Annotated in this window: 50 protein-coding genes, 1 tRNA gene and 2 riboswitches (1 of these 53 running past the window's edge); of the genes, 34 read left to right on the plus strand and 17 right to left on the minus strand. The window is 64.7% G+C overall.

Annotation, left to right across the window (positions count from 1 at the left end; all coding sequences use genetic code 11):
* Positions 1 to 333 precede the first annotated feature (333 nt).
* Positions 334 to 1,773 (minus strand): flippase, encoded by a 1,440-nt coding sequence (locus H5T74_08340; GenBank protein MBC7230381.1) that lies wholly within the window; start codon positions 1,771 to 1,773, stop codon positions 334 to 336.
* A 458-nt stretch (positions 1,774 to 2,231) separates the two neighbouring features.
* Between H5T74_08340 and H5T74_08345 the strand changes: the two genes are divergently transcribed.
* Complete coding sequence (locus H5T74_08345; GenBank protein MBC7230382.1) at positions 2,232 to 2,732, plus strand: hypothetical protein; 501 nt, start codon at positions 2,232 to 2,234, stop codon at positions 2,730 to 2,732.
* A gap of 392 nt (positions 2,733 to 3,124) precedes the next feature.
* On the opposite strand, the gene H5T74_08350 is transcribed toward H5T74_08345, so the two are convergent.
* The 3 genes from H5T74_08350 to H5T74_08360 all read right to left on the minus strand — a co-directional run bounded on the left by H5T74_08350 (position 3,125) and on the right by H5T74_08360 (position 4,329).
* Positions 3,125 to 3,445 carry a hypothetical protein gene (locus H5T74_08350; protein ID MBC7230383.1) on the minus strand — a complete coding sequence of 107 codons (321 nt, stop codon included), beginning with the start codon at positions 3,443 to 3,445 and terminating at the stop codon, positions 3,125 to 3,127.
* 96 nt (positions 3,446 to 3,541) lie between these two features.
* On the minus strand, positions 3,542 to 3,961 hold the full coding sequence (locus H5T74_08355) for a hypothetical protein (GenBank protein ID MBC7230384.1): 420 nt from the start codon (positions 3,959 to 3,961) through the stop codon (positions 3,542 to 3,544).
* A 158-nt stretch (positions 3,962 to 4,119) separates the two neighbouring features.
* Positions 4,120 to 4,329 carry a hypothetical protein gene (locus H5T74_08360; GenBank protein ID MBC7230385.1) on the minus strand — a complete coding sequence of 70 codons (210 nt, stop codon included), beginning with the start codon at positions 4,327 to 4,329 and terminating at the stop codon, positions 4,120 to 4,122.
* 527 nt (positions 4,330 to 4,856) lie between these two features.
* Between H5T74_08360 and H5T74_08365 the strand changes: the two genes are divergently transcribed.
* The 7 genes from H5T74_08365 to H5T74_08395 all read left to right on the plus strand — a co-directional run bounded on the left by H5T74_08365 (position 4,857) and on the right by H5T74_08395 (position 9,387).
* Positions 4,857 to 5,189: an alkaline phosphatase gene (locus H5T74_08365; GenBank protein MBC7230386.1), complete on the plus strand. Its 333-nt coding sequence runs from the start codon at positions 4,857 to 4,859 to the stop codon at positions 5,187 to 5,189.
* Positions 5,186 to 5,368, plus strand: a complete 183-nt coding sequence (locus tag H5T74_08370) for a hypothetical protein (GenBank protein ID MBC7230387.1) — start codon at positions 5,186 to 5,188, stop codon at positions 5,366 to 5,368. Before H5T74_08365 ends, H5T74_08370 begins: the two co-directional genes overlap by 4 nt.
* Complete coding sequence (locus tag H5T74_08375; GenBank protein MBC7230388.1) at positions 5,361 to 5,657, plus strand: hypothetical protein; 297 nt, start codon at positions 5,361 to 5,363, stop codon at positions 5,655 to 5,657. Before H5T74_08370 ends, H5T74_08375 begins: the two co-directional genes overlap by 8 nt.
* A complete protein-coding gene (locus H5T74_08380) occupies positions 5,600 to 6,013 on the plus strand; it encodes an alkaline phosphatase (protein MBC7230389.1) in 414 nt (137 codons plus the stop codon). Before H5T74_08375 ends, H5T74_08380 begins: the two co-directional genes overlap by 58 nt.
* 135 nt (positions 6,014 to 6,148) lie before the next feature.
* Entirely contained in the window at positions 6,149 to 6,853 is a 705-nt protein-coding gene (locus tag H5T74_08385; protein MBC7230390.1) for a response regulator transcription factor, read from the plus strand.
* On the plus strand, positions 6,850 to 8,670 hold the full coding sequence (locus H5T74_08390; GenBank protein MBC7230391.1) for a PAS domain S-box protein: 1,821 nt from the start codon (positions 6,850 to 6,852) through the stop codon (positions 8,668 to 8,670). The genes H5T74_08385 and H5T74_08390 overlap by 4 nt, the downstream gene beginning before the upstream one ends.
* Positions 8,671 to 8,889: 219 nt before the next feature.
* Positions 8,890 to 9,387, plus strand: coding sequence for a hypothetical protein (locus tag H5T74_08395; protein MBC7230392.1), 498 nt, complete (start codon positions 8,890 to 8,892; stop codon positions 9,385 to 9,387).
* 52 nt (positions 9,388 to 9,439) lie between these two features.
* On the opposite strand, the gene H5T74_08400 is transcribed toward H5T74_08395, so the two are convergent.
* Positions 9,440 to 9,595 carry a hypothetical protein gene (locus H5T74_08400; protein MBC7230393.1) on the minus strand — a complete coding sequence of 52 codons (156 nt, stop codon included), beginning with the start codon at positions 9,593 to 9,595 and terminating at the stop codon, positions 9,440 to 9,442.
* Between the two features lie 594 nt (positions 9,596 to 10,189).
* On the opposite strand from H5T74_08400, the gene H5T74_08405 reads away from it, so the two are divergent.
* The 14 genes from H5T74_08405 to H5T74_08470 all read left to right on the plus strand — a co-directional run bounded on the left by H5T74_08405 (position 10,190) and on the right by H5T74_08470 (position 24,172).
* The gene (locus H5T74_08405; protein ID MBC7230394.1) at positions 10,190 to 11,053 is read left to right on the plus strand and encodes a phosphate ABC transporter substrate-binding protein; all 864 of its coding nucleotides are present in this window, start codon (positions 10,190 to 10,192) and stop codon (positions 11,051 to 11,053) included.
* Positions 11,054 to 11,120: 67 nt separating this feature from the next.
* Positions 11,121 to 11,978, plus strand: a complete 858-nt coding sequence (gene pstC, locus H5T74_08410; protein ID MBC7230395.1) for a phosphate ABC transporter permease subunit PstC — start codon at positions 11,121 to 11,123, stop codon at positions 11,976 to 11,978.
* On the plus strand, positions 11,975 to 12,151 hold the full coding sequence (locus tag H5T74_08415) for a hypothetical protein (protein MBC7230396.1): 177 nt from the start codon (positions 11,975 to 11,977) through the stop codon (positions 12,149 to 12,151). Before pstC ends, H5T74_08415 begins: the two co-directional genes overlap by 4 nt.
* Positions 12,148 to 13,140, plus strand: coding sequence for a phosphate ABC transporter permease PstA (gene pstA, locus H5T74_08420; GenBank protein ID MBC7230397.1), 993 nt, complete (start codon positions 12,148 to 12,150; stop codon positions 13,138 to 13,140). Before H5T74_08415 ends, pstA begins: the two co-directional genes overlap by 4 nt.
* A complete protein-coding gene (gene pstB / locus H5T74_08425; protein MBC7230398.1) occupies positions 13,133 to 13,915 on the plus strand; it encodes a phosphate ABC transporter ATP-binding protein in 783 nt (260 codons plus the stop codon). Before pstA ends, pstB begins: the two co-directional genes overlap by 8 nt.
* 20 nt (positions 13,916 to 13,935) lie before the next feature.
* Complete coding sequence (gene phoU / locus H5T74_08430; protein ID MBC7230399.1) at positions 13,936 to 14,580, plus strand: phosphate signaling complex protein PhoU; 645 nt, start codon at positions 13,936 to 13,938, stop codon at positions 14,578 to 14,580.
* 690 nt (positions 14,581 to 15,270) lie between these two features.
* Positions 15,271 to 16,353, plus strand: coding sequence for a hypothetical protein (locus H5T74_08435; GenBank protein ID MBC7230400.1), 1,083 nt, complete (start codon positions 15,271 to 15,273; stop codon positions 16,351 to 16,353).
* A 463-nt stretch (positions 16,354 to 16,816) separates the two neighbouring features.
* Positions 16,817 to 17,884 (plus strand): hypothetical protein, encoded by a 1,068-nt coding sequence (locus H5T74_08440; GenBank protein ID MBC7230401.1) that lies wholly within the window; start codon positions 16,817 to 16,819, stop codon positions 17,882 to 17,884.
* Between the two features lie 148 nt (positions 17,885 to 18,032).
* The gene (locus tag H5T74_08445; GenBank protein MBC7230402.1) at positions 18,033 to 19,448 is read left to right on the plus strand and encodes a glutamate--tRNA ligase; all 1,416 of its coding nucleotides are present in this window, start codon (positions 18,033 to 18,035) and stop codon (positions 19,446 to 19,448) included.
* A gap of 312 nt (positions 19,449 to 19,760) precedes the next feature.
* Complete coding sequence (gene cysE, locus H5T74_08450; protein ID MBC7230403.1) at positions 19,761 to 20,522, plus strand: serine O-acetyltransferase; 762 nt, start codon at positions 19,761 to 19,763, stop codon at positions 20,520 to 20,522.
* The gene (locus H5T74_08455) at positions 20,519 to 22,027 is read left to right on the plus strand and encodes a cysteine--tRNA ligase (GenBank protein ID MBC7230404.1); all 1,509 of its coding nucleotides are present in this window, start codon (positions 20,519 to 20,521) and stop codon (positions 22,025 to 22,027) included. Before cysE ends, H5T74_08455 begins: the two co-directional genes overlap by 4 nt.
* Positions 22,028 to 22,260: 233 nt before the next feature.
* The gene (gene rlmB / locus H5T74_08460; GenBank protein MBC7230405.1) at positions 22,261 to 23,001 is read left to right on the plus strand and encodes a 23S rRNA (guanosine(2251)-2'-O)-methyltransferase RlmB; all 741 of its coding nucleotides are present in this window, start codon (positions 22,261 to 22,263) and stop codon (positions 22,999 to 23,001) included.
* 17 nt (positions 23,002 to 23,018) lie between these two features.
* On the plus strand, positions 23,019 to 23,534 hold the full coding sequence (locus tag H5T74_08465) for an NYN domain-containing protein (protein ID MBC7230406.1): 516 nt from the start codon (positions 23,019 to 23,021) through the stop codon (positions 23,532 to 23,534).
* A gap of 563 nt (positions 23,535 to 24,097) precedes the next feature.
* A tRNA-Thr gene (locus H5T74_08470) sits at positions 24,098 to 24,172 on the plus strand.
* A gap of 232 nt (positions 24,173 to 24,404) precedes the next feature.
* On the opposite strand, the gene H5T74_08475 is transcribed toward H5T74_08470, so the two are convergent.
* Both H5T74_08475 and H5T74_08480 read right to left on the minus strand, forming a co-directional pair.
* Complete coding sequence (locus H5T74_08475) at positions 24,405 to 25,466, minus strand: hypothetical protein (protein MBC7230407.1); 1,062 nt, start codon at positions 25,464 to 25,466, stop codon at positions 24,405 to 24,407.
* Between the two features lie 340 nt (positions 25,467 to 25,806).
* Entirely contained in the window at positions 25,807 to 28,299 is a 2,493-nt protein-coding gene (locus H5T74_08480) for an MMPL family transporter (GenBank protein ID MBC7230408.1), read from the minus strand.
* Positions 28,300 to 29,410: 1,111 nt separating this feature from the next.
* Here H5T74_08480 and mnmA point away from each other — a divergent pair.
* Complete coding sequence (gene mnmA / locus H5T74_08485) at positions 29,411 to 30,484, plus strand: tRNA 2-thiouridine(34) synthase MnmA (protein ID MBC7230409.1); 1,074 nt, start codon at positions 29,411 to 29,413, stop codon at positions 30,482 to 30,484.
* A 101-nt stretch (positions 30,485 to 30,585) separates the two neighbouring features.
* Here mnmA and H5T74_08490 read toward each other — a convergent pair whose 3' ends face one another.
* The 5 genes from H5T74_08490 to H5T74_08510 form a co-directional block, all read right to left on the minus strand.
* Positions 30,586 to 31,839 carry a hypothetical protein gene (locus H5T74_08490; protein MBC7230410.1) on the minus strand — a complete coding sequence of 418 codons (1,254 nt, stop codon included), beginning with the start codon at positions 31,837 to 31,839 and terminating at the stop codon, positions 30,586 to 30,588.
* A 5-nt stretch (positions 31,840 to 31,844) separates the two neighbouring features.
* A complete protein-coding gene (locus H5T74_08495; GenBank protein MBC7230411.1) occupies positions 31,845 to 32,546 on the minus strand; it encodes a cobalamin B12-binding domain-containing protein in 702 nt (233 codons plus the stop codon).
* Between the two features lie 637 nt (positions 32,547 to 33,183).
* Complete coding sequence (gene thiM, locus H5T74_08500; protein MBC7230412.1) at positions 33,184 to 33,984, minus strand: hydroxyethylthiazole kinase; 801 nt, start codon at positions 33,982 to 33,984, stop codon at positions 33,184 to 33,186.
* A gap of 446 nt (positions 33,985 to 34,430) precedes the next feature.
* Positions 34,431 to 34,832 (minus strand): response regulator, encoded by a 402-nt coding sequence (locus tag H5T74_08505; protein ID MBC7230413.1) that lies wholly within the window; start codon positions 34,830 to 34,832, stop codon positions 34,431 to 34,433.
* Between the two features lie 215 nt (positions 34,833 to 35,047).
* Positions 35,048 to 36,328 (minus strand): GAF domain-containing protein, encoded by a 1,281-nt coding sequence (locus H5T74_08510; protein MBC7230414.1) that lies wholly within the window; start codon positions 36,326 to 36,328, stop codon positions 35,048 to 35,050.
* Between the two features lie 496 nt (positions 36,329 to 36,824).
* Here H5T74_08510 and H5T74_08515 point away from each other — a divergent pair, with 496 nt between their 5' ends.
* Both H5T74_08515 and H5T74_08520 read left to right on the plus strand, forming a co-directional pair.
* Complete coding sequence (locus H5T74_08515) at positions 36,825 to 38,474, plus strand: glycerol-3-phosphate dehydrogenase/oxidase (GenBank protein MBC7230415.1); 1,650 nt, start codon at positions 36,825 to 36,827, stop codon at positions 38,472 to 38,474.
* Positions 38,475 to 38,589: 115 nt separating this feature from the next.
* Positions 38,590 to 39,297, plus strand: a complete 708-nt coding sequence (locus H5T74_08520) for a methyltransferase domain-containing protein (protein MBC7230416.1) — start codon at positions 38,590 to 38,592, stop codon at positions 39,295 to 39,297.
* Positions 39,298 to 39,664: 367 nt separating this feature from the next.
* On the opposite strand, the gene H5T74_08525 is transcribed toward H5T74_08520, so the two are convergent.
* A complete protein-coding gene (locus tag H5T74_08525) occupies positions 39,665 to 41,068 on the minus strand; it encodes an FAD-dependent oxidoreductase (protein ID MBC7230417.1) in 1,404 nt (467 codons plus the stop codon).
* A gap of 157 nt (positions 41,069 to 41,225) precedes the next feature.
* Between H5T74_08525 and H5T74_08530 the strand changes: the two genes are divergently transcribed.
* Together H5T74_08530 and H5T74_08535 are read left to right on the plus strand one after the other, a co-directional pair.
* Positions 41,226 to 42,410, plus strand: a complete 1,185-nt coding sequence (locus H5T74_08530) for a thiolase family protein (GenBank protein MBC7230418.1) — start codon at positions 41,226 to 41,228, stop codon at positions 42,408 to 42,410.
* A 1-nt stretch (position 42,411) separates the two neighbouring features.
* A complete protein-coding gene (locus H5T74_08535) occupies positions 42,412 to 42,795 on the plus strand; it encodes an OB-fold domain-containing protein (GenBank protein MBC7230419.1) in 384 nt (127 codons plus the stop codon).
* Between the two features lie 69 nt (positions 42,796 to 42,864).
* On the opposite strand, the gene H5T74_08540 is transcribed toward H5T74_08535, so the two are convergent.
* The 4 genes from H5T74_08540 to H5T74_08555 all read right to left on the minus strand — a co-directional run bounded on the left by H5T74_08540 (position 42,865) and on the right by H5T74_08555 (position 46,346).
* Positions 42,865 to 43,074, minus strand: a complete 210-nt coding sequence (locus H5T74_08540; GenBank protein MBC7230420.1) for a TOBE domain-containing protein — start codon at positions 43,072 to 43,074, stop codon at positions 42,865 to 42,867.
* Between the two features lie 193 nt (positions 43,075 to 43,267).
* The gene (locus tag H5T74_08545) at positions 43,268 to 44,107 is read right to left on the minus strand and encodes a substrate-binding domain-containing protein (GenBank protein MBC7230421.1); all 840 of its coding nucleotides are present in this window, start codon (positions 44,105 to 44,107) and stop codon (positions 43,268 to 43,270) included.
* Between the two features lie 137 nt (positions 44,108 to 44,244).
* On the minus strand, positions 44,245 to 44,775 hold the full coding sequence (locus H5T74_08550) for a molybdopterin-dependent oxidoreductase (GenBank protein MBC7230422.1): 531 nt from the start codon (positions 44,773 to 44,775) through the stop codon (positions 44,245 to 44,247).
* A 5-nt stretch (positions 44,776 to 44,780) separates the two neighbouring features.
* On the minus strand, positions 44,781 to 46,346 hold the full coding sequence (locus tag H5T74_08555) for a molybdopterin-dependent oxidoreductase (protein MBC7230423.1): 1,566 nt from the start codon (positions 46,344 to 46,346) through the stop codon (positions 44,781 to 44,783).
* Positions 46,336 to 46,454: riboswitch (molybdenum cofactor riboswitch) on the minus strand. (Overlaps the previous gene by 11 nt.)
* A 493-nt stretch (positions 46,455 to 46,947) precedes the next feature.
* Positions 46,948 to 47,067, plus strand: a riboswitch (molybdenum cofactor riboswitch).
* A 138-nt stretch (positions 47,068 to 47,205) separates the two neighbouring features.
* Here H5T74_08555 and H5T74_08560 point away from each other — a divergent pair.
* From H5T74_08560 to hypF, 7 genes are all read left to right on the plus strand, one after another.
* A complete protein-coding gene (locus tag H5T74_08560; GenBank protein ID MBC7230424.1) occupies positions 47,206 to 49,719 on the plus strand; it encodes a hypothetical protein in 2,514 nt (837 codons plus the stop codon).
* Positions 49,720 to 50,556: 837 nt separating this feature from the next.
* On the plus strand, positions 50,557 to 51,669 hold the full coding sequence (locus H5T74_08565; GenBank protein ID MBC7230425.1) for a hydrogenase small subunit: 1,113 nt from the start codon (positions 50,557 to 50,559) through the stop codon (positions 51,667 to 51,669).
* A complete protein-coding gene (locus H5T74_08570; protein ID MBC7230426.1) occupies positions 51,670 to 53,271 on the plus strand; it encodes a nickel-dependent hydrogenase large subunit in 1,602 nt (533 codons plus the stop codon).
* A gap of 15 nt (positions 53,272 to 53,286) precedes the next feature.
* Entirely contained in the window at positions 53,287 to 53,784 is a 498-nt protein-coding gene (locus H5T74_08575; protein ID MBC7230427.1) for a hypothetical protein, read from the plus strand.
* A gap of 2 nt (positions 53,785 to 53,786) precedes the next feature.
* Positions 53,787 to 55,115 (plus strand): electron transport complex subunit RsxC, encoded by a 1,329-nt coding sequence (gene rsxC, locus H5T74_08580; protein ID MBC7230428.1) that lies wholly within the window; start codon positions 53,787 to 53,789, stop codon positions 55,113 to 55,115.
* A gap of 15 nt (positions 55,116 to 55,130) precedes the next feature.
* Positions 55,131 to 56,264: an RnfABCDGE type electron transport complex subunit D gene (locus H5T74_08585; GenBank protein ID MBC7230429.1), complete on the plus strand. Its 1,134-nt coding sequence runs from the start codon at positions 55,131 to 55,133 to the stop codon at positions 56,262 to 56,264.
* A gap of 84 nt (positions 56,265 to 56,348) precedes the next feature.
* Positions 56,349 to 57,671, plus strand: partial view of a carbamoyltransferase HypF gene (gene hypF, locus H5T74_08590; protein ID MBC7230430.1) — the start only. It continues 1,440 nt past the right edge of the window; the window shows 1,323 of its 2,763 coding nt (coding positions 1–1,323); its start codon is at positions 56,349 to 56,351; its stop codon lies off the right edge, out of view.

A 57,671-nucleotide genomic window follows, 5' to 3' on the forward strand; every position in this document is an offset into this window, starting at 1 on the left:
CCATGAGCAGGTGGTAGGTATAGGTCCTGTCTCCCCGGCGGTTGCGGATAGTCTGCACATACATATTAGCAACTTTATATCATAATCATACCTTGTTGTAAAGGTACTATATAATCGATGGCGCCTTTGTAATCTTAGCAACATGACCAGGCATGATTCAACCCCATATGGGGATTTACCTGGGCTTCTATGGATTGATTATATTCATGGCTCGGAAGTTCCGTTGAATCAAAGTTCGAGACTTCGATAACCGGAGGGAGGAGAAACTTCGATCACCGGAGGGAGGAGCCCCGGAGGGAGACGAGTCAGGACAATGATTAGAACGGTCTAGCGTTAGGTTTCTGCTGGAAAATGTCCCATGTCCGGGGCTGACCCCATTGTTGAAGCTCGGAGGGAGCGTACCAGGCGTCGGTCCTCATGGTCGAAGGTGCGCAGGAGCAGGAGGGCCGCCAGGTATATGAGGAGAAAGGCAACCACCATCTCCACGGGAGGCAGCACGTGGCGCAGGGGCAGCATGGACAGCACGGCGGTGGCGGAAGCGGCCAGCGGTTTCCAGAGGCGGAAGATGCGCGGACTGACTCCCAGGTGTTTCCAGGAGAAGAACGCGCTGCACGCGAACAGGCAGGCCTCGGCTACCAGGGTGCTCACCGCCGCCCCCATCAGTCCAAGCAGGGGCGCGAGGATGAGGCAGAGCCCGGTGTTGACGGCGGCGCAGAGGAGGATGGCGATCACGCTGAGGCGCTGCTTGTACTGCGAGTTGAGCAGGTCGATGAGGGGGATGTAGGCGAAGCTGAAGAGGGGTATGGCCGCCAGCGCCCACAACGCCGGCGCGGCCCCCGCGTATTCCCGGCCGTAAACGGCGGATATCACCTGGGGCGCGTAGATCACCAAGAGGCCCGAAAAAGGCAGGCTCAGGCAGGCGAGGTACTTCACCACCAGGCGGATGGCGGCGTGGTGCCGGCCGCCGGGCGACTTCCCCACCCTGGAGAGGAAGGGGAACACGGCGGTCATGCAGGTGGCGGGGATGATGGCCAGCATCCAGATCACGCGATACGCGGAACTGAAGAGCCCCGCTTCCTCGTTCCCCCTCAAAAGCGAGAGCAGCACGGTGTTGGAGTACCCGAATAAAAAGGTGAGCACCCCGATGACCCCGAAGGGTATGGCGCCCACTACCATCTTTTTCCAGAATGCCAGATCGAAGGTGAAGACGGGCTTGCCCAGTTTGCGGGTGAGGATGATGAAGTCCATAGCCATGGATACCGTGGCCCCCACCATCATGGCGAAGGCCACCCCCATGAGCCCGTAGCCGTTGAAGAGCAGGGCCGTGCCCACGCCGAAGGTGAGGAGGATGTCCACTACGTCCACCAGGGCCTGGTATTTCATGACCTCGAAGGCCTGGAAGATGGCGTCGAAGAAGCGCCGCATCCCGGTGAAGACCAGCAGGCTCAGCCCGATGAGGAAGAGGGGGAATCGTCCGTCGGGGCTCCTGGGCGCGAAGAGCAGGATGACTGCGACCAGCCCCGTGCTCGCCAGCCCCGCCAGCAACCTCAGCACCGATAGGTCGCCGATGTAGCGCGCCACGTCCTCGCGGTGGTTGGCGAGCTCGCGCACCACCATCTTGGGCAGGCCCATCTCGCCCACGATGACCAGGATGGAGGCCAGGGAGAGGGCGAAGGAGAAGGCGCCGAAGCCCTCCGTGCCCAGATGCCTGGCGATGAGGATGGTGAAAAGAGGCATGAGCACCGCGCGGAAGGTGCCCCCACCCACGATCAAGGCTATGTTCTTCGCTATCCTCTTCGCGTCGTCCAGAGCCGCCCCCGTACTACAACGTCCTGCCGTTCGCGTATCTCTCTCCGAGACGCGCACACCCGGTCAGTATGGGTGCGCCGTCTTATGATGTCAATCGGATGCATCAGGGCGGTGACTTTAGGTCCTCCCGGGTGCAGGGCGGCTGTCGACGGGCGCGACGGATGACCGCCCTGCCTCCGGGGCACCCTGAAGAGCTTTTTCAGCAAGATTCGGCACGGCTTGATGGTCAAATCCCCCATTACCCCACGTCTCCTCCACTTCCCTTGAGCAGTCTCGACCATGATAAGAGGTGAACCGGGCGCTGCTCGATAATCGAGCCCTGCTGGCGAGCAGGACGTTATCTCCGCCGTGGTCAGGCTTAAGTCATATTCGGCCCGGCTCGATACTCCAAACAGGGAAGCGTGGCGCGAAAAGGAGTGCGTATGCTCGCTCTGGTCATCATCCTCGTCGTGGTGGCGAACCTCCTCGTCGACCTCGTGTTTATCGCCTGGTGGGTCAGGCGCCTGCGGGCGGAGGCCGCGGAACGGTTGCGCGAGATCACCGAGGAGGGGAAGGAAAAGGTCTACAACGTCGAGGATTGCAATTACCTGGGGCGCCTGTCGAAGGGGTACCGGCAGTGGAGGGGAAACGGCCTCCTGGCCCTTACCGACCGAGGCCTGCGCTTCCGCCAGCTCATCCCCCAGACGGAGATCTTCATCCCACCAGACAGCATAACGGCGATCTCCGGGCCGCGCTCCTTCCTGGGAAAGAGCAAGTCCAGAGAGCTGCTGCGCGTGGATTTCACGGATGAGGCAGGCGCCGAAGACGCCTGCGCCTGGCTTCTTTCCTCCCCGGGGTGGTGGTTCGCCGCCCTGGAGGCGCTGCGCGCCGGAGAGGAACCTCCCGATGCCCCGTGGGAGGCCGGATCGGGAAGGCCGTCCTGACCGCTTCCCGACTTCCACCGCCGTTCCCGCCCCGCCGTCGCCGGGAGGACCTTTAGGAGCCCGGGTTTAAGGCGTTGATACTACCTGCAGTTTCCCGCCCCCTGTCTCATCGCACGAGGGGCAGGCACGGAGAACGATGGACGGATTCCGAAGGGGCATCCCGACGCCCCTTCGAGGCCCGCTTTTGCCGTGGCCGTCTTTGCGCCGGAGTCCGCGGCGGAATCCGTGCCGGCAGGAGCGGACAGACCGGTAAAGCTTCGTGACAGGGAGGAGCCTGCCGAGAGCCCCAGGCACCTGCTCCACGGAACTCGCCGGGGCAAGCCTGCAAGACGTCATGACGTGGAGGCTGTCCGCAAGGCTGCGCACCGCTTGCTTCCTTCGCGCACGCGATGCTACACGGCCTCCTTCTCGTAGTCGAAAAGGACGCAGGGAGGCACCGCGCTCCTCTCTCCGTCCTTGCCGTGGATGAGCTCGTCCTTGAGGGCCGACAGGAGTTGGGCCTGGCGGAAGGATTCCTTCTGCAGCCTCTCGATGGTCCTCCGGGTATGGAAATATAATTCGACGTCCTCGTCATGGCGCGGTACCGCTTTGGTCATGATGCCCAACGAGATGTTCGCCAGGCGGGCCATCAACAGGAGATCACAGAGGATCTTGCCGTTGGCCTCCTCCAGTTCCTGCAAAAAATACGAAGTCTTCAGGAATTCCCTGGTCATCTGCGTCCTCCATTTGAAAGGTGGCCGGGACCCCGGAGGGTCCCGGCTGTTCCGGTGAACTCGGGCGTGACCGTTGCCCGGGTATATGGGGGCGGCTCACTTGCTCTTGGAGACAACCTCTCCCGCCTTTTCCTTCTCCGCCTCCGTGGCAGCCGTGGCCACCGGGAAACCCCATATGCCCATCCAGTCGGTTCCCATCCAACTGCGCATCATCTCGACCTGCAGCTCCAGCCAGGTCTTGAACAACCTGGTGGGCGCATAGAGGCCGCCGTCGCCGCTGCTCGCCTGTTCCTCGAAGAGAGCGAGATTCTTATCGAGATACTTCTGCCAGGCCTCGCGGTTCCGCTCCAGGTTGGACATCCAGGAAGCGGTGATGGATTCCAGCTCGTTGCGCATCTTGCCGTTCTGCTCGAGGAGCATTTTCCAGAGCCTCTGTGCCTGGTCCTGGACCATATCGGCGGTCCCGAACGCGGCCTGGTAATACAGCCTCAGCCCGCCGATAACCGATTGCTGCATGATATCCAAATCCTGTCACCTCCTCATCTACCTGCCGGCCCCGGACACCGTGACGTCCCGCCCACGCGATTAAAGTCGTTTAATGCACCACTGCTTTCCCCTGGAGTGCTCGCACTGCCCCCTTAACCCTCGCCGATGTAATCGTATTCTTCACTGGATTAATCGTCGAAGTATATGTGGGGGTGTGTCGCATCCATGATGTCGATGACGCGAGCCTCCTCCGTCTCCATGAACTCGGGTTCGTGGTAACCCGGATGGCTCGAGAAGCTGTGGTTACAGCCTTTGCTTCCGTTGCTGCGTGAGTCTCCGTAAGGCTTCTCGCTCCCGGCGTCATCCATCCCGCGGTCCTCTAGATACTCCTCGTCCAATGCATTCACCTCCTCAATGGTGCCTCGTCGGGAAGCTTCCGATATCTATTGCAAGGGCGCCGAATTAAATGCGGGTTTATGGCAGGTAACGACTTGTTAACGTTTGCGTGTCATTTTCAACACGTTTAGCCACGCCCTTCCTCCTTGTTCGGTTGTTTCCATTACAGGTAGGAGGTTGTCTGTTGTCCCTCCAGGAGCCCAGACAGAATTCTTTACGCACCGGCGTCCCCCAGGCGCTCGGGGCCGGGTCGCCACCCTGCCAGGGCTCGTGCCCGCCCCGCCTCCGCCCCCAGGCGCTCGCGGACGACTCATTGAACTTACGTAAGCACAGTATGGCTAGTTCCGGGCCCCAGCCCGTTGAACCGCCGATCGATCCACCTTTACCGTAAAAGTGCCCTCCATGCCTTCTGCATGACTTGCGTCATGCGCCCGGAGGGTGCTTGGCCGCCGTCTGTTGAACAACCGATTATTACGAGGCGGGGCGCAAGAAAGCCCAGGCTTACGAGCACTTTCCCGTGAGGCTGGGTATGAGCACCTACGAGTACGAGCTCGTGAACGGCGTCTACACGCTGCTCGGCTACGATCCCGTGCGCGCTTGGAGCGATTTCAATTACGTGAAGGCGAACGCCACCGACTCGGCCTCCGCCGCCACCGCCATGTCCACTTCTGTCGAGACCAGGAAAGGCGCCATCGGGGTGGACATCAACAACAATCCCTTATACCTCGTAGCCCAGCGCGCCGAGGAGCTGGGGATGGCCACCGGGGTCGTCATCAGCGTGCAGTGGAGCCATGCCGCCCCGCCGGCTTCGTCGCCCACAACACCTCGCGGAACAACTATGCTCAGATCGCCAGGGAGATGATCGCGGGCAGCTCTACCGACGTCATCATGGGATGCGGCCATCCCTATTTTGATGATGACGGCAAGCCGGTATCTTCTCCCATCAGCTTCAAATACGTGGGCGAACAGGCGACGTGGGATGCGCTGGTCGCCGGCACGGCGGGCAGGGGTGGATGCCGGCCACAACGGGATAATGGATGATGCCTGGAAGTTGTTCCAGAACCGTTCCGAGTCCCAGGTCCTGGCGTCCGGCGCCACTCCCAAGCGCGTCTGCGGCACCGCCCAGGCACACGCCACGCTCCAGCAGGGCAGGAGCGGCGACAAGAATGCGGATCCCTACCGGGTGCCCTTGAACGAGAACGTGCCGACCCTTTCGGAGATGACCAGGGGAGCCCTCAACGTGCTCGACAACGACCGCGACGGGTTCTCCTCATGGTCGAGGGAGGCGCGGTCGATTGGGCCAGCCACCACAACCAGAGCGGTCGTATGATCGAGGAAGAGACGGAATTCAACGACGCGGTAGATGCAGTCATAGAGTGGGTGCATCGTAACGGCAACTGGGCCGAGACACTGCTGGTGGTGACGGGCGACCACGAGTGCGGCTATCTCTGCGGGCCTGGATCGGCCGCTGCGGGCAGGATGCAGCCCATCGTGAACAACGGGAGGGGCAACCTTCCGGGCATGGAGTGGTACAGCGACGAACACACCAATGCCCTCATACCTCTCTATGCCAAGGGCGTTGCCTCTATCCTTTTCTTCCGTTATGCCGACGGGTTCGGCCGCGTGCGCGGGCTTTTCATGGACAACACGGGGCAGGGGAAAGCCATCATGGAGATATTGCGCTGACTCCGACTGCCTCCCACACGGAGAAGGGGCCCCCTCGGGCTTCTCTGTCACGCGTTTCGCGGTGCAAGGTGCCCGGTGTTATATTAAGTGGGTGATGCGATGACGGCGAGCGAGAGATCCGGAAAAGGCCCGGCTTTGAAGAAGATACTCATCATCGAGGACGAGAGGCCCCTGGCGGAGGCGGTCGAGTTCAGCCTGGAGAAAGAGGGCTACGAGGTGGACATCGCCCTCGACGGCGAGAAGGGCTGGGCGATGTTCTCCGGGAGCGATTACGACCTCATACTCCTGGACCTCATGCTCCCGGGGCTTGACGGCATGGAGATATGCCGCCGCGTGAGAGGAGCGGGCTCCACGCCCGTGATCATGCTCACCGCCAAGGACGCCGACGTGGACAAGATCCTGGGATTGGAGATGGGCGCCGACGACTACATCACCAAGCCCTTCAACATGCGCGAGCTGGTGGCGCGCGTGCGCGCCGTGTTGCGGCGCGCGGCCGGGGAAGGCGTGGCCTCGACGTCCAGGACAAAACGCCTGGCGGCGGGAGACATCGTCCTGGACGCGGACAGGCACGAGGTCACCGTGGGGGGAAAGGTGGTGGAGATGCCCCTCATGGAGTACCGCCTGCTCGAGCTGTTCATGCGCAATCCCGGCAAGGCCCTGGGGCGCGAATACCTTCTTAACAAGGCATGGGAGGGCGATTTCTACGGTCAGACCAAGACCCTAGACGTGCACATCCGGCGCCTGCGCGAGAAGATCGAGGAGGACCCGGCCAATCCGCGACACATCATCACCGTGCGCGGGGTTGGCTACCGCTTCGAGGCGGGCGGAGCCGAGAGATGAAAAGAAGCCTCCGGCGCGTCCTCATCACCAGATACACCCTGATCACCGCGTTTCTTCTGGTCGCCGTAGCCCTGCTGGTAGTCATTCCCATCAGGTCCTTCACCCTGTCCCGCGAGGAAGACACCCTGAAGGAACAGGCGGAGCTCTTCGCGCGCATTTTCCAGCCCTACTTCGACCCGCTGGGCGACCTGGAGATGGAGGAAGAGGACTTCGACGCCTACCTGGAGAGCCTGGCCTCGGACCTGCCGGCACGGCTCACGGTCATCGACGCGTCGGGCAGAGTGCTTGGGGACTCCGATTTCCCCGCCGAGGAGATGGAGAACCACGCCGGCAGGCCCGAGGTGGCGTCGGCTCTGCAGGGCCGTACGGCTTCCGCCCGCCGGGAATCTCGGACCCTGAGGAGAGATTTCATATACGCCGCCGCCCCGGTGCGCGTAGAGGGGCGGGTCGTCGGGGTCACCCGCGTGGCATTGGAGGAGGAGGACGTCTCTCCGGCGGTCTTCGGGGTGTGGTGGATAATCCTGGCAGCTTTCGGAGCCCTCCTCATGGTGGTCGTGGCCGCCAGCCTGTGGACGGAGAGGTCACTGACCGGGGAGCTGGCGGCGATGCGGGAAGCCGCGTCGGGGTTGGCCTCCGGGGATTTGAGCCGCAGGGTAGCGGAACCCGGGATAGAGGAGTTCGATGCTCTGGCGAAGGACTTCAACGCCATGGCTGATCAGGTGCGGCGATGGATCGAGGAAGCGAGGAGCGAACGTGGCAGGTTGGAGGCGCTGATAGACAACATATCTGCGGGGATCATGGTGACGGACTCGGAGGCTCGCATCGCGATGCTCAACCATGCCGCCGAGGAGATCATGGGCCTGGGAGGGGTGGAGGTGGAGGGGCGGCGCGTGATCGAGGTCTTCTCCAGCCGCGAGCTCGACATCATCATCTCCAGGGCCGTCGAGGGAGAGGTCGTGGACGAGGAGATCGAGCTGCTCTACCCCCGGTGGGTGAATCTCCGCGTCAAGGCCAACCCCGTGAAGGGCTCGGATGAGAAGGTCGTCTCCACCGTGAGCGTCATCGAGGACGTCACCGAGCTCTCACGCTTGAACCGCATGCGCCAGGATTTCGTGGCCAACGTCTCCCATGAGCTGCGCACTCCGGTAGCCACCATAAGGGCCCTCGCCGATTCCCTGCAGGGGGGAGCGCTGGATGATCGGGAGAGGGCGGAGCGTTTCCTGCGCGACCTCGGGCACGAAGCGGCGAGGCTCTCACAACTCGTCGAGGACCTATTGACCCTGAGCAGGCTGGAGGCCAGGGAGACCTCGCTTCAGCTCGAGGAGTTCGAGCCGGTGGGGCTGGTGAGGGACTGCCTGGAGGACAAGGGCAAGATGGCCGAGAGGTTCGGGGTGAAGCTGGAGCTGGGGGAGGCGGGCGAGGAACTGGCGTTGGTGGCGGACCGCGGCCTTTTGAGGACCGCCATCAACAACCTCCTGGACAACGCCATAAAGTACAACCGGCCGGGGGGAAGGGTGAGGGTGGCCGTACGGGAAGGGGACGGCGCATCCGCCTTGATCGAGGTGGAGGACACGGGCATCGGCATCAAGAGGGAGGAGCTCCCGCGCGTTTTCGAGCGCTTTTACCGCGTGGACCGGGCGCGCTCGCGCGAGACGGGCGGCACGGGCTTGGGACTGTCCATCGTCAGGCACATCGTGGACCTGCACGGCGGCACGGTGGAGGTGAGGAGCGCGGAGGGCGAGGGCTCCACCTTCACCATCCGGCTTCCAAAATGGGGCCAGACCTTCGATGTTATTGCTCCAGGGCTTGAACATTAAGCCCGTGCATTCGAGGTCCGGTCTTGCGGCCGGAGCTGCTTGTGAGCAGAGAAAGACGGCGTAAGTCGCCGCCATCGAAGATCGAAGATGTGACCCCAAATATTTATCTTCCGTTAACCCACTTTTAATCGCGGTGGTTTTCAATGACATCGGTGCCGGGGACATTGGTTACCGGCACAGGACGGATAAGCAAGGAAAAGAACGGAAGGTAGAAAGGAGGTGAGAGAAATGATCCAGGAGGAGATCTTGCTGACCGATCTGGTCTCGGAATGCCTGGAGAGCAAACGTGACAGAGCCCACGCAAAGGGAGTGACGCTGGTCGCGGAAAATGGAGAAGATGACTTCGCCTGCCGTGCCGACCGAGGACTCTTGAGGTCCGCGTTGAACAACATGATCGAGGCAGCCATGTTCTACAGCCACGCGGGGAGCGCCGTGAAGGTCTCCTGGGGCCGCGATGACACGCGCGAGCACATCCGCGTGAGCTGCGAAAGGGGAACGATACCCTTCGAGGAACTGCGCACCACACGCGACCTCTTCTGCCGCCCGATATCGCTGGACATGGCGGAGATAGAGGGACTCCGGGAGCCGCTGGGGTATTTCTCGGTGATAAAAGACCTTGCCGACCTCCACGGAGGCGCGGTAGGAGTCCGTAATGCCGACGAAGACGGTGTGGTCATCACTCTTTACCTGCCCCGGCGGGAGCGCGGAGCAGCCTGATGAGGCAGTGACGGATGAAGGCGCGGTTTAAGGGCTCGGCCAGGGATCGCTCTTAAAACCCGTTGCCCCTGTCCTCGGGGTTTTCCTCCAGATAGAGCTCTCTTTCCTCGGCCATGAGTCTCTGCATGATGGCCTTCTCTCTCCGCTTGACCTCTTCCCTTACCTGTGCGGCCGTTTCTCTCGTGGCATTCCCATCACCTTTAGCCATAGCCTTCCTCCTTGTTTGGTTGCTTTCCTTACAAGAGGAAGGCTACCTATTGTTCCTCTAGCGGTCCAGACACAAATTCTTATAAGCTACCAGGCTTATTAATTGCTCTGCTTCTTGTCCAGAGCGCATGAACTTTTCCAGAGAGACAATCGTTTATGCGCTGCCAACCCCCGACCCCTATTCGCAATCCACGTGAGCACGTCCCCATCGAAGATCGTAGATCAGATCCCGATTAACCCATTGTTAACCGTTTCGTTCACTAGATTTAAACCGCGAGATACCCGCTTTTAATCCCCAATGCATGGAATCGACGTTGTGAGAATGCAACATGCCCAGATGTTAAGGTGCCGGGCTGGCGGGTCTCGGAACGCGAGGCGTTCCCATGCGCGCTCGAGATCGGGGCGCTCCACCCCGGAGGCGCATGGGGGCTTGGGGACGGTGAGATTTATGTTCCCCGCCGATGTCCGCCACGCCATAGGCGCCTGGGGGCTTGGCATAAAGAGGGCGGCCTTCCGTTGAGCGGCGAGAGCCGTCTGGGAAGAAAGCCGGTTGGTCGGGTGAATGAGGGAGAGTGAAAGGAAAAGGAGGAAAGGAATGATGAGGAAGAAAACGGGCGCGATGCTGGTATTCTTGCCTGTTCTCGCGCTGGTCCTGGCCCTCGCCGCGGCTGGCTGTGGCAACAAGGGCGAGGAGAAACCCGCGGAGCCGGAGAAGCCGAAGCTATCGGGCAGCCTGAAGCTCTCGGGCTCCACCACCGTGCTCCCGCTGGCCCAGGAGGCGGCGGAGATGTTCATGGACGAGAACCCGGAGGTGAACGTCAACGTGCAGGGCGGAGGCTCCAGCGTGGGCATCTCCAACGTGGCCGAGGGCGTGATGGACATCGGTAACGCCTCGCGCGGCCTCAAGGACGAGGAGAAGAGCCTGGGGCTGGTGGATCACGAGATAGCGCTGGACGTGATCGTGGTCATCGCGCACAAGGACGTCCCGGTGGACGACCTTTCCGCCGACCAGGTGTTCGACATCTTCACCGGCAAGATCACTAACTGGAAAGAGGTGGGAGGACCGGACGCCGCCATAACCGTGGTGGTGCGCGACGAGGCCTCGGGGACCAGGGAGATGTTCGACGAGAAGGCCCTCAAGAAGGAGAAGCCCATGGCCGGCGCCATCGAGTGCAACAGCAACGGCATCGTGCGCCAGACCGTGGCCTCCACGCCGCATTCCATCGGATACGTGTCCCTGGGCTACCTCGACAGCTCCGTCAAGGCCCTCAAGTACGGGGGCGTGACGGGCAACAAGGAGACCGCGGTCAACAAGACCTATCCCCTCTCCCGCTACCTGCACATGTTCACCAAGGGAGAGGCCACGGGGCTGGCCAAGGCCTTCATAGACTTCGTGCTCTCGGACGAGTTCCAGAACGAGGTGGTGGCAAAGGAATACATCCCCATGACCCAGATCTAGGTACTGGGTTCCTGCCTGCGTTCCATACCGGGTCCAGTGGCTGGAGAAGAGGCAAGGGGGGTCGGACTTGCGAGGCATCGACAGGGAATGGGTGGTCAGGAAGACGCTCTTCGTGCTGTCCATGATGACGGTCCTGGGAGTGCTGCTGATCGTCTTCTTCGTGGCCAAAGAATCGATGCCCGCCTTCACCAAGGCCGGCCCCGCGAACCTCTTCTCCTCCACCTGGGATCCCGGGAGCGGCCATTACGGCATGCTCATCTTCATCACCGGCACGCTTACGACCACCGTCGGGGGGCTTCTCCTGGGCACCCCCCTTGCCATCGGCTCGGCACTGTTCCTGTCCCAGATGGCCCCCCGGCGGGTTCGGTCGTTCTTCACCCGCGGCGTGGAGCTGCTGGCGGGTGTCCCCTCCATAGTACTGGGGTGGCTGGGCTTCACGGTCATGGTCCCCTGGCTCAGGACGGCCACCAGGAGCCCCGGCACGGGTATACTGGCGGCCTCCATCATCCTCGCCATCATGGTGCTGCCCACCATCACCGCCATCACCCGGGATGCCCTGGAAGCGGTTCCCAGGTCCTACCTGGACGCCTCCATGGCCATGGGGGCCACCCGCTGGCAGACCGTCCGCAGGGTGCTCCTTCCGGCCGCGAAGCCGGGGATCCTGGTGGCGGTGATCCTGGGCATGGGAAGGGCAGTCGGCGAGACCATGGCCGTGGCCCTGGTCATCGGCCCGGCGACCGCCTACCCCACCTCCTTGACCTCCCCCACCCACACCCTGACCACCAAGATCCTCATGGAGATGGGTGAATCAACGGGGGTGCAGCGCTCGGCGCTCTTCGCCATGGGGCTGGTGCTGCTGCTGCTATCCATGGCCCTCATCGCCCTGGTAAGGGTGGTCTCGCGCGGCGAGAAGGGGGCGGCATGAACGGCACGGAGGTCGGCACGGTGAAGGACGGCGGCCCGCGCGTGGAGGTCGCGGGCGGCTTGTGCGAGCTCAAAAACGAGCGACTCGAAAGGATCCTCAGGGAGAGCATCGCAAGGCAAAGGCGCCGCGCCCTGGCAAGGGTGGTCTCGCGCGGTGAGAAGGGGGCGGCATGAACGGCACGGAGGTCGGCACGGTGAAGGACGGCGGCCCGCGCGTGGAGGTCGCGGGCGGCTTGTGCGAGCTCAAAAACGAGCGACTCGAAAGGATCCTCAGGGAGAGCATCGCAAGGCAAAGGCGCCGCGCCGCCCTCGCCGACCGCGCTTTCACCACCGTGACCTGGGCGGTGGCCGCGGTTGGCCTGGGCATCCTGGCCTTAATCCTCGTGACCATCTTCGCGCGCGGACTGGGCATAGCCCTGGATCCCAAGTTCCTGTTCGGGAAGCCCCAGGCCTTGAGGGAAGGGGGAGGGATATGGCCCATGGTGGTATCGACCTTCTACCTGGCCGTGCTCACGGCGGTCCTGGTGGTGCCGGTAGGCGTGGGAGCCGCCATCTACATGTCCGAGTTCGCGCGTGAGGGCCGGGCGACCAGGCTGGTGCGCTTCGGCGCGGATTCCCTTTCCGCGGTGCCCTCGGTGGTCTTCGGCATCTTCGGCATGGTGCTCTTCGTCATCTATTTCGGGCTGGGATATTCGCTCCTGGCGGGAGCCCTCACCCTCACCCTGCTCAACCTGCCCACGGTGATGCGCACCTCCGAAGAGGCTCTGAAGGCCGTGCCGGCCTCCTACCGCGAGGCCTCCCTGGCGCTGGGCGCCACGCGCTGGGAGACGGTGAAGCGGGTGGTTATGCCCAGCGCCGCGCCGGGAATCACCACCGGCGCCGTGCTCGCCATGGGGAGGATCGTGGGGGAGAGCGCCGCGGTCATCTACACCGTGGGTATCTTCGTACGCAAGGTCCCGGTCTCTCCCCTGCAGCCGGCGGCCCCCATGGCGGCGCACATCTGGCATACCTACACCGAGGGGGCGCTGGTGTCGGACTGGATGAGGATAGCCAACGGCGAGGCGGCGTTCTTGCTGCTGCTGGTCCTGGCGCTCAACCTGGGCGCCCGTCTGCTGGCGCGCCTGCTGGCGAAGAAGACGGGGACGGTGAGCGGACATGAATGAGGCGGACGGCAAGTTCGAGTTCCAGGGGGTCAACCTTTTTTACCACGGCTTCAAGGCCCTGGAGGACATCGACCTGAGGATAGAGAGATGCAGCATCACCGCCTTCATCGGGCCCTCGGGGTGCGGCAAGTCCTCCGCGCTGCGCTGCCTCAACCGTATGAACGACCTCATCCCGGGAGCGCGGGTGGAGGGGCAGGTCACCCTGGACGGCGATGACATCTACCGCCGCGACTGCGACGTGGTGGAGCTGCGCAAGCGCGTGGGCATGGTCTTCCAGAAGCCCAACCCCTTCCCCAAGTCCATATACGACAACGTAGCCTACGGGCCTCGCCTCTTCGGGATAAAGGACCGGGAGATACTGGACGACATCGTGGAGAGCAGCCTGACCGCCGCGGCCCTCTGGGACGAGGTGAAGGGAAAGCTCAAGAGCTCCGCCCTATCCCTCTCGGGGGGCCAGCAGCAGCGCCTGTGCATCGCGCGCGTGCTGGCGGTGCAGCCGGAGGTCATCCTGCTGGACGAGCCCTGCTCCGCACTGGACCCCATCGCCACCCAGCGCATCGAGGACCTGCTGGTGGAGCTGAAATCCAGGTACACCATCGTCATCGTGACCCACAACATGCAGCAGGCGGCGCGGGTGAGCGACTACACCGCCTTCTTCATGATCGAGGAGCAGGGTGATCCGGGGAGGATAGTGGAGTACGATACCACCAACGTCATCTTCACCAAGCCCCGGGATGAGCGCACGGAGCGTTACATCACCGGGAGGTTCGGCTAAGGCGCCCGAGGAGGAATAACATGGAACCAAGGAAAGATTTTCATCAGCGGCTCGACGAGCTGTACGCGGAGACGCTGCGCATGGGTGCCGACCTCCTGGAAGCCATCGAGAAGACGCGCATCTGCTTCGCCACCCTGGACCGCGGACTGGCTGACGAGATCATCGCCGGCGACGACCTCTTCGACGCCTACATCGACCGTATCGAGGAAGGCGGGCTGGAGCTCATCGCCCTGCAGGCTCCGGTGGCAGTGGATCTGCGCATGATCGTGGTCATCATGCGCATGGCTCAGCACTTCGAGCGCATGGCCGACCTCTGCGAGGACATCGCCCAGGCGGTGAAGCATATCCCCTCCGATCACGTCAGCTCGTGGATGCGGGAGGCCATCGACGAGATGGCGCGCCGCGCCCTGCGTCTGGTAGAGCGTTCCATTGAGTGTTTCAAGGAACGCAGCGTGGAGATGGCCGGGGAGCTGGACGCCATGGACGACGCCGTGGACAGGCTGCACCGCAAGTTCTTCAAGGAGTTCGACCGCGGGCGCGAGGAGGACCTGGAGGTGGCGGTACGCGTGGTCATGGTGGCCAGGTTCTTCGAGCGCATAGCTGACCACGCCGTGGACATCGGCGAGCACGTGCGTTTTATGGTCGAGGGCACCATCAGCGCCTAGCCTTATGGACTTGCCCTGGACTTGCCTCGGTCCTGTCGCCTCTTACTGAGCCGCACCCCTTCTCCCGCCCGCTTTTCCTAAAGCTCCGCCTTTGCCCCGCCTGGAGTTGACCAGCTTTACCTCATATTCCTCCACCGCCCCACCTATCTGCTCGAACGTATTGGGACGCACCTCTTCTTCCGCCCGCTTTTCCTCAAGCTCCGCCTTTGCCCCGCCTGGAGTTGACCGGCTTTACCTCACATTCCTCCACCGCCCCACCTATCTGCTCGAACGTATTGAGCCGCGCCTCTTCTTCCGCCCGCTTTTCCGGTTCAACCTCAAGCCGTACACCCGGCGATGTAACCTCTTGTTAAGTTACCGACAGGTATTATAATATGCACGTCCTGCGATATAGGGTGGGTCTGTCTCCTGATCATGCCGGCAAAAGCCTCTCAATGACAGGACCTGCACTTCGCTGACCGACGAACGGAGGCACGCGTAAATGTCCGTGACGCGAATACTGCGGTGGCAGGCGAACGCCGGATGCCATGCGATCATGCCGCGTGAGAGCAAGACATCCCCCTTTCGAGTGAGGCGGCGGGGGCAGAATGCCTGTAATATATTTGCCGCCGGTGAACGGTACCAGGGCGTTTCAAGCCCGACGTTCCCGGGGACGAATCTACTTAATGGTAGGTAAAGGAGGAAAGGTATATGGCGAACGTCAACGTGTGTCCCCATTGTGGCGTGCCGCTTTATATCAGCAGCCAGCACAGGTGGCTTGACAACGGGGTCATCCAGCCCGCGCGGGAGGAGAGCCAGCGGCTGGTGTTCTTCGAGTGCGGCAACCTGGACCCTCTCTTCAAGGGTATAGGGGAGCTCATCGGCATGCCGGTGGAGCGGATGGTCATCGACGCTTCGCGGAGGTCCACGAAACATTACATGGACAGGGTGATCCCCGACGACGTGAAGGAGATGATCCGCGCTGGAGATATGGACCTCGACCTGGTCTTCGACTCCACCTTCATCATCTGGCGCGTCATGGGGTACGGCAGGCTCGCCCTGGACGAGGTACGCTACCGCCGCGAGAAGGACGATTACATTCGCGTGCTGGCGGAAAGGCCCTATTCCGTTCCCCTGGCGGTGGGGAATTTCGCCGGTTCCATAGAGGCGATAATAGGCAAGGAGCCCGGTATCGAGTTCGAGGAGACCACCCCGGGAGTCTTCGGCATCAAGATATTCGAGGCCGAGAACCCTCCGGAGCTCAGGCAGAGGCTGCGCTGGAGGGACTACGAGAAGCCCCTGAAGCCCGGGGATATCGATTTCGAGCGATGCCCGGGCTGCGGCGTGCCCGCCGCTCTCTCCTCCTATAAATGGGACCAGGCCAACGGCTCCATAAGGAGCACGATGACCGGCCGCAGGATGGTCATGACCGGCCCCTCCATGATCGACCCCATCTTCGACGAGCTGGAGGGAGAGCTGGGAGACACCATCCCCCGCGTGGTGGTGGAGGCCCAGAAGCGTTTCGTGGAGTCCGGTTTCTTCGCCGTGGAAGAGGTCGCCAGCGAGGAGAACATGCGCCTGCAGCTCGCCCTTCGCGGGCTGGGCAACCTGAGGGAGCTGAAGATGGGGCGGAGCGGGGTGAGCCTGCGCCTTGAGAACAGCACCCTGCACCTGTTGGGCGTGGGCCTCGCCCAGGGCTTGTTCGAGAAGGCCTTCGGGGTGGAGAGCGAAGTGGAGTGGGAGCTCCACGACGATGGCGACCTTGAGGTCCAGGTATCTCCGGGGAAAGGTTGAGTGGAGGCGGAGCCGTGGGATCAGCGGAAGCTCTTCCGGCCGCGTCGCGATGTTCTGGGTCGCAAGTTCCTGGTATTGTCTGGAAGCGCGGCAGCGGCAACCCCTTCCTCCAGCCTGGGCTGGCAGCCTGATGCCTGGACTACTCGTTCCTACCTCCGGGCCCTGAGCCGATGACCGGTCCGTTCCTTCCCCTCCCGAGCTGGGTCTGGAAGCGCGGCAGCGGCAACCCCTTCCTCCAGCCGAGGTCTGGAACTCACGGACAGCCCCCGTTTCTTCCTCTTTATGCCTTAGGCCGGTCTTGCCCCTGTGACTCCTCCTGCCGGGAGATCATATCCCGGGCTATTTTCTGGCCTTCCTCCCCGACGCCGTGAAAACGGGAACCCGCCCCCGTTCTATTTCTGTTAAAATCATGGCGTCAGGAAGCGATTTCGTGGATGGCGAATCACGGGGGGCGTTTGGATCGATGAACGGCGAGCTGTGCTCGAGATGCGGCGTCCCCTCTTTCGTGGTCAACGAGATCCTGTGGCTGGACAGCGGGGCCATCGTCCAGCGTAAGGATCAGGGACATCGCTTGTTGCTCCTGGAATGCGAGAACCTGGACCCCCTCTTCGCCATGGTGGGCGAGGCGGTGGGCATTTCTCTCGAGCCGCTGGTCATCGAGAGCAGGCGCCAGAGCGCCAGGGATTTCGTGTTGAAATATCTCCCCGACGGCTTTCGGCAGATGCTGCGCGGCAACCCCTCGTTGCTCGACGCCGCCGTCGCCGCCCAGTTCGAGTCCACGCGCATGATGGGCATGGGGCTCGGGCGGCTGCTGGAGCTGCGCTACCAGGACGACGAGGAGGACTACGCCCTGGTCGAGGTCCGGGATCCCTTCTCCATCCCCCTGTGGGTCGGGAACCTCCTGGGAGGCATCGAGGCCATGGTGGGAGGGGACTGGTGGTTCGAGTATCTGGAGGCCTCTCGGGACTACTGCAAGGTGCGTTTCATGCGTTCCCGGCATGAGGTCGAATGGGGACGGGTCTTCAGGCGCAGGGAATACGAGTACCGTCCGGGAGAAGCGGACATCGAGCGCTGCGCCTCCTGCGGCGCCCCCTCCGTTCTCGCCCGCTTCTTGTGGATGCTCGACCGCGGTTTCGTGCAGAGCCTGTACACGGACCGCAGAATGGCCCTCAACGGCGAGGCAGGCCTGCGCGAGGTGTTCTCAGCCCTGGAGGATGAGCTGGGGGAGGGCATAGCCCGCGAAGTGGTGGATGCCCAGAGGCGGTTCATCAAGGGAGGGTTTTATTCCATCGAAGGCCTCTTGAGCGAGGCGGATTTCCGTACCCAGTTCGCCTTCCGCGGACTGGGCGACCTGCGCAGGTTCGCCATGGCCTCCTCAGGCCTGTACATGGAGCTGGAGAACGCCACCCTGCACCTCATGGTGGTCGGTTTCGCGCAGGCCCTATACGAGCTGGCCTTCGGAAAGGAGAGCCACGTGGAGTGGGAGCTGGATGAAGATGACAGGCTTACCGTCAGGGCCACTCCCGTGTGAGAGAGCCGCGCCATCCTAAATCCCACATGAGGCGGTCCCTTCCGTTTTTCTGCCTGACAGGCGGGTTATAATAGGTCGGGACGGCCCGCTCCGGCGGGCTTCCAGCCAATGTTTCCCTGAAGGACGGACGACAGGGGGTGATGAGCGGATGATAAAGGTGAGGTTCGCGCCTTCCCCTACCGGAGGCCTCCACCTCGGCTCCGCCCGCACCGCCCTGTTCAACTGGCTTTTCGCGCGAGGCCAGGACGGAAAGGTAGTCCTGCGCATAGAGGACACCGACCCCACGCGCTCCAGCCGCGAGCACGAGGAGTCCATATGCGAGGACCTGCGCTGGCTGGGGCTGGACTGGGACGAGGGTCCGGACGTGGGAGGGCCATGCGGCCCGTACCGCCAGAGTGAACGCGGCGAGATATACCGCGAACACGCTTCAAGACTAGTGGAGTCCGGCCGGGCGTACCTCTGCTACTGCACCCCGCAGGAGCTGGAGGCGGAGAAACGGCGTGCGCTGGCGGAGGGCAGGACGCCCCTGTATAGCGGTACCTGCCGGGACCTCTCACGGCGGGAAAGGGAGGAGAAGGAGGCGGCGGGCCGAAAGCCCGCCCTGCGCTTCCGTGTCCTGGAGGGTGAGGTGGCCTTCCAGGATCTGCTGCACGGCTACGTGCGCTTTCCCCCGGGGTCGGTGGGCGACTTCATCATCCTGCGCTCTGACGGCAGCGCCGGCTTCAATTTCTCCGTGGTGGTGGACGATGCCGCCATGGGCATCACCCACGTCATCCGCGGCGAAGACCATCTCACCAACACCGCCAGGCACGTGCTCCTCTTCGACGCCCTGGGGTACGAGCCCCCCATGTACCTCCACCACTCGCTGCTGCTGGGTCCCGACGGGGCAAAGATGAGCAAGCGCCACGGCGCCACTACGGTGCGTGAATACCGCGAGGCCGGCTATCTTCCCGCGGCGCTGACCAACTATCTCGCCATGCTCTCCTGGTCACCGCCTGAGGGAAGGGAGGTCCTCTCCCTCCAGGAACTGGTGAGGCTCTTCGACGTGGGAGACCTCTCGGCCTCCCCGGCGGTCTTCGACCGCGCCCGCCTGGACTGGCTCAACGGCAAGCACCTGCGCCGCCTGAGCCCGGAAGAGCTCATCTCCCTGGCGGAGGATTTCGCGCCCGCGTGGTCGCGCCACCCCCGCTTTTCCGCGATGGTCGAATCCATATTGGATAATCTTACCACCCTGGGAGACCTGCCGCGCTACCTCGAGCCCTACGGCGAAGCGGTGTCTCCCTCCGAGACCGCGGCGGAATGGCTGCACGGGGATACGGCGCGGAGGGTACTGGAGAGAGCGCTGGAGCTCATGGAGGCGTCATCCCTGGAGAGTCTGGAGGACTGCCGCGAGTACGTGGGCTCTCTCAAGCGGTCCTTCATGGACAGGGACCTCAAGGCCAGGGAGATACTAATGCCCCTGCGGGTGGCCCTTACCGGCAGGGACCACGGCCCGGCGCTGCCCTACCTCCTTTTCGTCCTTGGGCCTGAGGAATGCGCGGCAAGGATACGCAAATGGAATTGAATCCAAACGGGGTCAGATCTTCAATCTTCGATGGGTGGGGCGTGGGGTCACTGGGGCGTGGGGTCATATCTTCGATCGAGTTTGAAAAAACCACGCTGAGAATGCCCTGAGTCATGACAACTGAAGACGAAGATCGTGTCATAAGGCTTTTCACTTAAAGGTTATCAGGTATAGATGACCGCTTTTGCGCTGTTGCGATCGAAGACTGAAGATCTGGCCCCACGTCTAGGTGTCCCATGTCCGGGGCTGACCCCTTAAAACTTGTACCTGCGGCATTTATAATGGGCTTTGTGTGACCCGGAAGGAGGACGGATGTTCGAGACGTTGAGGGAGGACATAGAGGCGGTGCGCGACCGCGACCCCGCGGCACGCAGCACCCTGGAGATCATCCTGGCCTACCCCGGCCTCCACGCCCTTTGGATGCACCGCGTGGCTCACTGGCTTTGGGAGAGGAAGGTGCCGGTGCTGCCGCGGCTCATCTCCCACCTCAACCGCTTCCTCACCGGCATCGAGATCCACCCCGGGGCGAGATTCGGCAAGGGGGTATTCATCGACCACGGCATGGGGGTGGTCATCGGGGAGACCTCGGAGATCGGCGACTACGTCACTCTCTATCAGGGAGTTACCCTGGGGGGGACGGGCAAGGAAAAGGGGAAGCGCCACCCCACCGTGGGCAACAACGTGGTCATAGCCGCGGGCGCCAAGGTGCTCGGCCCCATCACCATCGGGGACCATTCCAAGGTGGGGGCGGGTGCGGTGGTGATCCGCGACGTGCCCCCGCGCTGCACGGTGGTGGGGGTGCCGGGCAAGGTGGTGGTACAGGAAGGCGAGCCGGTGGTGGACCTCCATCACGAGGCCATCCCCGACCCGGTCATGGACCGCATAGAAGCCCTGGACGGGATGATCCGCAAGCTGGAGGACCGCCTGGTGCGCACCCAGTTGGAGCTGGAGATCACCGAGGAGAAGCTGCGCCGCGCCGAGGAGGAGCTTTACCGGGTCGAGGAGAGCCTGGATAGGAACACGGGCATGGACGCGCGGCAGGCGCCCGGAGAGGGTGGGGAGGTGGCGGGTTGACCCTGGTCATCCACAACACCATGACCCGGCGCAAGGAGGAGTTCCGCCCCCGTGAGGAGGACAGGGTGCTCATGTATGTCTGCGGCCCCACCGTCTATAACTATATCCACGTGGGCAATGGCCGCGCTTACCTGGTCTTCGACGTCATCCGCCGTTACCTGCTCTACAAGGGTTACGAGGTCTTCTACGTCCAGAACTTCACCGACGTGGACGACAAGATAATCAACCGCGCCCGCGAGGAAGGAAAGACCCCACAGGAGATAGCGCGCTTCTACGAGGCGGCCTTCCACGAGGATATGCACGCCCTCAACGTGCTGCCGCCGGACGTCACCCCCCGCGCCACGGAGACCATCCCCCAGATGTTGGAAATGATCCGTACCCTGGTGGAGAAAGGCCATGCCTACGTGGTGGACGGGGACGTGTACTTCAGCGTTGAGAGCTTCGAGGGTTACGGAAAGCTCTCCGGGCGCAGCCTGGAGGAGATGCGGGCGGGCGAGAGGGTGGAGGTGGACGAGCGCAAGCGCCACCCCATGGATTTCGCCCTCTGGAAGGCCTCCAAGCCCGGCGAGCCTGCCTGGGAATCTCCCTGGGGCATGGGGCGGCCGGGATGGCACATAGAATGTTCGGCCATGTCCCTGCAGCACCTGGGGATGGGGTTCGACATCCACGGCGGCGGCCAGGACCTCATCTTCCCCCATCACGAGAACGAGATCGCGCAGTCGGAGGCCTACAGCGGGGAAGGCCCCTTCGTGCGCTACTGGGTGCACAACGGCTTCGTGAACATCCGCGAGGAGAAGATGTCCAAGTCCCTGGGGAACATCATCCTTGTGCGCGATATCCTCAAGCAGTACCCGGCGGACGCGGTGCGCCTCCTCGCCCTCCAGACCCACTACCGCAGCCCCATCGATTTCGGGCCCGAGGCATTGGAGGAGGCGAAACGCGCCCTTGAGCGCCTGGAGAACTGCCTTTTCGCCCTGGACTCCTTCATCGCCAGGCCGCCTGCGCGCGTGGCCCCGGCGCGCACCCAGCGCGAGGTGGAGCTCTCCGACTCCTTCTTCGACTTCGAGCGCCGCTTCGAGGAGGCCATGGACGACGATTTCAACACCGCCCGCGCCATGGGCGTTATCTTCGAGCTGGTGAAGGAGCTCAACACCTACCTGGACGAGCAGCAGCAGTTCCAGACCCCCGCCTCGCCCATGGTGGCGAGCCACGGCCGCGACGTCCTGCTCAAGCTGTGCCGGGTGTTGGGGCTGTTCGCTCCCCATCCGGAGGACGAGGAGGAGGCGGCGTGCGCGGTAGGGGAGGTCTCCCCTCACGAGGAAGTGGGCGCCTTTCCCACGGCGGAGAGCCTGGTGGAGCTGCTCCTGGAGGTGAGGGCCATGGCACGGGAGAGGAAGCAGTTCGAGACCGCCGACTTCATCCGCTCGCGCCTGCGCGAGATGGGCATACGCGTGGACGACCTGCGCGAGGGGCAGCGCTGGAAATTCATGGGAAAAGAGGCGTGAGCCCGCCGAGTGGACGTCCCCGCCCTGACGCTTGACGCCGGAGATGCACACGCCGTCGTGGCGTGCTCGGAGGCGGTACGCGGGGGAGACGGGAACCCGGAGGGGAATGCGCAAGAAATCGTGGAAGGTCCCGCGCCGGCGCACGGATGCCTTACCCGGCGCGATGATGTCGCGGGTGCGCAATCGATCCGGCGGCTGGGGCTGACAAACACGCGGAGAGGAAAGGTGGAGGATTGAGGTACGAACAGGTAGAGGGAAGGCGCGCGGTTCTGGAGGCCTTGCGGGGCAGGCGAGCCGCCTACGAGCTGCTCATGGCCGAGGGCATGCAGCCTGCCAGGATCCTGGACGAGATCCTGGCGGCGGCGCGGGCGCGGCGCCTGGATGTGACCACGCTGCCGCGCCGCGAGATCGACCGCCTGGCGGCGAGCGACAACCATCAAGGGGTGATCCTCCGGGTGGAGCCGTATCGCTATTCCACCTTCAAGAAGATATACCAGGAACTGGAAAAGAAGAGGGATGCCTTCGTGGTGCTGCTGGACGGGGTGACCGACCCGCGCAACCTCGGGAACGTGGCCCGGACGTGCGAGGCGGCGGGGATAGACGCCCTCATCCTGCCGCGCAGCCGCGCCGCCCCCGTCACCCCGGCGGTCTTCCATTCCTCCTCGGGGGCTGTGGAAAACCTTATCATAGCCACCGTGCCCAACCTGGTAAGCGTGATGCGGGAGCTGAAAAAGCTAGGCCTGTGGGTGGTGGGCGCGGACGCGCGGGCGGAGCAGACATGTTATGAATCCGATCTCACGGGGCCGCTGGCCCTGGTGATGGGGTCGGAGGGCGAGGGGCTGCACCGCCTGGTGCGGGAGAACTGCGACGCTCTGGTGTGCGTGCCCATGTTCGGGAAGGTGGGCTCCCTGAACGTATCCGCCGCCGCCGCCATCGTCATCTACGAAGCCCTGCGGCAGCGAAAGGGCCTGTGAAGGCAGGTGGCGAACCCTTGAAAGCGCTGCTGGTGGACGGTTACAACCTCATCTATGCGCACGAGGAGCTGTCGCGGCTCGTGGAGTCGGACATGGACGCCGCCAGGGAGGGTCTGGTGAGGGAGCTGCAGCCCCTGGCTGCGCCGGGACGCTACGGGGTGCTGATGGTGGTATTCGACGCCGCGGGTTCCCCCAACCCCGAGCCGGTCTTCGAGGAGCGCGGCGGAATAACGGTGGTGTTCACGCGCAGGACGCAGTCGGCCGATTCCTTCATCGAGAGGGCGGCCCGCAGTATGACCTCGCGGGCGGAGGTGAGCGAGGTTGCGGTGGCGACCTCCGACCGCGTGCTCTCCTCCCTGGCCGCGGGCTTCGGGGCTCGCGCCATCGACGGGAGGTCGCTGCTGGAGAGAGCGCGCGAGGCGGCGGAGGAGACGCGGGAGGAGATGAGGAGTTCCGCAGCCCGGCGCGTCCCTCTTGAGGAAAGGGTCGGCGAGAGGATACGCCGCCTCCTTGACGAGATGCGCTACGGTTGATCCTGTTCCGCTCTGGGTCTCGACGCCCTGCCTGTGCGGAAAGGGTCGGCGAGAGGATACGCCGCCTCCTTGACGAGATGCGCTACGGTTGATCCTGTTCCGCTCTGGGTCTCGACGCCCTGCCTGTGCGGAAAGGGTCGGCGAGAGGATACGCCGCCTCCTTGACGAGATGCGCTACGGTTGATCCTGTTCCGCTCTGGGTCTCGACGCCCTGCCTGTGCGGAAAGGGTCGGCGAGAGGATACGCCGCCTCCTTGACGAGATGCGCTACGGTTGATCCTGTTCCGCTCTGGGTCTCGACGCCCTGCCTGTGCGGAAAGGGTCGGCGAGAGGGTACGCCGCCTCCTTGATGAGATGCGCTACGGTCGGTTTAGGGGAGGCTCGAATCCGCTCCCCTTTTTCGCTTAACAAGAGGGACGCACTGAGGCCGAACGGCGAGATGCCGATGCGGAGCTTCATTTCCGGGAGCGGATCCCCCTTGTGCATGGACGCGCGGAGCGCCTGATGCGTGTCACCGCGGAATTGTGTCCCCGCGGAATTGATGTCATATAATCTTTCCTGTGGGCCGGTGTAGCTCAATGGTAGAGCGTCCGCCTTGTAAGCGGTTGGTTGGAGGTTCGATTCCTCTCACCGGCTCCATCGCGCTTTTATCCTCCCCTTCCCGAACGGAGGGACTGGACCGCCGGCTGATCGGCGGTTGGCGGAATTCCCGCCCGACGAAGATCGGGATCCCGTTCGCGGGACGGCAAGACCATCCGAGACCCTCACGTAGGAAGCCCGGGCGGTCACCGGTCAACGGTAAAGAAGGCCTTGCCGTTGATGCTGAAGAGGACTCTGGCAAGGGCGCGCTGCCGGGCGTCGGCGGGTCATCCTAACCGGGGTCCCCTCGCCTTCTCCCGGTTGCCGAGCCCTCTCCGTTGGCCGTTTCCCCTCCCGCCTGTTCCCCGGCGGCAAGGCGCCTCCTCCTTGTGACCGGGCTTCCCCCGGCGGCCGGGGACGGGCCAGGGGTCCTTCTCCTCGCGGATGCCACGGTCCCCTCCGCCGTGCCGCCCTTTTCCTTTTCGTTCTCCTCATCCTTGCGCAGGGAGAGGATGACCGACCCTCCGATGATGAACACGAAGGAGGCCAGGCGCAGGAGGAACATGCCCGCGCTTTTGGGCATGGGTTCATGCATGGCCACGATGCCGATGATGATGGGGATGAGATTGGACATCCCGGTGGTGATGGGCACCACCACGATGGCCTTGCCGCGCTGCATGGCGGTCTGGTCCAGGATCAGGGTGACGAAGGGAAGGAGGACTATCAGGTATAGATAAGGGGAGAGGAGGGCGTTGCGGAAGCCGTGTTCCCAGAAACGGCTGCCGAAGTCGTTCCACCCCAGCTTTATGATCACCGCCGTCAGCCCGATGAGCACCCCCGAGGCCATGGCGATGAGGTTGGGCGCCTGGGCGCCCTTCCTGGTAAATCCACGATGTAGGGAGATGCCGGCGATGATGAAGAAGAAGACCACGAAGAACCAGAGCACGAAGGGGTTGTAGGAGAATGCCTTGGCGGGCACCCCGATGAGGCTGCGCCCCAGCATTATCAAGCCCACCACGATGGCTCCTATGCCCAGCCAGTCGGAAAGGGTGGGCCGCTCTCCCAGCTTGGTGATGGCCAGCACCGCCAGCACCGCTATGCCCGCGGTGTTTATGGGCTGCACCACGGAAAGGGGAGCCAGACCCACGGCGATGGCCTTTACGAAGGTGCCCGCGAACTGCAGTCCCTGGGCCTCCAGCCAGGGGCGGCAGGAGATGAAGGCCTTCACCGTCTGCAGCGGCTTCTGAGAGCCTATGAGCGGGAGCTTGTCCAGCTCGCGCTTTTGCATGTAGCCGCTGTAGTTGATCATGGTGGTGGCGATCATGGCCAGAACCACCGCCAGAGCAAGGACCATCCGGACACCTCCCTTTTCTACTGCCGCTATTCTAAGGGTTGGGGAGGACGGGGAGAAAGGCTTCTTGCGAGGATATCCGCCTCCGAACCAGGTTTTCCCGTCAACCGGGGTCGGGAATGCCAGGGTTGGAGCCCTCTCGCGCTCTTCGGACGGTCAACGGCTGCGGTCTTCCGTCTCCGGCAGGACGGGGAAGGGAGTGAAAAAGCTTCTGCCTTCCGGCACGCTCTTCGGTCACCGTCCGCATGTACCTGTCCCCCGGGGAGAAAGGTGGTGCGGGAACCCACGCCTGCCGCGTGCGCCTTCCCGCCTCCCGCTGGCCTGGCCGAGCGGGACGTCGGCGTTACCTCTCGCCGTCAGCCGCCATCTCCTCCCCGTCGACGATACCGCCGTTGTGCCTCGACGAGACGATGGCGAGCACGCTCGGCAGCACCAGGACCGCGCCGAGGAGGGCGCCCAGCAGGCCTACGGCGGTGGTGAAGCCGAAGCGCTGCATTATGGCCATGCCGGAGAGGCCGAGGATGAAGAACACCCCCATGGTGGTGAGAGCCGCCGCCACCAGCGCACGGCCCACGTGTTTCACGGTGTTGCGGATGGCCTCCTCGACCCCCGTGCCGTTGACGTGCCATTCCTCACGGAAGCGGTGAGTGATGTGGATACCGAAGTCGATGCCCACTCCGATGACCAGGGAGGCCACCATCACTGTCATGAGGTCCAGCGGCCACCCCAGGGCGAAGAGGAAGACCAGCTCCGCCGCCATCCCGCACACCACCACCACCAGGGTGCAGATCCCGTAGACCAACGACTTGAAGACCACCACCAGCACCAGGGCGCAGAGGAGCAAGGCCAGCCCCGAGGTCTTGAGCTGGGTGGGGAGGATGTTGCCCAGCAGGTCCGCCACCAGCACCGTGAATCCCGTGGTAGAATATCCCAGGCCGGAGCTCTCCGCGGCTGCCGTCGAGGCGTCGCGCATGATCTCCGCCTTCGTCCGCATCTCGTCCTCGGTCTCCGGGAAGCCGGAGTTGAGCATGATCATGGCTATCAGGTCGCCGTCCTTTTCCCCGACGAAGGCCTCCACGGGCATGCGCAGGGAGAGTTGCTCCACCACGGCCACCACCCCTTCCCTGGTGCCCGGGAGCTTCCCGTCGGGCGAGAACATGAGGATATAATCGGCGATGGAGCTGATCCTCTCCCGCGCGAAATAATCTTCCCGCTCGGGTTTGTTGCGGGGATCCAGGGGGATGGCGTTCTCGAGTTCCAGGATGGCGGCGAGGTTGGAGGGGTCGTAAACGTCTCCCCTGGCCAGGATGATATCCGCGTTCTGAGGCCCGAAGATATCGCTGATCATCCGTCCTGCCTTCATGCTGGGCATCTCCTCGGGCATCATCTTGCGCACGTCCGCTCCCGTCCTCACGTTGAACACCGCGAAGGCGGCGAAGGCAAAGATCGCCAGGGCGATGATGGCCACCGCCCAGTGGTTGCGCTCCGAGAGCACGGCCATCCTCACCAGCACATTGTCGATGGCCGAGCCGTAGCGGGAATCACGCCGTCGGCGCCGCATCTTCTCCAGGTGAACCTGCTGCTTTTCCTCGTGTTTGCGGCGGTCACGGATGACGAGGATGGCGGGAAGGAGGGTGAGGGAGAGCAGGAAACTGAAGGCGATGCCCATCATGCAGAGGAGGCCGAAGTCGCGCATGGGGGGCATGTCGGTGATCATGAAGGACGAGAACCCGATGAGAGTGGTGATGGCGGTGAGGAAGACGGCCACTCCCACCGTCTTTACCGCGGTGGTAGCCGAGAGATTCACGCTGGCACCCCCCTCGCGCTCCTCGTAGTAGCGACTGAGGATGTGGATGACATAGGCGATGTTGATGCCCAGCATGAGGGGCATCACCGCCACGCTCATGGTGGTGTAGGTGATGCCCGCCCACCCCATGACCCCCACGATCCAGATGATGGCCACCACGATGATGAGCAACAGCAGCCCGATGTCCGAGAAGCGCCGGAAGGTGAGGTAGAGGATGAGCATGACGAAGAGGAGGGCTATGAGCATGAGTCGGCTGGTCTCCTTCTGCATGAACTCCTGGGAATCCTTCTGTATGGAGGCATCGCCGGAGAAATAAACGCTGATGCCCTCGATCCCCGCGAGTTTCCCGGACACATAGGCCTCGAGGTCCTTCACCAGCGCCGTCAGGGCGTTCTCGCTCAGGTCGGGGTCGAGCTGGAACTTGACCAGGGTGGCGGTGGCGTCGCCGGATATCATCCCCGCTATCTGTTCTCGGTTCTCCTGGAAGATGGCCAGCAATCCCGCGCGCGCCTCCTCGTCGAGGCCTCCTCTGGCGAGGGCGGCCATCAGGGCTAGGAAGGGCGAATCGGGACGCGGGTCGAGGTAGAAGTCGAGGAACTGCTCCAGGGCGGCGTCGTCCACGGAGCCCGGGTTGAGGGGTGCCTCTATCCCCGCCGCCTGGAGCATCTCCGGCAGGCGGTACTTGACGAAGTCGAGGTAGGTCTCCACCTTCAGCACCGAGCCCTCGGGCACGCCGTTTTCCGTCGCGTCCCCGGGGTCCATGGACAGCAGGGCACGGGCCGTCTCAGGGGCGGCGACGTCGTCCGCGGTGAGCAGGACGATCTCGCTGGAGACGCCCCCGAAGACGTCCTTGACCTCGTCCCAGGCCTTGATGGAGTCGTAGTGCTTGGGCATCATGGCTTCCTGGCTGAGCTCGGTGCTCACGTGCGGGAAACCGGCCACGAGAAAGGCGGTGATCAGGGCGACCACGGCGATCACCAACCACGGTCGCCGTTCCGATTGTGTGGCCAGGAACTCGAATAACTTCATGGACCTTTCCTCCCCGCTCTAACGACAAGTCCGTAGTTCCCGCGACGCGTGTGCCCAGACGAGGCAGCTTGCACGGACGGCGTGTGAGATCGTGCTGCATTGAGTTCAGCTTCCCCGTCGTACGGCCTTAAATCGATCCCGGAAACCACCGTCAAACCCATTTTCTCCCGCAATAACCGCGGCGTCGTTTCCTGCAGGACCTCGACACGTCCTTACCTCATGCCTCGAGCGCCCATCCTCAGCCGGGAGACGACATGCCGCCCGAAGGCTCACATCAAGCCCATCCCCGCGCGGGGACCGGAAGAGAAGTGTCCTTTCCGCACGCAGGCCGTGGGCTCACAGCGGCAGGCTTCATCCCGGCGTCGCGCACCACCACAAAGCAGACCGCCCTTTATCATTCGAACCTGCCCGGGACTTTCTTTAACGGTCCAGGTGAGGCAGGCCGGTCAGGGCACTCCGGCGGCGGGGTTCTTCCGCGGCGCTTCGTCGCCCCCTCCTCCGCCCCGGCATCTCGCCGCCTCGCTTGCTCTCGAGACGCCCTCAAAACAGACACTCATATAAGATATTGTCTCGGGACACGCAAGTCAACTGCGGGAAAGCGGAGGCATCCGACGCTGTCTTCGCGGCTTAACCGCCGTCGGACAGCCACGCGGGCTCTATGTGGTTAGGCGTGGCTTTCTGGAGCCGCCCCCGTGGAGGATGCGCCTTCGGCCTTCAATATTGCCGGTGCGCCGGGGATAGAAGGGCTTTTATCGCCCACTGCATCGACAAGGCGACATCTCTTTTTGACGATGGTGTTTATAATGCAACATGTCTTGAACGATTATCCTGGACGGAGCAGCGTTTTCCTGGTCCTGGCCGCGGCATTCTTTACGCAGCAATATATCCCCCGGACTCGGATGCATTTTCCCGGTCCTGACCGCCGCATTTTTATGCATCTGTAAACAATCGAGGCGGATTCGGGAGGGCCCCGTGCCCCGACGAGACGGCGCCGCCCTTTTCCGGCCGAGTTCCCGCCGCCGTCACGCTTAGTGCGCGGTTCCGCAGGAGCGTATGATAAGAGCGTGAGCACGGTCGGAAGACGGGCGGTGGCGCGGAGGTGAACGGGAACATGGCGAGGAGCGTGGTGGTGGCCATGAGCGGGGGCGTGGACTCCGCCGCCGCGGTCGCCGTCCTTCATGAAGAGGGGTACCGCGTCATCGGGGTTACCTTCCGGCTGTGGGAGGATGTGTCCGGGAAGAGGAGCGGCCCGCGACCTTGTTCGCTCGCGGGGGCGGAAAGGGCGGCCGCGGTGGCGCGGCGTCTGGGATGCGAGCACCAGGTGATAGACCTCCGGGAGCACTTTTTCTCCCGGGTGGTGGAGCCCTTCGCGCGGGAATACCTGCGGGGGCGCACCCCCAACCCCTGCGTGGAATGCAACCGTTGGGTGAAATTCCCGGCCCTCATCGGGGTGGCGGACGGCCTGGGCGCCGACCTCGTGGCCACCGGTCATTACGCGCGCGCCTGCACCGGAGATGACGGCAGGATATCCCTCCTGCGCGCCTCGTACCGTCCCAAGGACCAGTCCTACGTGCTGTACCGCCTGGGACAGGAGGTCATCTCCCGCTGCCTCTTCCCCAACCAGGACATGGACAAGGAGGAGGCGCGTCGCCGGGCTAGAGCGGTCGGGTTGGCCGTCGACCGGAGCGAGGAGAGCCAGAAGATATGCTTCCTGTGCGGGGAGGACTACCGGGCTTTCCTGGCGCGCCGTTATCCGGAAGCCCTGGCGCCCGGCCCCCTTCTGGACACTTCCGGCAACAGACTGGGGGAGCACAAGGGGATCGCCTTTTACACCGTCGGGCAGAGGCGCGGCCTGGGGGTATCGGCTCCCCATCCCCTCTACGTGGTGGAGCTGGATCCGGCGAGTAGGGCGGTAGTCCTGGGCACCAGGGAAGAGGTTCCGGGGAGCCGGCTGCGCGCGGAGGAGGCGCACTGGGTCAGTGGCTTCCCGCCGGGCGAGGAATATGCCCTGGAGGCCATGGCGCGCTACAACACCGAACCCGTGCCCGGCCGGTTGCGCGCGGAAGGGGATTCCTTCGAGCTCTCATTCTCATCGAGGGTCTGGGCCCTCACCCCCGGCCAGCACGCCGTGATCTACCGCGGCGACGAGGTGCTGGGAGGCGGCGTGATCGCAAAAGCGCACTGATCCCGACGGCGGCCTTGTTTCCCGGCCGTCTCACTCGCTGGAACAGAAGTGTTCCACGGGGCATCGGGGCTCCGTCCATGCAAAAGATGCATGCTCCCACCCTACGCGTAGCTCCCGTATTCCATGGTAAACTCCACCCACACCTTAACGAGCTCCGGGTCCGCCTCGTCCAGCACCGTGTTGCTGGACATGATGAACCCGCCATCTCTGCCGACCACGTCGATGAGCTTGCGGGCATATTCCTTCACCAGCTCGGCGTTCCCGGCCTGCAGGAGCGAAAGGGGCATATCCCCGGCGATACACATCACCTCTCCGATCACCTCCTTGGCCTTGAAGAGATCGGAGCGGTCAAACATGCCCATTATCTTTCCGGGAGGGAGTTTTGCCAGGTAATGCATGCGTTGGTCGTAGGTCCCCTCGAAGAACGGACAGGGCACCAGCCCCTCGGCGATAAGGCTTTCAACCAGGTCTTTGAAGCACGGCCAGTAGAAGCGGTCGAACTGTTCCAGGGACATGAAGCCGTCGGCGCCGCGGTGCATAGGGATGAAGACTCGTGGATTGCCGCTCATCCTGGCCTGGGTGACTGCCGTCTCCACGAGCAGGGGCAGGAGCTTTTCCTGTGCTGCCACCAGCTTATCGGGACACCTGTACATGTCCAGCATGGCGCCTCGCATGCCGCGCAGCATATCGGAGATGACGTCGAAGGGAGCCAGGGTTATGGCGGTGCTGAAGGCTGGAAACTCACGTTCGTTCATGCGCGCCTCGAACTCCATGTATCCTGACGTCCAGCGCATGGATTCGGCAGCGGCTTCCGTTACCGCGCGCAGGGCTTCCGCCAGGGGAGGGAGGGCGAACATTCCCACCATAGTAGCCCCGACATAGCCCATGACCATGCTCTTGAGCGGAGGGAGCAAGGCAAGTCCCTCGAGAGCGCCGAAGATGCGAGGCGTGTATATCCTGAGGGCGAAATCGGACGGGTCATCGAGGAAAGCGTCATATTCATCAGCGGACATGTATTCACCTTCCACGAACTGGAAGGGAACGTCCGGCCCGAGGTCTCGGCCGGGCAATTTGAGCAGCCGGGTCTGGAGCCGGTCGTGCACCGCTCCCCCGGTTATCACGGCCGCACCCGGCTGGAAATAGAGGTCAGGCTGGAAGTCCTCGATGGTTTTCTCGTTGGCGGCAAGCCAGTTGTCCAGGTCGTAAAAAGCCTGCTGGTATGTTATTCCCGCGTAACGCGCCGGAAAAAGCCCCAGCATGAGGAATATCGGTACGCGGTCGGGCTTCTCCAGGGCTATCGCCGCGCTTATGCGCGCCAGCCTCTGGTCGTAGGCGTCTGCATGAGATATGGCCATCGCCGTCACCTCCCCGTCCATCCCTTGGCAAGGGATACCGCCGCCACCGCGTCCGCGCCGTATGCGTCGGCCCCGACGTACTCGCGCACCTGATCGTCGACTGTCCCGCCGCCCACCATGATCTTGACGTCGGACCTGAGGCCTGCCTCCTCCACCGCTGCTACCGTACGTTTCATGGCCTCATAGGCGAGCGTCAAAAGGCAACTCAGGCCCACTACATCCGGCTTGAGCTCCGCGATCTTCTCCACGAACATGCTCGGCGGGACGTCCACCCCGAGGTCTATGACCTCGAACCCGTTCACGTCGAGCATGAACACCACGATGTTCTTACCTATGTCGTGGATGTCGCCCTCGACCGTGCCCATCAGCACCTTTCCGAGCCTCTCGGGTCCCCTGTCGTCTTTTATCCTGGGCTTGATAAGATCCGAAATCCCGGAGAGGATCTCTCCCGACATGATGAGGTCCGGCAGGAACAACTCGCCTTTCTCGAAGCCCTCACCGACCTTCTCCATGGCCTTCCGGCATAAGGCCAGGATCTCCATGGGATCTGCGCCCCCCTCGAGCATCTCCGCGACCAGGGCGAGCGACCTCTCTTCCTCCATCTCCAGGATTGACCTTACGAGCTCTTCTTGAGCTTCTCCGGTGGGGAAACCGCCGGCGCCTTCCCCTTTGCCCCCGCTGTCCTTGTCGCGTATGTCGTCCACCATGACTCCCTGCCCCCTTTCCGAAACGTCCCGCATACATTCTTGCTGCCCGTTGCCGTCGGGCCGCGCAAGGCGGCGAGGCTTTCCCTCCCTCATCTCGCGGCTCTCGAAGGGTACTGCTGCCAAGAAGTCCGGCCAGGCCGCGTATAACGCAATCATATGTTTCCCTCCAATCCCCCTTTTTACACGTAATAGGTGGGATCCGGCGTGCTCCGCAGGCACCTCAACCTCCCGTCCGCTGCCCGGCGCTCCCCGTAAACCCGGAGGCAAGGACTTGAGCGAGGTAAGGGAGTGAGGAAAAAGCGCAAACCCTTGCGCTGACTTTACGGTGGAGTCCGCATGGAAGGATAAAGTGATGTCAAAGCCGCTCTCCGTACACCAGAGCGAGGTGTCGAGGGTCAGGGCCTTTGCGAGACACCCTCGGGGAGCAGGGGTTTACCGCCCTCGTTGACGTGGTTCGGAACCCTGAAGTCCGACTACATAAACCGCTTTTCGCTGACCGGGAGATCTCGCCGGGTCGATTCTTGAACATGGCAGTCGAGGTCCTGGACAGCCCACGGGACGCGTTTGCCGGGGGGTCCCGCCGGGTTGGGGGCGAACCGCGGCACTGAGGTCTCCGACACGCCCAGGCCGTATCCGCTCATCCGACGCTTTCCAGCGTCACCCGGAGGTCCTCGAGGGGCGCGCGCCCCGAGGAGAGCCTGTAGACCTGGTCGTACAGGGCCGCGTGGAAGGAGCCGGGTAGCCCGCCCGAGGCAGCGGCGGCAAGCTCGCCCGCCAGACCGAAGAGGGCAAGGGCGGAGGCGGCGGCCTCGAGGTGGGGCTCGCCCCCCGCCAGCAGCACGGCGATGGCGGTGGTGGCCATGCAGCCCGTTCCCGTGACCATCCCCAGGAGCTCGTGTCCGTTGCTCACCCTCGCCAGCCGGGAGCCGTCGCTCACCGCGTCCACCGCACCCGTGACCGCCACCACGCATCCCAGGGAGGAGGCCAGCGCGGAGGCCACGGCGGTGGCGTCGCCCGTGAAGGACAGTGAATCGACCCCGCGTATCTCCGCCGCCTCCCCCGCCAGGCGGGCGATCTCGGCCGCGTTGCCGCGCACCGCCGCGAAACGCACCTCCTCCAGTAGCCGGTGTGCCAGGCGGGTGCGGTAGGCGGTGGCGCCGGCCCCCACGGGGTCGAGGATCACCGGCACGCCCGCGCGGTTGGCCGCCCTGCCGGCGGCGCACATGGCCTCCTCGAGCTCGGGGTAGGGGGTCCCCATGTTGATCACCAGCGCGCCCGCCTGGGCGGCCATCTCCTCCACCTCCGCGGCGGCATGGGCCATCACCGGAGAAGCTCCCAGGCAGAGGGTGAGGTTGGCGGTCTCGTTCATGACCACGAAGTTGGTGATGTGGTGGATGAGCGGCCTTTCGGCGGCGATCCGCTCCAGCCTCTCGGCCAGAAAGCCCGCGGCATCGAAGTCATCGCTCACGGTTTACCTCCTCACGCGTTTGGGCCGGCAGGGGCGGCCAGGACGTCTGCCAGGAGATTAGCATATCCTGGTCTTTTCATGCCCGCCCGTTGGCATGCTATGCCCGCTCATTGATATGTCCACTCGTCGGAAGGTCGAGGCAACCTATGATGCTCGACCTGAAAAGACGTGGGGCTTCGCGGACAGGGGAGCGGCGGCAAAAGAGAATCATAACGCGGACCCCCGCGTTACCAGCTGATTCAGGACAACATCCTCATATAGAGCATGAGTCCGGCGCCCTCCTGCTCTGACCGCTCCACGGCCGGAGAGGGCAAGGCGACGTCCTTTCCCTGATGATCGGCATCCCGCTGACCGCTCCACGGCCGAGGAGGGCAAAAACTCCCTCTCAGCCGTGACCGGATACCGGCCTGTCTTCGCTACCCTGTTTCCCCGCCCGCGAGCAGGGTTGACACCGTTTCCAGGAGCTGGTCGGGGTCGGCCGGCTTGTCCAGGTAGGCGGCATACTCCATGGAACGCCCAGTCTCCAGCTCGTAACGGCGCCTGCTCACCTCCTCCCGCACCGAGGTCAGGATGACCACGGGGATCTTCGACCAGCGCTCGTAGCGCGGGTCCCGCAGCATGTCCATGACCGCGAAACCGTCCACGTGGGGCATGAGGAGGTCGAGGATGATGAGGTCCGGGTTCTCCAGCTTCACCTTCTCCAAGGCCTCGGAGCCGTCCCTGGCGGTGACGATCTCGTATCCCTCCTCCTCGAGGATCATGGAGACCACGTCGATGACGTCGGGGTCGTCGTCCGCCAGCAGTATCTTCTTGGCCATGGCAACTAACCGCCTTTCTCTCGCTCCACGCCGTTCCCGCCCGGCCCGGTGGGCTACCGGTCCGTCTTGCCTTCTACATGATTATATCCCCGGCGCAGGGCGAAAAGGTCTTTTCTTTGGCCGGCGGCGCGGACGGGCGGCGGGATGCGGACAGGCCGACGTGGCCTCGCTCGAAGCCTCCGCGAGAAAGGGGCGTATGCCGCGGAGTGGCGTCGCTAACGGGAACGTGGGGGTGGCGTGGCGGCCAGCCACCTCTCCTCCAGAGAACAGGTAACGCCGACCGGTATGGTGAAGCTCACGCGCGTGCCTCTGCCGGTCTCCGGCACCGGGCTCTCGGCGCGGATCTCGCCGCGGTGCATGTCCACGATGCGCTTGCAGATGGAGAGCCCCAGGCCGGTACCCTCGGGAGCCTCCGGGTCTCCCTTGTAGAACTCCTCGAACACGTGGGGGAGCTTGTCCGGCTCGATCCCCGTGCCCTCGTCCTCCACGCTCACCCTGACGGCGTCGTCCTCACGCCCCGCGCGGATGGTTATCCTGCCCCCGCGCGGTGTGTAGCGCACGGAGTTCGACACCAGGTTAAGGATCAACTGCTGCAGGCGGATGTCGGAGGCGAAGACCTCGGGCAAGGGTCGCCTGATCTCGGTCACCACCACGATGCCCTTGGGCTCGGCCAGCTCGTGGGCCATCTCCACCGCCGCCGACAGCACCTCCTCCCAGGAGACGGTCTTGAACTCCGCCACCACCTGCCCGCTCTCGATGCGCGAGAGCTCCAGGAGGTCGCTGATGAGCTCCATCATGCCGTCGATGCGCTGGATGCTGCGGCGCACCCCGTTCAGTAGCCTCTCGTCCAGGGCATCGGAGCCCTTGCGCAGCAGCATCTTGAGATACCCCTGCACCGCCACCAGCGGGGACTTCAGGTCATGGGTGACCATGGAGAGGAAGCTGAGGAAGTGGCGGCGCTCGTCCATGGCGCGGGCGAGGTCGCGGCGCGCCTCCTCGGCATCCCGGGCCAGGATGTCCCTGGCCTCCGCCATCTCCAGCACCATCCCGCCCAGCTCCGCCAGGGAATCCAGGAAGTCGAGCTCCTCGCGGTCGAACTTCCTCTTGCGGGAGAAGAAGAGGCACATCACGCCTCGGACCTGTTCCCGGTCGCGGAAAGGAAGGTAGATTATGGAAGTGATTCCCGTGCGTTCCAGGTCCTCGCGCGCCGCCACCCGGGGGTCGCTGCGCGCATCCCATGAGAAGAGGGAGCTTCCCTTGAGCACCTGCCGCATGGCCTGCGGCGACAGCAGGCGGTCCGCGGAGACACAGCCTTCGTCAAGGCCGCAGCTGATACGGTGCTCCAGCTCCTCGCTGCCCGGGCGTACGGTGAAGAGGGAGCAGCCCTCGGCTTCGGTGCCGCGGGCGATGGACTCCACCAGCGCCCGGAGGACGTTCTCCACCCCTCCCGCCGCCACCACCGAACGCGCTATCTCCTGGATGATCTGCCGACGCAAGAGATCACCGTCCCCACTCGGGCCGCCTGCCCGCCGGCGGCCTCGCTTTCCCCGGCCGCGTCTCCCGGCGCCGCCGCGCCGTCTTCCTGCTCCCGGCTTGGTGCGGTCGTGATGCGATGGATGGTGCTGTGGCTGTGTTGATGGTGCGAGATCGAGGTCTATTATACCGCAGCGCCGGAGACGCCGTTATCCATGTACGTGGCGGGTTGTTCATCCGCGGGTGGGGCGTGTCCGGCGCCCTCCTCCGGGAGGCGTCGACCGGAAAGCCGGAGCTGTCCGCCCGCGCACGGGGCGGCGCTGCCCGGAATACCCGACGGGCGCGCGGACCGGCGGTCCTTTTCCCGTGCGGGCGGCTGGCCGCCGACGGGCCGCGGCGGTATCCCCCTGCTATACTTGTAGTTGACACGCGCGAGCCGCCGCTGGGTACCGGGATGCGGCCGGATGCCTGGAGCGCATGGAATAAATATCCAGGCGAGAGCGGAAGGAGCCGAGGAAGATGTTCTCGTCACTGCAGCGAAAACAGCTCATCGAGGATGCCCGGTCCAGGGTCTTCGACGTGCTGGTCATCGGCGGAGGGATAACCGGCGCCTGCGCGGCACGCGACGCGGCGAGGCGGGGCCTGTCCACCGCCCTGGTGGAGAAGAACGACTGGGCCTTCGGCACCTCCTCCCGCTCCTCCAAGCTGGTGCACGGCGGCCTTCGCTACCTGGAGCTCTTCGACTTCAAGCTGGTCTTCGAGGCCTGCCGCGAGCGGCGGAGGCTGCTCCTCAACGCCCCCCACGTGGTCTGGCCGCAGCCCTTCGTCTTTCCCGTGTACAAAGGGGACAAGAACCCCCTCTTCGTCATCGCCATGGGGTTGTGGCTGTACGACATCCTGGCCCTCTTCCGCAACGTGCAGAACCACCAGCTGCACGGCAAGAGGCGCATCCTGGAGGTGGAGCCGGAGCTGGACGCCTCGCGCCTCAAGGGCGGCGGGCAGTTCTACGACTGCTCCACCGACGACGCACGTCTCACCCTCTCCCACGTCCAGTCCGCGCACCTGGAGGGGGCGCTGTGCCTCAGTTACGCCCGAGTGGTGGAGCTCCTGCGCGAGAGGGGCGCCGTGCGCGGAGCCCGGGTACGCGACGAGGTGGGAGGGGGCGAGTTCGACATCGAGGCCAGAGTGGTGCTCAACTGCACCGGCCCCTGGACGGATGCCGTCTGCCGGCTCGACGAGCCCGACGCCGCCCCCAAGCTGCGTCCCACCAAGGGCTCTCACGTCATCGTGCCCTGGGAGAGGGTGAGGGCGCACAACGCCCTACCCATCATCTCCCCCCGCGACCAGCGCCTGCTCTTCCTCGTGCCCTGGGGGGACTACGCCCTCATCGGCACCACGGACACCGATTACGAGGGCGATTACGACCACGTCAGGGCCTCGGGAGAGGACGTGGACTACATCCTCGAGGCCGCCAACCACGCCCTGCCGAGGGCGAACCTCGACCGCGGCGACGTCATCAGCACCTATGCCGGCCTGCGCCCCCTGGTGGTGGAGGGAGGCGGCAGGGACGTCAAGGAGAGCCAGGTGTCGCGGGAACATTCCATCTACGAGGGACACTCCGGGCTCATCACCATAGCCGGGGGGAAGCTCACCACCGCGCGTTCCATGGCTGAGGAGCTGGTGGACTTGGCGGCGAGGCGCCTGGAGGAACGCCACGGCGTGAAGGCGGACGGGTGCACCACCAGAAGGGCGCCGGTGTTCGGAAAGGACGGGAGGGACTTCGCCCGGCGCCTGGAGAGGCTGGCACGGGAGGTACGCCTGGACGGGGATGTCATCGCCAAGCTGCAACTCCTGGGCACAGGGGCGGTGCGGGTCCTGGGCATGCTCTCGGAGGACGCGGCGCTTTCCCGCAGGCTGGGGGAGGACATCCCCTACATCGAGGCGGAGGTGGTCTATTCCGCGCGCGAGGAGATGGTGGTCTCCCTCACCGATTTCATGGTGCGGCGAAGCTTCATCTTCTACGAGGACCGCGAACAGGGCTTGGGATGCGCGGACCGGGTGGCGGAGCTGCTGGGGCGCGAGCTGAGCTGGGACGAGGGAGAGAGAGCGCGCCAGGTCGAGGAATACCGCCGCGTGGTGGAGCTCTCGCGCGCCTACCGGGACGAATAGGCCCGCGAGGCGGAAACTAGCCCGCGCGGGCTTTGAGGCTCTGCGTCCCCGCCACGAGGCGGCCGGGGTACCGGAGGCATCAGGCAACGAGAGGGCTTACGGGCGGGAGGCAGGAATGGGATACTGGGACGATTTCACGGGCGAATACGAGAGCCTTTTCGACCGCGACCCCATGTACGCAGACGCCCTGCGGATCATGGTGGAGCTGGTGGGCGACGCCGCCCGCAAGCGCGTGCTCGATCTGGGCTGCGGCTCCGGCACCCTGATCTCCCTTCTTGCCGAGGAGAGCCCCGACGCCGAGATCTACGGCGTGGACCCCTCGGAGCGCATGGTGCAGAACTGCGTCAACCGCTTCCGAGACCTGCCCAACGTCCACATCTCCATCGGCTCCGCGCTCAGGGTCCCCCTGCCGCCGGAGTACGTGCACTGCGCGGTCTCCAACCTAGCCCTACACCACGTGCCCCCCGACGACAGGGCGGCCTGCGCCATGGAGCTGGCGCGGGTGCTGAAGCCGGGAGGCAAGCTCGTCTACGCGGACATGTTCTGCGACGTGGATGCCCCCGCCGACGATCCCGCACGCGCCAGGGACATCATCTGCAAGATGGTGGGCAAGAGCCTCTACGACCTCGAGCACGGCGCCTTCGAGACCATGCTCCTGCACATCGGGGACATCCCCGCCGTGATCAGGGAGGAGGGCGAGTATTTCACCACCCACGAGGTCTGGAGGGAGCGCCTGGCCGCGGCGGGGTTCCACCGCTTCGAGGTCATACCCGTAGAGCCCGCCGAGTTCGGCTACCGCATCCTCACCGCCTTCAGGAGATGAGCTCTCGGCTTGGCATGTGCGCTTCCGGGGTGGCGCATGCAGAGGGAGGCTTGGACTCGTCCGTTCATGAAGCGGCGGGAAACGGCAGGGCGGCGGTGCCGGGCTTTTACCATCCATAAGTTACCATATATTGAAATACCATATTATGGCTGGAGGAGCGACGGTATATCCGCGGACCTTCGTCGAAGAAGAATCGCACCATATCGCCGGAGCTCCCGCCCTCGGGGTATGGCAAACGACCCCGGATCTGCGGCCTCCATCTCTCATGGTCATGGCGCCTGTCGGCCCCCGATGCTTCCGCCCCTGTAAGGTCTATCCATGATGGTGAACGGGCTGGCTCAAGACCTTGCTCCCGGTCAGGGCATCCTCATTCCAAGCCCTCCAGGTCGCAGGTGCATTCCCTGCCCAGCACCCTGGCCTCCGCCAGGTTCCCGGCCACGATGGGGATGTCCAGGGGGTGGCTGTAGGGAGGGGCATAGGCCAGGTCCAGGGAGGAGAGGTCGCCCGCGGTAAGGCCCGCCGAGACGCATACCGCGAAGACGTCCAGGCGCTTCTCTACCACGGCGGGCAGGTCTCCCACCACCTGGGCGCCCAGGATGCGCCCCGTCTTCTCCTCCACCGTCACCCTGGCGGTCATGCGGCCGCCGCCGCGGTAATACCCCGGCAGCACCGCGTCCTCGAGGGTGACGGAACGCGCCTCCATGCCCGCCTCCCGCGCCTCCGCCTCGCTCAAGCCCGTCTTGCCCGCCGTCATCTCGAAGGCCTTGAGGACGAAGGTGCCCAGCACGCCCGGAAACCTCCCCTCACCCCCGGAGGCGGTCTCCGCCGCGGCGCGCCCCTGCTTGCGGGCGGTGGAGCCCAGCGGTATCCAGGTCTCCGCGCCGGAGACGAGGTGGCGCGCGGTGGCGCAGTCCCCGCAGGCCAGGATATCGGGGACGCTGGTGCGCATGGCTTCGTCCACCCTGATGGCGTCGCGGGCGCCCAGCTCTATGCCCGCCCTGCGCGCCAGGTCGCTCAGGGGCCGTATGCCTATGGCGAGAAGCACCATGTCCGCCTCGAGTTCCCCCCGGGTGGTGGCGACTCCCGCCACGGCGTTATTGCTGCCCAGGATGCCCTCGACCCCGGCGCCCAGGTGCATCGCCACCCCGTTGGCCTCCAGGTGAGCGCCCAGCTTCCCCGCCAGGTCGGCGTCCAGGGGAGGGAGCACGTGGTCGGCCAGCTCCACCAGGTGTACCTCCATGCCCAGGCGGCGCAGGGCCTCGCACATCTCCAGCCCGATGGCGCCTCCTCCCACGATGACCGCGCGGTGGGGAGCCTGCAGGTCGATGAAGGATTTCATCTCCAGGGCGTGGGTCAGGGAGCGCAGCACGAAGACCCCTTCCAGATCCCGCCCGGGGAGGAGCGGCACGAAGGGCGCCGCGCCGGTGGCGATGATCAGGCGGTCGTAGGGGATGGAGAGCTCGCTCACCCCCTCCAGGTCGGCCACGCGCACCCGCTTGTTCTCGGGATCGATCTCATTGACGCGGTGGCGCAGGAAGACGCGGATGTCCTGCCTGCTCTCGAACTCCTCGGGCAGGCGCGCCAGCAGTCGGCGCCAGTTGGGGCTGTAGCCGCCGATGAAATAGGGGAGTCCGCAGCCGGCGTAGGAGATGAACTCATCCTGGTCGTAGATCTCGATCTCGGCTTCGGGGCAGCAGCGCCGGGCCTTGGAGGCCGCGGTTGCCCCTCCCGCCACTCCTCCGATCACCACGATCCTGCGCGGCTGTTCCATCCTCCTCACTCCTCCCTCTCGCTTACGCCGGGCTTCCCTCGCCGCTCGGCCTGCGGACCCTGCCGGAGCCCGAGACGCGCGCCGGCGCCGGTTACCCGGTGGTATAATGCTCTCGGTCCCGTGTTCTATCATTCCCCTGGAGGGAGGCTGGGAAACGGTGCGCGAGGCGTACATCGCCGGGGTGGCCATGACCGACATCGGCTGGCACGAACGCGACCCTCACGAGCTGGGGGCGGAGGTGTGCGCCGGGGCGCTGCGGGACGCCGGCCTGCTGCCCGCGCAGGTGAAGGGCCTGATCTCGACCCCCCACGGATACATGGCCCCCGCGCGCAAGATGATCACCCAGCGCATGGCGGATTACCTGGGGATGCGATGCGGCCTTATGCTGGAGATAGACAGCGGCGGGAACTCCAGCTCCGTGGCCGTGCATATCGCCAGGGACCGCATCAGGCAGGGAAGCATAGACTCTTGCCTGGTCTTCGCCTCCCAGAGGGAGACGCCGCCGGGCAGGATAAAAGAGGACATCCTGGGGCACTTCCACCTCATCAAAGCCGCCAATTCCCTTTACGATTCATACCAGGCCGCTTTCGGGGTCATCAGCCCCCTGCCCTTCTATGCCATGGCCGTGCAGCGTTACATGCACCTGCACTCCGTGTCTCCCGAGGACATCGCGCGCGTGGCGGTGCTCCTGCGAGAGCACGCCCTGAAGCACCCCCAGGCCGCCTACAAAGAGCCCCTCACCCTGGATGAGGTCATGGAGAGCAGCTTCGTGTCGCCCCCCATCCGCCGTCTGGAGTGCTCGGAGATGCACGACGGCGCGGCGGCGGTGCTCCTGGTGAGCGAGGAGCTGGCGCGGGGGAACCCCAGGGCGGTGCGCATAGCGGGCATGCGCGAGGCGCACGACCCCACCAGCTTCGTGCCCTACCGGGGCGAGATATCCAGGTTCCCCTGCGTAGGGAGGGCGGCGCGCGGCGCCCTGGAGGAGAGCGGATACGGCATAGCGGATATCGACGTGGCCGAGGTCTACGGCGCCTTCGCGGGCATGGAGCCAATGATGTACGAGGAGCTGGGGTTCTTCTCCCCCGGCGAGGCGCCGGCGGCGGTGAAGGAGGGGCGCACCACCCACGGGGGCGAGGTGCTCATCAACCCCAGCGGGGGCAGGCTCTCCCTCGGCCACCCCGCCTATGTCACCCCCCTGCTGGAGTTCATCGAGGTGACGCGCCAGCTGCGGGGGGAGGCGGGAGAGCGCCAGAGGCCGGGTGCTGAGGTAGGGCTGGTCCACACCGAGCAGGGATTCATCAACGGCTCCATCGTGGCCGTCCTCGACCGGAAAGGCGCGTGATATGGACACCAGGCCGTACATGCAGGACAGGGCGGCAGAGGAGTTCTTCTCCCGCCTGGAGAAGGGCGAGTTCAAGACCACCCGCTGCCGCGCCTGCGGAGTGACCCACTATCCCCCGCGCGTGGTATGCTCAACCTGCCTGGGGGAGGAGATGGAATGGGTGGACCTGCCGCGCGAGGGCACGCTCGTCGCCTTCACCCAGCAGAGGGACGCCATACGCTGCCGCCGGCCGGACGTGCTGGGCATCGTTGAGTTGGAAGATATAGGAAACGTTTTCACCCGTATCGACGCCGCCCTGGAGGAACTCCGCATCGGCATGAGGGTCGCCTTCGATACCTGGACCTCCCCCGACGGCGTGCCCCTGCACCAGTTCCGTCCCCTCTAGGACGGCTCCTGGCTACAGGCGCGCTTCGGCCGCCTCCAGGTCAGCCGGAAAGCCTCGGCGCCCGGCCCCTCACTCCACCCCGATCATCACGTTGGTCGCCTTGATGATCACATAGACCTGCTCGCCCTCGGCCAGGCCCAGGCTCTCGGCGGAGGTCTTGGTGATGACGGAGAAGATCTCGTCCCCTCCGGCGAGCTCCACCCGCACCTCCGTGTTCACCGTGCCCGGCGTGACCGCCTTCACCGTTCCCTTGAGGACGTTCCTCGCGCTGATCTTCATGGTTACACCTCCTGGACGGAAAAACAGGTTACCCCATTCATTATTCTTGTCTCGGCAGGATCAAAAACATGCGGTTGGAGCCGGAGGCCGCCGTATGAGGCGCGCGAAAGTGGATGCGGTGGAAAGCGGGCGTTTCAAGGCGTGGCGCGAAGGGAAGGGCTTCGCTCCTCCCCGGGAGTAGCCCGCGCCGACCTCACTCGAAAAGGTAGAAGAGATGGCGACCGTAGCGGTCGAGGCCGAAACCCCGGATCAGCTTCCGGGTCTCTTCCTGGAAGAGGAAGGCGGCGAGATCGCGCGCTCCCTCCACGTTGGTATCCGGGAAGACGGCCGGGTTGGTGACGATCACCGAGTACACGTTCTTCAGCCCCGCATCCCCCTCGACCATGACCTCGAGGTCGAGAGCCTGGTCGAGGACGATGAAGGTCGCCCGGTCGGCGAGGGTGTAGGCGCCCTCCTGGTCGGCCAGCCTCAGGGTGTACCCCATCCCCTGGCCGCTCTCGCGGTACCAGTCCCCGGAGGGCTGGATGCCCGCCCTCTCCAATACGCTCAGCTCCATGGCGTGGGTCCCCGAGGCGTCGCCGCGTGACAGGAAAGTGGCGCCGGAGACGCTGATGCGGGCGAAGGCCTCCGCCGCGTCCGACATCCCCCTGACGCCCGCGGGGTCGTCCGCGGGCCCCGCGATGATGAAGTCGTTGTACATCACCTCGCGGCGGCTCTCCCCCAAACCTGCCTGCATGAACTCGGCCTCCGCCCTCGGCTCGTGGGTGATGGTGACGTCGGCCTCTCCCTGCCGCGCCATGAGCAGCGCGGCGCCGCTTCCCACGGCCACCGCCTTCACCCGGTAGGGGTATTCCTCCTCGAAGCTCTCGATCAGCGCGTCGAGCAGCCCCGAATCGAGGACGCTGGTGGTGGTGGCGAGGATGAGTTCGCTTCTCTCCTCATCGGGGATGGAGGGGGGCGCGCAGCCGCCGGCCCACGGCGAGATCGCCGCCGCCAGCAGGGCGGCCACCAGGATCCAGGCTACCTTCTTCATCCACCCGCGGCCTCCATGACCGTCGCGGCCCGCCGCGTGGCGGCGAGGACGCCTCTCGGCCGGCCTCCTGGCCTCGCGGGCGGCGGGCTCGCTCCATGGCCCGCGGCGCGGCCGCGCGCATGTTCGTGGCGGGTTCGTCACCTCACGATCTCCATGCTCACGATGCGGTGGATCCAGTAGAATCCGTCCTCGCTCCCGACCACCAGGCGCACCGGCCCCTGTTCCCTGGGGATGGGCGCGCCGTTCTCCGCCCAGGCCAGGATGGTGTCCGGACGCATGGCCATCTCATAGCTAACCCTGGCCACGTAGCCGTCCCAGGCCTCCATCCTCACCTCGACGAACGGTTCCTCCACGCCCTGGCCCCGGAGGACGTCCCCGAGGCGGGCCCCCGTCCACACCCCCGGCTTCTCCATGCCGTTGGAGCGCACGAGCACCGTCTCCACGTCGACGTTCTTGTATCCCCTGATCTCATCGGTGTCGATATCCGGCCTTTCCCCCAGGGGGTCGTGTATCTCGATGGTCCTGCATTCCTCGTACATGCCCTCCAGGCGTCTCTCGCTCTCCAGGAGCATGGGGGAGTCGTTCCGGCTTCCGCCGCATCCATAGAGAAAGGCGAGGGTAAACGCCGTGATCAGCAATGCCGCCGGGATGCAGGGATGCCTGCGCATGCGGCTCATTCCTCCACGCCGAGGTGTCGGATCAGGGGGATGATCATCACCCCTAGCGGCCAGGAGGACATGGGCGCCCACGCCAACCATAGCACCAGCGAGGTCATGCCCCCTTCGGCGATGAAGGCGAGGGCCGTGGCCGGCGGAGAGATATGCTCGCCGGGCGCCGCATCTCCCGATTGCGGGCCGCCGCCGGGGACCGGCTGCGGGGACGTTTCCAGGGCCGGCTGCGGGGGCGTTTCCGGAGCCGGTTGCGGGGACGGCGCCGGCTGCGGCGCGGGAGCCGGCGGAGGCGCTGGCGCGCTCACCGCGCCGTAGACCGCGAGGGAGCCCTCGGGGACCGCGCTCGCGGCCGGGGGCTGCTCTCCGGCCGGCAGGGGCAACACCCCCACCGCGTAGACCATCCTGGCGCAGAGCGGGGTGTTGGCGTCTCCTCCCTGCTCCCTGTTCCCGGGGGAGGCTTGGGGGACGATCAGCCGCAGGCTGCCTTCCTCTCCCTGCAGGGTTTTCCCGTTCTTCTCGTAGGCGATGATCGTACGCAGGCCTCCGGGATAGCAGCTTCTTGCCTGGGAGAGGCTGAGCGAGACGGTGTATCCGTCACGGGCCATGACCTCCACGCCCGTGGCCCCGGCGGCGACGCGCAGCTTTTCGTCCAGGAGGTAGGTGAGGGGCACGCCGCGGTAATCCGCCTCGTAGTAGGTGAACGGCTCCTGCGACTTGAGGAAGGTGTAATGGCCGGAGAAGGAGGGCATGGAAGCGATTTCGGACATGGTGAAGACGAAACCGCCGCCCGTGGCCGCGTGACAATCATTCCAGGCCTGCACGCCGGCGGCAAGGGAGGAAGCCAGCATGACCGCGAGCGCGACCGCGGCGGCCCGCGGCATGCCCTTTCCTCTCTCCTTCCTACCCGCGTAGGAGGCGGTCGAGGCGCCCAGCAGCAGCAATGCGGGGATGAGGAAAGACAGGGGCAGGATGGGCGAAAACGGGCGGGTGGACGGGACATCGCCGTAGACCCACAGCTCGTCCAGGGGCACCTGCTTTGGGTCGGGACGTTCGCTCCCCTCGTCCACGGGACCGATCTCTATCAGCCTGAGGTTGGAGACCCACGACGGCTTGTTTATCTCCCCATCTTCGTATTGCGGCATCACCAGCCGCAGGGGCCCGTTGCCGTCGGGCTCCGGCTGCAGCCTCTCGCCGTTCATCTCCCAGGCCAGCAGGGGAAGGAGGCCCTGCGCGTTGCGGCGCTTGAGGTCGGCCAGGGTCAGCACCGAACCCACCGCCGGCCAGAAGTAGCCATCCGGGGCGATCAGCCTGACCTCCGCTCCTTCCGCCGTTATCCCGCACCGCTCGAGAAAGAGGTGGAGAGCGACGCCTTCGAACTCGGTGTCTTCGACCGTCTGCCAGTTGTTGATGCTGTGATAGGTAGCCCGCGTGGAGGGCATGGAGAGGACCTCGTCGTAGCCGACCACGAGGTACTCCTTTCCCCCGAAGCCGTAAACGAGGAAGAGCGTCAGGGATATCGCCATGAGCAGGGACGCGAAGATGAACGGCCACCACCGTTTCCGGCCCATGCACCCTCCTTTCCAAGCACGGGAGGCCCGCCGGTTTCCCGGCGAACCCTATCGGCCTCCGGCCATGGCTTGCGCTTTAGGCCGGCAGGCTCGGAGAGCGATACCGCTTCAAGATAGCATGAGCCTCGCTTCGCGTGTCAAGTTCGCGGCATCCCGACGGCCTTAACGGATAACCCGCGCGCCGGCGGAGATGATGCGGGCGGCCTCGTGCGGACGCACGGGACGAACGCATGCTCCGCGCGGCGGGGAAAATGCCCGGCCCGCCCTGTCGCCCCATCGGCCTTGCCGGGCCGGCCTGCTCCCCTGCGCGGCTTTTCGCGCGGGAGGAGAACGCTCGCAAGGCGGCCTTGAGGACGACGCGGGCGGCATACTCGGCCCGGGACGCGGCGGGCGGCGGACGGTGCGCGAAGGGTGGTGCTTTCACGTCTCCGTAGGCGTCTTGCCCTGGCGGCGACATGTTGGTGATCGGGGGAAAACCGGGAAGATGAGAGGGGGTCGCGGGAAACGGCCGGCCATCTCGTCTATCTCGTTGATCGTTGGGGGCTGACCCCCAAGGATTGGCGGATGTTGCCGGTTGACAGCGGAGGTAGCCCATAGTACAAATTGATTGGTTTTCCGAGCAGCCTGCTCCTAAGGCGCGAGCTATGGAGGGCTGCCGATAGGGTGGGATTGGAAACGGTCCCGCCTCCCGTGTTTGGAAAGGAAAACCGGCTATGCGATGCGAGCGTGGCGTCCTTTCCGCATGGGGGACGCCCCCCTTTTTTTCGCGAGCCGTCCTTTCCTGCGCGGAAAGGGCGGCTTCTTATTGCATGGAGCAAAAGGCAGTCGCGAAAGTTGATTCGCGAAGGGAGGAGGAGACATGCGAAAACACCTTATCGTCATGCTTGGAGCCCTTCTGTGCCTGGCCTTGGCCGCGCCCGTGGTCGCGGCTTCTTCGCCGGCGCGGGAAGACGTGGGCTTTCAGGCCGACGCGGTATCCGGTGCATCGCCAAATTACCGCGTCTTCACCGAAGCGGAACTGAAAGCGATGAAGAAGCATGTCCAGACCCTTGACGGCGGGGGCGACATCGTCTCCATCAGCGAGGGGCTGGCGGGCGGCCATTACACCTGCCAGAAAAACTCCGATCCCTATACTTATTTCGAGCAGGATTGGAAGGGCGTGAGCCTCTCCTACCTGCTGGAGCAGGAGGTGGGCCTCAAGCCGGACACCACCGGCATCAAGGTCATCGCCGACGACGGCTACGCCGTCACCCTGACCCTGGACCAGATGAGGCAGAACGGCAACCCCAGGGGGTTGGACACCATCCTGGCATGGCAGAAGGGAAAGCCGAGCGCGGACAACCCCCACGCCCCCGATGCCACCGGGGCACCCTGGGTGGCGCCGCTCCCCACCGACCAGGTCCTGGATGAATCCGAGGGGCCTTTCCGGCTGGTCATGCCCCAGAAGGTGGAAGGGCCGGACCCGCGCAACGTCGCTTATTCGCCCGCCGGCACGGGAGATGCCAACTGGAACAAGGCGGTGCAGCGCGTGCGGGCCATCGAGGTGCAGCCGGTGCCTCCGGGAATACCGTCCATCGACCCCGCCGCCATACCTCCGAGCGAGATCGTGGTCTACGGCAACATCCTCAACCGCAAGACCCTCACCGTGGACCAGCTTAAGTCAATCGCCCCCGTCACCGCGGATTACCCCTGGAAGAACAAGGCCGCCGAGACCGGCGTGGACGCTTGCGCCGGCATCCACATGGACTGCCTCCTCGACCAGGTCGTCGGGCTGGGGGATGTCGCCACCCAGGTGGAGCTGCTCGCCGCCGACGGCTGGGGGTTCAAGGACCGGTGGACCCTGGACCAGATTCGGGACACCTACGGACCCGACGGCGACCTCAAGTTCATGCTGGCCTGGAACAGGAACGGGGAGGACCTGGGACCCGAGCCCGATGGCGACGGGCCCATCCAGATGATCAAGCCGCAGTTCGATCCCGACGACACCAACACCAGCAAATGGCTGAAGTGGGTGCGTACGGTGCAGGTCGACGACGGCGACGAGGCAAACGACGACCCGGCTCCCGATCCCACGCAGATCCCCACCGACCGCGCCATCTTCTGGGGGGATATCGACGCCGGCAACGTGCCCAGCGAGTGGTTTTTCGCCGAGGGATGCACCGGTTTCGGCTTCGAGGCCTGGCTGTCCATCGCCAACCCCAACTCCTGGGAGAGTAAGGTCATCGTGGATTACCATATCGAGGGCGAAGCCCCGCAGCAGCAGACCCTTACGGTCCCGGCGCGTACCCGGCACACCATCAACGTGGCCGCGGTGATCGGCGAGGGCAAGAACTTCTCCGCCCGCGTCGAGGGCTATCACGGCGACTCCATCGTGGCCGAGCGCGCAATGTATTGGAGCGGTAAAACGGGCGGGCACTGCGCCTCCGGCGTGAATGCGCCGGAGGAGCGCTGGTACCTGGCCGAGGGATGCACCGCTGGCGGCTTCGAGACCTGGGTGCTGTTGCAGAACCCGGGAAGCGAAGACGCCACCGTGAACCTCACCTACCTGACGGATACGGGAGAGGTGAAGGGCAGCCCCGTGCTCGTGCCGGCCATGTCGCGCCGCACCGTCAACATAGCCACCGACGGGGTGGCGGACAGGTGGGACGTCTCCACCATGGTGAAATCGGATCATCCCATCGTGGCCGAGCGGGCCGTGTACTGGAACAATAGGAGGGGCGGCCACTGCGAAATGGGAGTGACCTCGCCCGCCAGCCGGTGGTACCTGGCCGAGGGCGCCACCGCGGGCGGTTTCGAGACCTGGGTGCTGGTGCAGAACCCCAACGACAACGAGGTCAGGGTGGACCTGGCCTTCATGACCGGCTCCGGCCCCGTGGCCCCACCCGAGCTACAGGACTATGTCATAGCGGCGAGGTCGCGCCACTCCTTCAACATCAACGCTTTCGTCACCGACTACGATGTCTCCACCATGGTGACGTCCGAGGGAGGCGGCGTCATCGCCGAGCGCGCCCTGTACTGGAACGACAAGAGCGGCGGTCACGACGCCCACGGCGTGGAACGCGCGAGGTTCAAGGCCTTCCTGGCCGAGGGCGCCACCGCGGGCGGTTTCGAGACCTGGGTGCTGCTGCAGAACCCCGGCCCCTCCGATGCCACCATCCATATCACCTACCAGACCCTGGAAGGGGCCATAGAGGAGGAACCCATGACGCTGGAGGCGGGCAAGAGGGCCTCCGTCAATGTGGGCGCGGAGATCGGCGAGACCTACGACGCCTCCATCCTCATCCGTTCCTCCGCCCCCGTGGTGGCGGAACGGGCCGTGTACTGGGATTCCAAGATCGAGGGAACCTGCTCGACGGGCTACGCGAGCTGGTGAGAGGAGCGCGGGTCAGCGACGAGCGTGGCGCGGGCGGTAAGGAGTGGGGGCGAGGCCGCGGGCTGATGGCACCGCCCCCCGCTAGGGCCGTAAAGCCGGATCGCGGGACGAGATCCGGGCGCGGCGCGGCTCCTTGACAAACAAAGAGGGCATAATATAAGTATTTTTAAACCGGGAAAGCGTATAGAGCGCGCGGGATCGAGACCAAGGCCAGCCTCCATGCGGTCTGCGCTCCCCGAGGGTTTTTGAACCCTCCGCTCGATGCGCCCCGTTAAGAGCGAGAGCGCACAGATCAGCGGGAAACACACAATAAGAAGCTCTTAAATACTAATACTTGTACATAGATAAAGGCGAGCGATTGGATTCGGTTGCGGGAAGTGGATGGTGAATCGCCCGCTCGCGGGATCGAGGCGGCTCCTCCGGGCAACGTGATGGGGATGGGAAAACGGAGAGAGGGAGAGAAAAGGTGTAGGGGAATGGGTGAACGCGGCCGAAGCGGCATGCGGATCGGCAGGTACGCTCGGGAACGATAAGTGGCTTGTATATAAAATATTTTATCATTATCATTAATACATTTATATCATATAATTATATTCGATGTAAGGAAGTAAACGTTGCGCACGAAGCGTAATATGAGGCGGCGTGAGCCCCTGGCGAAAGCAGGCGAGAGCGGGAAACCAGCGCTCGGAACGAGGTGGGCGGCGGTCCGTACACCGCGCGATCTAATCAACCCCACTTTCCTAGGTCGGCCCATCTCTTCCGGGCGCTTCTTCCATATATCCCGATCGCAATCCCTCTTACCATGAAGGTACCGGTCTGACAGGAGGTGAAAGATTCGTGGAAGGAAAGGGAGTGACACGGCGACAGTTCATCAAGTACGCGGGCGCCACCGCGGCCTTGCTGGGCTTGAGCCAATCCCTGGTCCCGGAGATCGCCCGAGCCCTCGAGGAGCTCACCTCGGGCAAGCCGCCGGTGCTCTGGATCCAGGGGCAGAACTGCACGGGCTGCTCGGTATCTTTCCTCAACACCAACTTCCCCAATGCTGCGGAGCTGGTGCTGGACAAGCTGTCCGTGCGCTATCATCCCACGGTCATGGCCGCCGCCGGTGACCTCGCCTTCGGGGTGCTGGAGGAGACCGCAAAGGAGCTGGCCGGCAAGTACGTGCTGGTGGTCGAAGGGCCCGTCCCCACCGCCGAGGGCGGCGAGTTCTGCACCTTCGGCCTGGAGAAGGAGACGGCTTCATTCAACGGTTATCAGCGCCGCAAGGACAAGCCCATGACCGTGTGGATGGAGGAGCTGGTCCCCGGCGCGGCGGCGATCATCGCGCTGGGCAACTGCGCCTCCTTCGGCGGCATACCCGCCGCCAACGCCTCGGTCACGGGGACCAAGGCGGTGCAGGACATCGTCAAGGAGATCAGCAAGGACAAGCCGGTTATTAACATCGGCGGCTGCCCGTCCCATCCGGACTGGTTCGTCGGCACGGTCCTCGATTACCTCATCAACAAGAGGGTGCCGGAGCTGGACAAGCATAACCGGCCCAAGGCTTTCTTCGGAAAGCTCATCCACGAGAACTGCGAGCGGAGGGCATCCTTCGACGCCGGCCTCTTCCTGGAGGACTGGAACGACAACAACCCCGACATGAAGCTCTGCCTCTTCAAGATGGGGTGCAAGGGCCCGGTGACCTACGCGGACTGTCCCACCCGCCGCTGGAACTCGGGGGTGAACTGGTGCGTGGGGGCCAACGCGCCCTGCCACGGCTGCGCCGAGCCTACCTTCTACAAGGACCTCTCGCCGCTGTACGAGCCCCTGCCCAACGTGAACTTCCTGGGCATCAACACCACCGCCGAGACCCTGGGCTGGGTGGCCGCCGGCGCCACCGCGGCGGGAATCGGCGCGCATTACCTGTACAAGCAGTTGGGCAAGAAGGCACCCGAGGGAGGTGAGCAGTAAATGGCGCAGCTCATCAGCATCGACCCAGTGACGCGCATCGAAGGCCACCTCCGCATCGACGTGGAGGTAGAGGACGGCAAGGTAAAGGACGCCTGGTCCTCGGGCACCATGTTCAGGGGCATCGAGATGCTCCTCAAGGGCAAGCACCCCTTCGACGCCCAGCAGGTCACGGAGCGCATCTGCGGCGTCTGTCCCCTGGTGCACGGCACCGCGGCCTCCTACAATCTCGACGACGCGCTGGGAGTGGAGCTGCCCGACAACGCCCGGCTCATCCGCAACCTCTGCCTGGGCGCCAACTTCATCCAGTCCCACATCCTGCATTTCTACCACCTGGCTGCCCTGGACTACGTGGACGTGGCGGCGGTGGTCAACTATTCCGGGAGCAACGCGGCGCTGAAGGCCATCAAGGGCAAGGTGGCGGGCCTGGTGAAGGCGAACGACGTCTATCCCTTCCTGCCGCGTTACGAGTCGGACGATTACGTGAGCGACCCCGAGCTGGCCACGGTTCTCGTCGGCCACTACGTGGAAGCGCTGGAGATGCGCAAGAAGGCGCAGGAGATGCTCTCCATATTCTACGGCCGCATGCCCAGCTTCGTGGGCACGGTGCCCGGCGGGGTGACGGTGCAGCCCACGGTATCCAACATCGCCGCCTTCCGCGCCCGCCTGGCGGAGCTGCGCTTCTGGATCGACAACGTCTACGTGCAGGACATCCTCACCGTGGCCGGCGTGCCCGCCTACCAGATCTTCTTCACCGCGGGGGACTCGGGCGGGAATTACCTGGCCTACGGCGGCTTCGACGAGGACTCCAATGGCACGGTGAAGTTCCTGCCGCGCGGATACATCACCGGCAATGACGTGGCGGCGGTGAAGGAGTTCGACGAGAACAAGATCACCGAGTCGGTGAAGCACTCCTGGTACAGGGACGAGTGCGAGGGCCTGCACCCCAAGGAGGGCAAGACCGAGCCCGAGGTGGGCAAGGAGGGAGCCTACTCCTTCCTCAAGGCGCCGCGCTACGACGGCAAGGCCATGGAAGTGGGCCCCATGGCGCGCATGCTGGTGCTGGCCGGCCTCGAGCTCTCCGGGAAGATATCTCCCGACAAGCAGAAGCTCATGCCGCTCGTCAAGTCACTCGGCCTGGACGCCAAGGTCATGGAGCTGGCCACGGAAGGGAAGTTCGGCATCCTGCCACGCCACGCCATGCGCGCCTTGGAGTGCAAGCTCATCGCCGACCAGATGGACGTATGGCTGGACGAGCTCAAGCCGGGCGAACCGATCTACGACAAAAAGGACATCCCGGGCGAGTCGTACGGACGCGGCCTGGTGGAAGGCCCGCGCGGCGCCCTGGGCCACTGGATCCACATCAAGGGCAAGAAGATCGACAACTACCAGGCCATCGTGCCCACCACCTGGAACGCTGCCCCGCGCGACAAAGAGGGCAACCGCGGGCCCATCGAGACTGCCCTGCTGGGACTGCCGGTGCCCGACGCGGAGAACCCCATCAACGTGGTGCGCTGCGTGAGGTCCTTCGATCCCTGCCTGGCCTGCGCCATTCATGTGATCCACCCCGAGCACAACGGCGTCAAGAGCTTCCGCGTGGTTTAGGAAAGGGGGATGCGGATGAAAGAGAGGATACGCATCCCGGGCCCGGCGAAGGTGATGTATGCCACATACCTCAGCGCGCTGGCGATCTCCATCTACGTGGGTTTCAACAACCTGCACCCCTTCCTGGAGGGTTGGAGGTACCCCTGGCAGATGAGCATCGCCCAGTTCGTCAACCTGGTCACCATCTGGATCGTGGCCTTGACCGCGGGCGTGTATATCTATTACGCCACCCTGGGCAGGCCCAAAGGGTGGAACGAGCCCATGGGGTGGTACCGGATGGTGATCGCGCTCCTGGCCATCTGGTACTTCCTGCTCACCTACGCGGTTCTGCTGCCCAACAGCTGGATGAGGTGGCTGAACGACGCCTTCGGCGGGATCGCCAACACCTGGAAGGTCTATGACGTGTTCCTGTGGATCGTGCTGCTGGCGAACATCATCTATCTCTATGCCCGCTGGACCAAGTCCGAGAGGTTCCCGCGCTTGAGGGCGGCGGCCAGGAGAGAGGGGGTGTGAGGATGTCGGGTAAGACCGGATTCAAGACCTTCGCCGGCGGCATCCACCCGCCCTACAACAAGGAGCTGGCCAAGGACGAGGCCACCAAGCCCTGCCCGGTGCCGGCGGAGGTGTACATCCCCCTCTCGCAGCACATAGGCGCGCCCAACGTGCCCCTGGTGTCGGCGGGAGACCGCGTCGAACTGGGGCAGAGGATCGGCGCCACCGACGCCTTCGTTTCCGCCCCCGTCCATTCCTCGGTGGCGGGGACGGTGAAGGAGATCGCGGAGGTGGCCGGTTTCACGGGCGCCAGGGTGAAGTGCGTGGTCATCACCCCCGATGCGGAGCAGCCGGAGTTCTCCCGGCAGCCGGGCAAGGACCTCGACGCCTATTCCGACGAGGAGATCAGGGCCATAGCCCGCGAGGCGGGTCTGGTGGGCATGGGAGGGGCCGCTTTCCCCACCCATGTCAAACTGACGCCCCCCAAGGACAAGCCGGTGGACACGGTGATCATCAACGCCTGCGAGTGCGAGCCCTTCCTCACCTGCGACCACCGCCTGATGCTGGAGCGCCCCTCCGACCTCGTGGCGGGGCTCAAGCTGCTCATGAAGGCCGTGGGAGCGAAGGACGGCGTCATCGGCATCGAGGCCAACAAGATGGACGCGGTGGAGGAGATGCGCAAGGCCGCGGCGGGCGTGGACGGCGTCAAGGTGGATATCCTGGACGTCAAGTACCCCGAGGGAGCGGAGAAGATGCTCATCTTCGCCCTCACCGGGCGCAAGGTCCCGCCGGGCAAGCTGCCGTCCGAGGTGGGATGCCTGGTACAGAACGTGGGCACCGCCATCGCCCTCTACGAGGCCGCGGCCTGGGGCAAACCGCTCTACGAGAGGGTGGTCACGGTGAGCGGTGACGGGATAACGAAGCCGGGGAACCTCCTGGTGAGGATCGGCACCCCCATCCAGTCCCTCATCGACGCCTGCGGCGGGGTGAAGGGCGATACGGCGAAGATCATCATGGGCGGCCCCATGACGGGCTGGGCACAGCCCGGCGCCGGGGCTCCCGTGGTGAAGGGCACCTCGGGGGTGCTGCTCTTCACCGCGGACATGGTGGACGTGGGCGAGGAACACGAGTGCGTGCGCTGCGGCAAGTGCGTGGACGTCTGCCCCATGTTCCTGCAGCCGAACTTCATCGTGCAGGCGGTGAAAAGGGAGGAGTGGGACAGGGCCGAGATGTGGGGCGCCCTGGACTGCTTCGAGTGCGGGTGCTGCTCCTTCACCTGTCCCGCCTACATCCCCCACGTGTCCTACGTGCGCAAGGCCAAAGCCGATATCGCGGCCCTGAAGAAGAGATAGGAGGAGGTGATGTAAGTGGCTGAACTGCTGACCAACGTCTCTCCTCACCTGCACAAGAAGGACGAGACCATCTCGCGGGCGATGAAGGACGTGCTCATCGCCCTCGCGCCCGCGGCGGTGTGGGCCCTGGTGGTCTTCGGGTTCAACGTGGTGCTCATCCTCGCCGTGAGCTGCATCGCGGCCGCTGTCGCCGAGGTGGTCATGCGCAAGATCATGGGTCGCAAGATCACCCTCAAGGATTACAGCGCCATGGTGACGGCGGTGCTCTTCGTCTTCCTGCTGCCGCCCACCACGCCCCTGTGGGTGGTGGCCATCGGCTCCTTCATCGCCATCGCGGTGTTCAAGGAACTCATGGGCGGCCTGGGCAAGAACGTGGTCAACCCGGCCATCGCCGCCAGGCTGCTGTTGTGGATCACCCCCCTGAGCATTTATACCACCAAGTTCGTGCGCCCCTTCTACTGGAAGGACAGCGGATTCTTCACCCCCATCGCCACCAGCTTCAGCAAGGGGGTGACCACCTTCCAGACCCTGGCGGGCAACACCGTGGACGTGGTCGCCGCGGCCACTCCCTTGTCGCTGCTGAAATCGGGGCGCTGGGGGGTCGAGGTGATCACCGGGCCCACTCCCATCGGCGCCACCTGGACCAACAGCGCGGGAAGGCCCACCCTGGGCTCCATGTTCCTGGGGCTGAAGAGCGGGTGTATCGGCGAGGTGTCGGTGCTGCTCCTCCTGCTGGGAGGCCTGTACCTGATATGGCGGGGCACCATCGACTGGCGCATCCCCACGGGGATCATCGGCAGCTTCCTCCTGCTCAACCTGGTCTTCTGGAAACAGCCCTTCTACCAACTCTTCGCGGGTGGGCTGTTCCTGGGAGCCTTCTTCATGGCCACGGACTGGGTGACCAGCCCGGTGACCAGGAGAGGAAAGTGGATATATGCCGTGGGAATAGGGTTGACGGTGTTCCTCATCCGACTGTTGCATTACCGGCCCGAGGGGGTGGCCATCGCCATCCTCATGTGGAACATCGGGACCCTGGTGATCGACCGCTACATCGCGCAGCCCAAGTTCGGCGAGGTGGGAGTGGGGCTGTTCAACAAGCTCCCGGTCCTGCCGGAGCCGGCGCCGGCGCCCGCGAAAAAGGAGGCCTGAACCGGGTCAGCGGTCGAGTACGGAAATCCGATATGCGAGGAGCGGTCCCGCGGGGGCCGCTCCATCATCTATGATGGGATGGAGATGGAGAACGAGGAGAGCAAGGACGCGGCCGGCTGCGTGGTGGTCGGGATCGGCAATCCCCTGCACGGCGACGACGGCGTGGGGGTGCGCGCCCTGGAGTACCTGCGCGGCTCCTTGCCCGACGGCGTGGAGCTGGTGGAGGGGATGATCTACGGGCCGGACCTGCTGCCTTTCCTGGAGGGGCGCGGAAAGGCCATCTTCATCGACGCCATCGACGCCGGCGAGGAGCCGGGGGCGGTGTTCCGCTTCTCGCCGCGGGAGGTGAGGCAAGAGCACGGGGCGCCGTCGCTCTCCCTGCACGATTTCGGGCTCTACGAGCTCATCGCGGCCGCCGAGCTGCTGGGGCAATGCCCGGAGGAGGTGACCGTCATCGCCGTGCAGGTGAAGAGCCTGGAGGTGGGGACGGAGCTTTCCCCGGAGGTGGAGGCCGCCCTTCCCCACGTGCGCCGCCTGGTCCTTGAGGAGCTGGGGAAGGCGAACGGGGCGAGCAGGGCTTTCGTGGAGATCGAGGTCACGGGCATCGTGCAGGGGGTGGGTTTCCGCCCCTTCGTCTACCGCATCGCGCGCGAGCGCGGGCTCGAGGGGTGGGTGATCAACACCCCGGAGGGGGCGCGCATCAGGGCCGCGGGCGGGAGGGAGGCCCTGGCGTCGTTCATGCGTGCCCTGAAGGAAGAGGCGCCGCCGGCGGCGGTCATCGAGGAGATCGAGGCCGAGGAGGTCTCCCCCTTCGAGGCGGAGGACTTCCGCATTGAGGAGAGCTGCGTCGAGGGGGACAGGGTCACCCTGGTATCGCCCGACCTGGCCACCTGCGGGGACTGCCTGCGCGAGCTCTTCGACCCCGCCGATCGCCGCTACCGCTACCCCTTCATCAACTGCACCAACTGTGGGCCGCGTTTCACCATCATCGCCGACACCCCCTACGACCGGCCGCTCACCACCATGGCCTCCTTCCGCATGTGCGAGGAATGCGAGCGGGAGTACCACGACCCCTCCGACCGGCGCTTCCACGCCCAGCCCAACGCCTGCCCCGCCTGCGGGCCGCGGCTCTGGCTGGAGGACGGCTCGGGCGAGGCGGTGGAAGGCGATGCGGTGAGGGAGGCGGCGAGGCTGCTGCACGAGGGGAAGATCGTGGCGGTGAAGGGGCTGGGCGGATTCCAGCTCGCCTGCGACGCCACCTCCGACGCGGCGGTCTCCAGGCTGCGGGAGCGCAAACGCCGCTACGCCAAGCCCCTGGCGGTGATGGTGCGTGACCTGGAGGAGGCCAGGCGTTACTGCCGGGTGAGCCCGGAGGAAGCGGAGATGCTCTCCTCGCCCCGGAGCCCC

This window comes from Actinomycetota bacterium (assembly GCA_014360645.1).
Lineage (GTDB): Bacteria > Actinomycetota > Geothermincolia > Geothermincolales > RBG-13-55-18 > Solincola_B.

Bases quoted from the DNA above. Each gene is read 5' to 3' on its own strand.
- H5T74_08575 (MBC7230427.1), top strand. From the start codon at position 53,287: ATGAAAGAGAGGATACGCATCCCGGGCCCGGCGAAGGTGATGTATGCC.
- H5T74_08440 (MBC7230401.1), top strand. From the start codon at position 16,817: ATGAACGGCGAGCTGTGCTCGAGATGCGGCGTCCCCTCTTTCGTGGTC.
- H5T74_08370 (MBC7230387.1), top strand. From the start codon at position 5,186: ATGATCGCGGGCAGCTCTACCGACGTCATCATGGGATGCGGCCATCCC.
- H5T74_08520 (MBC7230416.1), top strand. From the start codon at position 38,590: ATGGGATACTGGGACGATTTCACGGGCGAATACGAGAGCCTTTTCGAC.
- H5T74_08355 (MBC7230384.1), bottom strand. From the start codon at position 3,961: ATGCAGCAATCGGTTATCGGCGGGCTGAGGCTGTATTACCAGGCCGCG.
- H5T74_08475 (MBC7230407.1), bottom strand. From the start codon at position 25,466: ATGGTCCTTGCTCTGGCGGTGGTTCTGGCCATGATCGCCACCACCATG.
- H5T74_08560 (MBC7230424.1), top strand. From the start codon at position 47,206: ATGCGAAAACACCTTATCGTCATGCTTGGAGCCCTTCTGTGCCTGGCC.
- H5T74_08505 (MBC7230413.1), bottom strand. From the start codon at position 34,832: ATGGCCAAGAAGATACTGCTGGCGGACGACGACCCCGACGTCATCGAC.
- phoU (MBC7230399.1), top strand. From the start codon at position 13,936: ATGGAACCAAGGAAAGATTTTCATCAGCGGCTCGACGAGCTGTACGCG.
- pstB (MBC7230398.1), top strand. From the start codon at position 13,133: ATGAATGAGGCGGACGGCAAGTTCGAGTTCCAGGGGGTCAACCTTTTT.
- H5T74_08435 (MBC7230400.1), top strand. From the start codon at position 15,271: ATGGCGAACGTCAACGTGTGTCCCCATTGTGGCGTGCCGCTTTATATC.
- H5T74_08525 (MBC7230417.1), bottom strand. From the start codon at position 41,068: ATGGAACAGCCGCGCAGGATCGTGGTGATCGGAGGAGTGGCGGGAGGG.
- mnmA (MBC7230409.1), top strand. From the start codon at position 29,411: ATGGCGAGGAGCGTGGTGGTGGCCATGAGCGGGGGCGTGGACTCCGCC.
- H5T74_08480 (MBC7230408.1), bottom strand. From the start codon at position 28,299: ATGAAGTTATTCGAGTTCCTGGCCACACAATCGGAACGGCGACCGTGG.
- rsxC (MBC7230428.1), top strand. From the start codon at position 53,787: ATGTCGGGTAAGACCGGATTCAAGACCTTCGCCGGCGGCATCCACCCG.
- H5T74_08545 (MBC7230421.1), bottom strand. From the start codon at position 44,107: ATGAAGAAGGTAGCCTGGATCCTGGTGGCCGCCCTGCTGGCGGCGGCG.
- H5T74_08555 (MBC7230423.1), bottom strand. From the start codon at position 46,346: ATGGGCCGGAAACGGTGGTGGCCGTTCATCTTCGCGTCCCTGCTCATG.
- H5T74_08345 (MBC7230382.1), top strand. From the start codon at position 2,232: ATGCTCGCTCTGGTCATCATCCTCGTCGTGGTGGCGAACCTCCTCGTC.
- H5T74_08390 (MBC7230391.1), top strand. From the start codon at position 6,850: ATGAAAAGAAGCCTCCGGCGCGTCCTCATCACCAGATACACCCTGATC.
- H5T74_08375 (MBC7230388.1), top strand. From the start codon at position 5,361: ATGGATGATGCCTGGAAGTTGTTCCAGAACCGTTCCGAGTCCCAGGTC.
- H5T74_08570 (MBC7230426.1), top strand. From the start codon at position 51,670: ATGGCGCAGCTCATCAGCATCGACCCAGTGACGCGCATCGAAGGCCAC.
- H5T74_08515 (MBC7230415.1), top strand. From the start codon at position 36,825: ATGTTCTCGTCACTGCAGCGAAAACAGCTCATCGAGGATGCCCGGTCC.
- H5T74_08405 (MBC7230394.1), top strand. From the start codon at position 10,190: ATGATGAGGAAGAAAACGGGCGCGATGCTGGTATTCTTGCCTGTTCTC.
- pstA (MBC7230397.1), top strand. From the start codon at position 12,148: ATGAACGGCACGGAGGTCGGCACGGTGAAGGACGGCGGCCCGCGCGTG.
- H5T74_08490 (MBC7230410.1), bottom strand. From the start codon at position 31,839: ATGGCCATATCTCATGCAGACGCCTACGACCAGAGGCTGGCGCGCATA.
- H5T74_08350 (MBC7230383.1), bottom strand. From the start codon at position 3,445: ATGACCAGGGAATTCCTGAAGACTTCGTATTTTTTGCAGGAACTGGAG.
- H5T74_08400 (MBC7230393.1), bottom strand. From the start codon at position 9,595: ATGGCTAAAGGTGATGGGAATGCCACGAGAGAAACGGCCGCACAGGTA.
- H5T74_08540 (MBC7230420.1), bottom strand. From the start codon at position 43,074: ATGAAGATCAGCGCGAGGAACGTCCTCAAGGGAACGGTGAAGGCGGTC.
- H5T74_08535 (MBC7230419.1), top strand. From the start codon at position 42,412: ATGGACACCAGGCCGTACATGCAGGACAGGGCGGCAGAGGAGTTCTTC.
- H5T74_08365 (MBC7230386.1), top strand. From the start codon at position 4,857: ATGAGCACCTACGAGTACGAGCTCGTGAACGGCGTCTACACGCTGCTC.
- cysE (MBC7230403.1), top strand. From the start codon at position 19,761: ATGTTCGAGACGTTGAGGGAGGACATAGAGGCGGTGCGCGACCGCGAC.
- H5T74_08415 (MBC7230396.1), top strand. From the start codon at position 11,975: ATGAACGGCACGGAGGTCGGCACGGTGAAGGACGGCGGCCCGCGCGTG.
- H5T74_08380 (MBC7230389.1), top strand. From the start codon at position 5,600: ATGGTCGAGGGAGGCGCGGTCGATTGGGCCAGCCACCACAACCAGAGC.
- H5T74_08550 (MBC7230422.1), bottom strand. From the start codon at position 44,775: ATGCGCAGGCATCCCTGCATCCCGGCGGCATTGCTGATCACGGCGTTT.
- H5T74_08445 (MBC7230402.1), top strand. From the start codon at position 18,033: ATGATAAAGGTGAGGTTCGCGCCTTCCCCTACCGGAGGCCTCCACCTC.
- H5T74_08495 (MBC7230411.1), bottom strand. From the start codon at position 32,546: ATGGTGGACGACATACGCGACAAGGACAGCGGGGGCAAAGGGGAAGGC.